Annotated in this window: 53 protein-coding genes, 4 pseudogenes and 1 riboswitch (1 of these 58 only partly in view); of the genes and pseudogenes, 22 read left to right on the top strand and 35 right to left on the bottom strand. The window is 40.2% G+C overall.

The annotated features are described in order from the left end of the window. Positions 1-15: 15 nt before the first annotated feature. Entirely contained in the window at positions 16-2,472 is a 2,457-nt protein-coding gene (locus tag JK635_RS16100; protein ID WP_202654977.1) for a CoA-disulfide reductase, read from the bottom strand. A 230-nt stretch (positions 2,473-2,702) separates the two neighbouring features. On the opposite strand from JK635_RS16100, the pseudogene JK635_RS16095 reads away from it, so the two are divergent. After that, positions 2,703-2,864, top strand: a pseudogene (locus JK635_RS16095) (SDR family oxidoreductase); the annotation flags it as partial. 221 nt (positions 2,865-3,085) lie between these two features. On the opposite strand, the gene JK635_RS16090 reads toward JK635_RS16095, so the two are convergent. Next, a complete protein-coding gene (locus tag JK635_RS16090; protein WP_202654975.1) occupies positions 3,086-3,256 on the bottom strand; it encodes a hypothetical protein in 171 nt (56 codons plus the stop codon). Between the two features lie 275 nt (positions 3,257-3,531). Next, entirely contained in the window at positions 3,532-3,981 is a 450-nt protein-coding gene (locus JK635_RS16085; protein ID WP_202654974.1) for a GNAT family N-acetyltransferase, read from the bottom strand. A gap of 498 nt (positions 3,982-4,479) precedes the next feature. On the opposite strand from JK635_RS16085, the gene JK635_RS16080 reads away from it, so the two are divergent. Together JK635_RS16080 and JK635_RS16075 are read left to right on the top strand one after the other, a co-directional pair. Further along, complete coding sequence (locus JK635_RS16080; protein ID WP_202654973.1) at positions 4,480-5,241, top strand: GNAT family N-acetyltransferase; 762 nt, start codon at positions 4,480-4,482, stop codon at positions 5,239-5,241. A gap of 481 nt (positions 5,242-5,722) precedes the next feature. Further along, on the top strand, positions 5,723-6,694 hold the full coding sequence (locus tag JK635_RS16075) for an NAD(P)/FAD-dependent oxidoreductase (RefSeq protein ID WP_235888150.1): 972 nt from the start codon (positions 5,723-5,725) through the stop codon (positions 6,692-6,694). Between the two features lie 67 nt (positions 6,695-6,761). Here the strand turns inward: JK635_RS16075 and JK635_RS16070 are convergent, their stop codons facing one another. Continuing rightward, positions 6,762-7,163: an MATE family efflux transporter gene (locus JK635_RS16070; RefSeq protein ID WP_306792956.1), complete on the bottom strand. Its 402-nt coding sequence runs from the start codon at positions 7,161-7,163 to the stop codon at positions 6,762-6,764. 412 nt (positions 7,164-7,575) lie between these two features. Next, positions 7,576-8,196: a LysE/ArgO family amino acid transporter gene (locus JK635_RS16065; protein ID WP_202654971.1), complete on the bottom strand. Its 621-nt coding sequence runs from the start codon at positions 8,194-8,196 to the stop codon at positions 7,576-7,578. A 121-nt stretch (positions 8,197-8,317) separates the two neighbouring features. On the opposite strand from JK635_RS16065, the gene pdxR reads away from it, so the two are divergent. From pdxR to JK635_RS16050, 3 genes and pseudogenes are all read left to right on the top strand, one after another. Further along, the gene (pdxR, locus tag JK635_RS16060; RefSeq protein WP_202654970.1) at positions 8,318-9,769 is read left to right on the top strand and encodes a MocR-like pyridoxine biosynthesis transcription factor PdxR; all 1,452 of its coding nucleotides are present in this window, start codon (positions 8,318-8,320) and stop codon (positions 9,767-9,769) included. Between the two features lie 98 nt (positions 9,770-9,867). Further along, positions 9,868-10,143 (top strand): annotated as a pseudogene (locus JK635_RS16055) (2-thiouracil desulfurase family protein); the annotation flags it as partial. Positions 10,144-10,206: 63 nt separating this feature from the next. Further along, positions 10,207-10,452, top strand: coding sequence for a hypothetical protein (locus JK635_RS16050; protein WP_202654968.1), 246 nt, complete (start codon positions 10,207-10,209; stop codon positions 10,450-10,452). Between the two features lie 690 nt (positions 10,453-11,142). On the opposite strand, the gene JK635_RS16045 is transcribed toward JK635_RS16050, so the two are convergent. The 5 genes and pseudogenes from JK635_RS16045 to mef(A) form a co-directional block, all read right to left on the bottom strand. Further along, positions 11,143-12,210 carry a hypothetical protein gene (locus JK635_RS16045; protein WP_202654967.1) on the bottom strand — a complete coding sequence of 356 codons (1,068 nt, stop codon included), beginning with the start codon at positions 12,208-12,210 and terminating at the stop codon, positions 11,143-11,145. A gap of 123 nt (positions 12,211-12,333) precedes the next feature. Continuing rightward, entirely contained in the window at positions 12,334-12,810 is a 477-nt protein-coding gene (locus tag JK635_RS16040) for an MGMT family protein (protein ID WP_202654966.1), read from the bottom strand. 86 nt (positions 12,811-12,896) lie between these two features. Then, positions 12,897-13,202 carry a hypothetical protein gene (locus JK635_RS16035; protein ID WP_202654965.1) on the bottom strand — a complete coding sequence of 102 codons (306 nt, stop codon included), beginning with the start codon at positions 13,200-13,202 and terminating at the stop codon, positions 12,897-12,899. A gap of 108 nt (positions 13,203-13,310) precedes the next feature. Continuing rightward, a pseudogene (locus JK635_RS16030) lies at positions 13,311-13,579 on the bottom strand (ATP-binding cassette domain-containing protein); the annotation flags it as partial. 125 nt (positions 13,580-13,704) lie between these two features. Then, positions 13,705-14,928, bottom strand: a complete 1,224-nt coding sequence (gene mef(A) / locus JK635_RS16025; protein WP_202654964.1) for a macrolide efflux MFS transporter Mef(A) — start codon at positions 14,926-14,928, stop codon at positions 13,705-13,707. Between the two features lie 1,053 nt (positions 14,929-15,981). Here mef(A) and JK635_RS16020 point away from each other — a divergent pair. Continuing rightward, a pseudogene (locus JK635_RS16020) lies at positions 15,982-16,374 on the top strand (transposase family protein); the annotation flags it as partial. A gap of 329 nt (positions 16,375-16,703) precedes the next feature. Here the strand turns inward: JK635_RS16020 and JK635_RS16015 are convergent. Continuing rightward, the gene (locus tag JK635_RS16015; protein WP_202654962.1) at positions 16,704-17,351 is read right to left on the bottom strand and encodes a TetR/AcrR family transcriptional regulator; all 648 of its coding nucleotides are present in this window, start codon (positions 17,349-17,351) and stop codon (positions 16,704-16,706) included. Positions 17,352-17,659: 308 nt separating this feature from the next. Here JK635_RS16015 and JK635_RS16010 point away from each other — a divergent pair, with 308 nt between their 5' ends. The 5 genes from JK635_RS16010 (at position 17,660) to JK635_RS15990 (ending at position 22,109) form a co-directional block, all read left to right on the top strand. Next, positions 17,660-18,319 (top strand): HXXEE domain-containing protein, encoded by a 660-nt coding sequence (locus tag JK635_RS16010; RefSeq protein WP_202654961.1) that lies wholly within the window; start codon positions 17,660-17,662, stop codon positions 18,317-18,319. Positions 18,320-18,417: 98 nt separating this feature from the next. Continuing rightward, entirely contained in the window at positions 18,418-19,062 is a 645-nt protein-coding gene (locus JK635_RS16005) for an HXXEE domain-containing protein (RefSeq protein ID WP_202654960.1), read from the top strand. A gap of 619 nt (positions 19,063-19,681) precedes the next feature. After that, complete coding sequence (locus JK635_RS16000; RefSeq protein WP_202654959.1) at positions 19,682-19,882, top strand: hypothetical protein; 201 nt, start codon at positions 19,682-19,684, stop codon at positions 19,880-19,882. A gap of 584 nt (positions 19,883-20,466) precedes the next feature. Then, on the top strand, positions 20,467-20,628 hold the full coding sequence (locus tag JK635_RS15995; RefSeq protein WP_202654958.1) for a hypothetical protein: 162 nt from the start codon (positions 20,467-20,469) through the stop codon (positions 20,626-20,628). After that, positions 20,625-22,109, top strand: coding sequence for a recombinase family protein (locus JK635_RS15990; protein WP_202654957.1), 1,485 nt, complete (start codon positions 20,625-20,627; stop codon positions 22,107-22,109). The genes JK635_RS15995 and JK635_RS15990 overlap by 4 nt, the downstream gene beginning before the upstream one ends. A gap of 19 nt (positions 22,110-22,128) precedes the next feature. Here the strand turns inward: JK635_RS15990 and rlmD are convergent, their stop codons facing one another. The 8 genes from rlmD to cax form a co-directional block, all read right to left on the bottom strand. After that, a complete protein-coding gene (gene rlmD, locus JK635_RS15985; RefSeq protein ID WP_202655034.1) occupies positions 22,129-23,517 on the bottom strand; it encodes a 23S rRNA (uracil(1939)-C(5))-methyltransferase RlmD in 1,389 nt (462 codons plus the stop codon). Between the two features lie 15 nt (positions 23,518-23,532). Beyond that, complete coding sequence (locus tag JK635_RS15980) at positions 23,533-24,399, bottom strand: DNA-3-methyladenine glycosylase family protein (protein ID WP_202654956.1); 867 nt, start codon at positions 24,397-24,399, stop codon at positions 23,533-23,535. 248 nt (positions 24,400-24,647) lie between these two features. Beyond that, a complete protein-coding gene (locus tag JK635_RS15975) occupies positions 24,648-25,889 on the bottom strand; it encodes an ATP-binding protein (RefSeq protein WP_202654955.1) in 1,242 nt (413 codons plus the stop codon). A gap of 165 nt (positions 25,890-26,054) precedes the next feature. Next, complete coding sequence (gene pdaA / locus JK635_RS15970; RefSeq protein ID WP_202655033.1) at positions 26,055-26,792, bottom strand: delta-lactam-biosynthetic de-N-acetylase; 738 nt, start codon at positions 26,790-26,792, stop codon at positions 26,055-26,057. 277 nt (positions 26,793-27,069) lie between these two features. Continuing rightward, on the bottom strand, positions 27,070-28,587 hold the full coding sequence (locus JK635_RS15965) for a fumarate hydratase (RefSeq protein ID WP_235888167.1): 1,518 nt from the start codon (positions 28,585-28,587) through the stop codon (positions 27,070-27,072). A gap of 410 nt (positions 28,588-28,997) precedes the next feature. Continuing rightward, complete coding sequence (locus JK635_RS15960; RefSeq protein ID WP_202654954.1) at positions 28,998-29,195, bottom strand: SE1561 family protein; 198 nt, start codon at positions 29,193-29,195, stop codon at positions 28,998-29,000. Between the two features lie 133 nt (positions 29,196-29,328). After that, the gene (locus JK635_RS15955; RefSeq protein WP_235888166.1) at positions 29,329-30,096 is read right to left on the bottom strand and encodes a YfkD famly protein; all 768 of its coding nucleotides are present in this window, start codon (positions 30,094-30,096) and stop codon (positions 29,329-29,331) included. A 509-nt stretch (positions 30,097-30,605) separates the two neighbouring features. After that, positions 30,606-31,676 carry a calcium/proton exchanger gene (gene cax, locus JK635_RS15950; protein WP_306792955.1) on the bottom strand — a complete coding sequence of 357 codons (1,071 nt, stop codon included), beginning with the start codon at positions 31,674-31,676 and terminating at the stop codon, positions 30,606-30,608. Positions 31,677-32,365: 689 nt separating this feature from the next. On the opposite strand from cax, the gene JK635_RS15945 reads away from it, so the two are divergent. After that, positions 32,366-34,291, top strand: coding sequence for a heavy metal translocating P-type ATPase (locus JK635_RS15945; RefSeq protein WP_202654952.1), 1,926 nt, complete (start codon positions 32,366-32,368; stop codon positions 34,289-34,291). Positions 34,292-34,739: 448 nt separating this feature from the next. Here JK635_RS15945 and JK635_RS15940 read toward each other — a convergent pair whose 3' ends face one another. Both JK635_RS15940 and JK635_RS15935 read right to left on the bottom strand, forming a co-directional pair. Continuing rightward, positions 34,740-35,576 (bottom strand): YihY/virulence factor BrkB family protein, encoded by an 837-nt coding sequence (locus tag JK635_RS15940; RefSeq protein ID WP_202654951.1) that lies wholly within the window; start codon positions 35,574-35,576, stop codon positions 34,740-34,742. A gap of 23 nt (positions 35,577-35,599) precedes the next feature. Then, complete coding sequence (locus JK635_RS15935) at positions 35,600-35,947, bottom strand: YtxH domain-containing protein (RefSeq protein WP_202654950.1); 348 nt, start codon at positions 35,945-35,947, stop codon at positions 35,600-35,602. Positions 35,948-36,125: 178 nt separating this feature from the next. Between JK635_RS15935 and JK635_RS15930 the strand changes: the two genes are divergently transcribed. Then, positions 36,126-36,350, top strand: coding sequence for a DUF1128 domain-containing protein (locus JK635_RS15930; RefSeq protein ID WP_202654949.1), 225 nt, complete (start codon positions 36,126-36,128; stop codon positions 36,348-36,350). A 31-nt stretch (positions 36,351-36,381) separates the two neighbouring features. On the opposite strand, the gene map is transcribed toward JK635_RS15930, so the two are convergent. Further along, positions 36,382-37,131, bottom strand: a complete 750-nt coding sequence (gene map, locus JK635_RS15925; RefSeq protein ID WP_202654948.1) for a type I methionyl aminopeptidase — start codon at positions 37,129-37,131, stop codon at positions 36,382-36,384. A gap of 268 nt (positions 37,132-37,399) precedes the next feature. Here map and JK635_RS15920 point away from each other — a divergent pair, with 268 nt between their 5' ends. Further along, positions 37,400-37,723 (top strand): helix-turn-helix domain-containing protein, encoded by a 324-nt coding sequence (locus tag JK635_RS15920; RefSeq protein ID WP_202654947.1) that lies wholly within the window; start codon positions 37,400-37,402, stop codon positions 37,721-37,723. 77 nt (positions 37,724-37,800) lie between these two features. Here the strand turns inward: JK635_RS15920 and JK635_RS15915 are convergent, their stop codons facing one another. Beyond that, positions 37,801-37,926, bottom strand: coding sequence for an anti-repressor SinI family protein (locus tag JK635_RS15915; RefSeq protein ID WP_202654946.1), 126 nt, complete (start codon positions 37,924-37,926; stop codon positions 37,801-37,803). A 34-nt stretch (positions 37,927-37,960) separates the two neighbouring features. Then, positions 37,961-38,052: riboswitch (cyclic di-GMP riboswitch) on the bottom strand. 557 nt (positions 38,053-38,609) lie between these two features. Beyond that, positions 38,610-38,981, bottom strand: a complete 372-nt coding sequence (locus JK635_RS15910; protein WP_202654945.1) for a DnaJ family domain-containing protein — start codon at positions 38,979-38,981, stop codon at positions 38,610-38,612. Between the two features lie 80 nt (positions 38,982-39,061). On the opposite strand from JK635_RS15910, the gene JK635_RS15905 reads away from it, so the two are divergent. Next, positions 39,062-39,304: a hypothetical protein gene (locus JK635_RS15905; protein ID WP_235888148.1), complete on the top strand. Its 243-nt coding sequence runs from the start codon at positions 39,062-39,064 to the stop codon at positions 39,302-39,304. Positions 39,305-39,471: 167 nt separating this feature from the next. Here JK635_RS15905 and hutH read toward each other — a convergent pair whose 3' ends face one another. Continuing rightward, the gene (gene hutH, locus JK635_RS15900; protein WP_202654944.1) at positions 39,472-40,989 is read right to left on the bottom strand and encodes a histidine ammonia-lyase; all 1,518 of its coding nucleotides are present in this window, start codon (positions 40,987-40,989) and stop codon (positions 39,472-39,474) included. 674 nt (positions 40,990-41,663) lie between these two features. Between hutH and JK635_RS15895 the strand changes: the two genes are divergently transcribed. From JK635_RS15895 to JK635_RS15880, 4 genes are all read left to right on the top strand, one after another. Next, positions 41,664-43,754, top strand: coding sequence for a DNA topoisomerase III (locus JK635_RS15895; RefSeq protein WP_202654943.1), 2,091 nt, complete (start codon positions 41,664-41,666; stop codon positions 43,752-43,754). Positions 43,755-44,307: 553 nt separating this feature from the next. Next, positions 44,308-45,540 carry an aminopeptidase gene (locus JK635_RS15890; RefSeq protein WP_202654942.1) on the top strand — a complete coding sequence of 411 codons (1,233 nt, stop codon included), beginning with the start codon at positions 44,308-44,310 and terminating at the stop codon, positions 45,538-45,540. Between the two features lie 124 nt (positions 45,541-45,664). Further along, entirely contained in the window at positions 45,665-46,054 is a 390-nt protein-coding gene (mscL, locus tag JK635_RS15885) for a large-conductance mechanosensitive channel protein MscL (RefSeq protein WP_202654941.1), read from the top strand. A gap of 82 nt (positions 46,055-46,136) precedes the next feature. After that, complete coding sequence (locus tag JK635_RS15880) at positions 46,137-46,745, top strand: Bax inhibitor-1/YccA family protein (protein ID WP_202655029.1); 609 nt, start codon at positions 46,137-46,139, stop codon at positions 46,743-46,745. 86 nt (positions 46,746-46,831) lie between these two features. Here the strand turns inward: JK635_RS15880 and JK635_RS15875 are convergent, their stop codons facing one another. The 7 genes from JK635_RS15875 to safA form a co-directional block, all read right to left on the bottom strand. After that, a complete protein-coding gene (locus JK635_RS15875) occupies positions 46,832-48,154 on the bottom strand; it encodes an oligosaccharide flippase family protein (protein ID WP_202654940.1) in 1,323 nt (440 codons plus the stop codon). A 142-nt stretch (positions 48,155-48,296) separates the two neighbouring features. Further along, entirely contained in the window at positions 48,297-48,929 is a 633-nt protein-coding gene (locus JK635_RS15870; protein WP_202654939.1) for a response regulator transcription factor, read from the bottom strand. Further along, positions 48,922-49,977, bottom strand: coding sequence for a sensor histidine kinase (locus JK635_RS15865; protein WP_202654938.1), 1,056 nt, complete (start codon positions 49,975-49,977; stop codon positions 48,922-48,924). Before JK635_RS15865 ends, JK635_RS15870 begins: the two co-directional genes overlap by 8 nt. Continuing rightward, positions 49,974-50,708 (bottom strand): cell wall-active antibiotics response protein LiaF, encoded by a 735-nt coding sequence (liaF, locus tag JK635_RS15860; protein WP_202654937.1) that lies wholly within the window; start codon positions 50,706-50,708, stop codon positions 49,974-49,976. Before liaF ends, JK635_RS15865 begins: the two co-directional genes overlap by 4 nt. A 198-nt stretch (positions 50,709-50,906) precedes the next feature. Beyond that, a complete protein-coding gene (locus tag JK635_RS15855) occupies positions 50,907-51,551 on the bottom strand; it encodes a PspA/IM30 family protein (RefSeq protein ID WP_202654936.1) in 645 nt (214 codons plus the stop codon). Positions 51,552-51,678: 127 nt separating this feature from the next. Next, positions 51,679-52,026, bottom strand: coding sequence for a lmo0954 family membrane protein (locus tag JK635_RS15850; RefSeq protein WP_202654935.1), 348 nt, complete (start codon positions 52,024-52,026; stop codon positions 51,679-51,681). A 350-nt stretch (positions 52,027-52,376) separates the two neighbouring features. Further along, on the bottom strand, positions 52,377-52,991 hold the full coding sequence (gene safA, locus JK635_RS15845) for a SafA/ExsA family spore coat assembly protein (protein WP_202654934.1): 615 nt from the start codon (positions 52,989-52,991) through the stop codon (positions 52,377-52,379). A 193-nt stretch (positions 52,992-53,184) separates the two neighbouring features. On the opposite strand from safA, the gene JK635_RS15840 reads away from it, so the two are divergent. Beyond that, complete coding sequence (locus JK635_RS15840) at positions 53,185-53,334, top strand: hypothetical protein (protein WP_202654933.1); 150 nt, start codon at positions 53,185-53,187, stop codon at positions 53,332-53,334. Positions 53,335-53,460: 126 nt separating this feature from the next. After that, complete coding sequence (locus JK635_RS15835) at positions 53,461-54,990, top strand: FAD-dependent oxidoreductase (protein ID WP_202654932.1); 1,530 nt, start codon at positions 53,461-53,463, stop codon at positions 54,988-54,990. A gap of 330 nt (positions 54,991-55,320) precedes the next feature. On the opposite strand, the gene ypzF is transcribed toward JK635_RS15835, so the two are convergent. From ypzF to JK635_RS15825, 3 genes are all read right to left on the bottom strand, one after another. Further along, on the bottom strand, positions 55,321-55,455 hold the full coding sequence (ypzF, locus tag JK635_RS24770) for a protein YpzF (RefSeq protein WP_306792954.1): 135 nt from the start codon (positions 55,453-55,455) through the stop codon (positions 55,321-55,323). A 55-nt stretch (positions 55,456-55,510) separates the two neighbouring features. Then, complete coding sequence (locus JK635_RS15830; RefSeq protein ID WP_202654931.1) at positions 55,511-56,959, bottom strand: amidase family protein; 1,449 nt, start codon at positions 56,957-56,959, stop codon at positions 55,511-55,513. A gap of 223 nt (positions 56,960-57,182) precedes the next feature. Further along, positions 57,183-57,671: the 3' end of a DEAD/DEAH box helicase gene (locus tag JK635_RS15825; RefSeq protein WP_202654930.1), read on the bottom strand. The gene runs 645 nt beyond the window's last position; 489 of the gene's 1,134 nt are visible here — the last part of the coding sequence; the start codon falls outside the window, past its right edge — the gene reads right to left on this strand; its stop codon occupies positions 57,183-57,185.

Genomic DNA, 57,671 nt, shown 5'->3' with positions numbered 1-57,671 from the left:
GTTCCAACGCTCAGTCTAGATAAACAGGTTAAGGCCGGATTGTTCAGCGTCACCAAGGAAAGTGGCCACTCCGCCAATCTCGACACCATCAATTAATTCTTCTTTTTTAATTCCCATGATATCCATCGACATGGAGCACGCTACTAGTTTTACTCCAGCATCAAGGGCATTTTTCATTAAAGTTTGTAGATTATCGACATTTTTCTTTTCCATTACATGGTTGATCATTTTTGCCCCCATTCCACCCATATTCATCTTGGACAGCGGCAATTTTTCAACACCTTTAGGCATCATCATGCCAAACATTTTTTCCATAAAATCTTTTTCGACTGGTGGTGCATCTGTTCTCCGCAATACATTGAGCCCCCAGAACGTGAAAAACATCGTTACTTTTTTACCCATCGCCGCAGCACCTGAGGCAATAATAAACGAAGCGATCGTTTTATCCAGGTCCCCGCTAAATACCACAAGCGTAGCTCCGTCTTTCTCCGGTAAGGCAGAAGTTTCTTTTGATGCAGCAGCTTCATTTTGGATTCCTTTTTGAATCAAGGCCTTAAATTTCCTATCTTCAAAACTAGTTTTTATTAAGGTATTTCCCGTTTTATTAGCCCATGCTTTAATATCCTTGGTAAATCCCGGATCAGTTGCATGAACTTCCAAAATGTCGCCTGAATTCATTTTATCCATGGTTTGATAGACTTTCATGATTGGGCCGGGACATTGTAATCCGCAGGCATCAACCAAAATGGTCTGTTTAGGAACGGATTGTTTTGCTTCGATTACCCCTGAATCGCTTATAGAAAACCCAGAGTTGTCATCTGTATTGGATTCGTAAACATAGGAATATGTTTTTATTCCACCATCCAAATTTTTCACCTTAAACCCATGTTGCATTAAAACTCGCGCTCCTAGATAACCTCTCAGACCTACCTGACAGGTTAAGTAAATCGTTTGATCTTTTGGCAATTCAGCCAGATGGTTCCGCAATTGTCCAAGTGGAATATTGACGGACCCTTCAATATAACCCACTTCTCTTTCCATCGGTTCGCGAACATCGATTAATAATCCGCCATTGTTGATAATTTCATTGATCTCGTACCATTGAACCGTTTCGACTAAGCCCGCCGCCACATTCGTTGCCGTGTAGCCAGCCAGATTCACCGGATCTTTAGCCGAAGAATAAGGAGGTGCATAGGCTAATTCCAAGTCCGGCAAGTCAAAGATCGTCAATCCGCCTTTGATGGCTGTCGCAATCACGTCAATGCGTTTATCAGCACCATCATAGGAAACAGCCTGAGCCCCATAAATTTTCCCGGTTTCCTTTTCGAAAATTAATTTCAGGGAAAGCGGAAAAGAGCCTGGGTAATAACCCGCATGTGAGCCAGGATGGACGTGAATGACCTCATATGGCATTCCAAGCCGTTTTAATGTTTTTTCATTATTACCGGTTGCTGCTACAGTCATATCAAAAACTTTTGCAATCGACGTTCCTAATGTTCCGTTATATTTAGCCTGGATTCCATTTATATGGTCGGCAACGATTCTCCCCTGACGATTAGCTGGCCAGGCAAGCGGGATTTGCGTTGGCTGGCCGTTGATATAATCTTTTACCTCAATCGCATCGCCAATCGCATAAATATCGGGATCTTCCGTTTGCAAATATTCGTTTACTTGTATGCCTCCCCATGCCCCAACCTTAAGACCGGCACTAAGAGCTAATTGATTTTCTGGTTTGACCCCGATGGCTAAAATAATCATATCGGTTTCAATTTGCTTGCCGCTCTTTAATCTTACAATCTTTCCGTTTTCTTTAAACGCTGCTACCCCGTCCTCCAGGATTAGCTTTACTCCTTTTTCACGAAGATGTGAGTGTAAAATCGCAGCCATTTCATAGTCAATCGGTGCCATGATCTGGTTGGACATTTCAACAATGGTTACCTGAATTCCTAAATCGCAAAGATTTTCGGCCATTTCAATGCCAATAAAGCCCCCGCCGATGACTGTTGCTTTCTTTGGTTTCTTGGAATCAACGAATGATTTAATTTTATCGGTATCAGGAATATTTCTTAATGTAAATAGGGATTCTGCCGCTTCAATCCCCGGGATGGGCGGTTTAATAGGACTAGCTCCAGGCGATAACACCAGTTTATCGTATGCTTCCTCATAAATCTGACCCGTCCTTAAATTTTTTGCTTCAATCGTCTTTTTCTCGCGATTAATTTTTGTCACTTCAGTTAGATTTCGGATATCTAAATGAAACTTTTCAGACATTTCTTCCACCGTTTGAACCAAAAGCTGATCACGTTCAGATATAGTCCCACCGATATAATAAGGCAAACCGCAGTTTGCAAATGAAATATATTCGCCTCTTTCAAAGAGGATAATTTCAGCATGTTCATCCAATCTTCTCAGTCGGGCCGCAGTAGTAGCTCCTCCTGCAACTCCGCCAACAATGATGATCTTTTTTCCCATATGTTTTCCCTCCTAGTTGCTTATATGCGCATTATATCACAAAATACAATTACGGGTATAGGTATATTGTAACAACAAAAAAAACAGCAACAAAAGAATAATTGAAGTTGAAGGATGATGAATTGGTTTATCCTACCCTTCACGAAAGTATTGTTCTTGAAATCCGTCAAGATATTGGGCTAAGGAGATTTCACTATTATGGAAATCAATACGGATTACTTCATCGATAAAAATTCGGCGCGAGCCGTCTACAGGCTGTGCAATCTGTTATGCCAAGAGTAGGAGAATCGGAAGAAATTGCCCAAGTGGCCCTCTTTTTAGCTTCCGATGAATCCAGCTTTGTCAATGGTACAGTATTAGTAGCAGACGCTGGCTGGACTTCTGCATTTTAGAGGTCAGATATCGGCAGTCTTTCAATTATATCTGCAATTTTTCTATTATTCTGCAATTTCAGGCCGGATATCTGTAATTTTTCTATCTGAAAAGAGGTGCCTGGCCCCCAGTGCATTAAAGTTTTCCCACATCGGAGGTTAAGGCACCTATACATTTCATCTCAAATATGTTTTTTTAAATTAAGCCTCCATATGAAACGGCTGCACCCACTGTCCGTGAACTACCCGGCGCTGCCTTTGTTATTTTTCAGTTCCTCCAATAAGGATATAATCTTTTTATTTTGATCAACTTGAATTTCGCTGTTTATTTTGATTAGGCGAATCCATCTTAAGACAAATGCAAATAGAATTAACGGTAAAAGAGCGATTAATCCAGGAATAAAATTATTCATTACTATTTCCCCCAACTTTTTGGTATATTTACCTGTTGTATTACTCTTACCATAGTTTCGGCATTAGGGAATGGAACATAACATATTCGTTTTCCAAATGTTCGGTATTTTCCCCTAACACCTCTAGGTTATCAGAAGCTGTTCCCACTGTATGACATGTACCATTTCATCGGGGGTCAGGTACCATATAAGTAGAATATCTCATAGAAATAAGCCTTTAAATAGATGATAACAGTTTGACGCATAGATGCTTGTTAAAATGACCACAGATCACCTTAAACATCTAACTCTAGCCATTCATCCGTTTCTTTAAAGCCAAACTTCTTATAAACAGGTCTGCCCATTTTTGAAGCACCAAGCCATATTTTTGTAATCCCGGCATTTTTTGCTTCTTCTACTAATTTAGATAACAAACTGGTTGCAATACCTTGACCCCGGTAGCTTTTTTTCGTATACATATTCGTTATATAAGCCTTTTTCCCGCTTTTATTCGAATAGGAAGGTGGAAATTGATAAAAAATAACCGCCCCGCAAGCAATAACCTCTTCCTGATCTTCCACAAGCCATTGATGCAAAGACTGATCATTTAATTTATTTATAAAGAAACTATGTAGATCCGTATCAATATCGATATTGGGTTCGATCCCTTCATCAATCAGCTGCTTTTTTCTTAAATCAACCATTACATCAATATCATTAATAGTAGCTTTACGATAGTTAAGCATTTTACCACTCCTGCTTTTAGTCTCTCACTGAAATAATATCTTTAATCTTTTAGCATGAAATTCAAGGTCAAATATCTCATATTGAATAGAACTCCCTTGATCACTAAAGCTCCCATGTTTTATTAAAGATATTCAATTTCATTAAAATCAACGCTGTATAACATACATTTTGCTGAATGTAATCCGGTGGGTAGTTCACAAGATTTGATTTATATTATTCTATCATTCTCCCCATCATATATTAACATAAAAGCCGACAGAAAATTCTTAAGACATTCTCTTTTAAATTACAAAAATTAAATTAGCAATACAAATAAGGTACGAAATCGTAACGTTTTCGCACCTTATTTTTATTGATTTATCAATGTTTTTAGCAATTTAGCACCTAAAATAACCACTTAAATAGCAACCTAATTTTTAAATGAGGAATAAGCTTCCCTTTTTGGTAAAATAGGTGTGAATTGGGATGCTAAAATATCAAATATGGAGGTGGAAGAAATGGGATTTGTTCAAATTACAAAAAGTAATATAGAAACCGAACACATATGCTGTGCATTGGGGGCAAAACAATATGAAAATGCAGTAAGCGAGAAGAAGCAATGGCTTTCAGAACGAATGGATGAAGGATTAGTTTTTTATCGCTTGGATGAACGTGCAAAAGTATTTGTTGAATACTTACCTGCCGAAATGGCATGGATTCCTATTCAAGCATCGAATTATATGTATATTAACTGTTTGTGGGTTTCAGGAAGATACAAAAATAATGGGTATGCCAAGCAATTGTTAAATTATTGTAAAGAGGATGCAATCAATCGTGGTATGGATGGGATTGTACATATTGTAGGCAAGAAAAATTATCCATATTTAAGTGATAAACGTTTCTTTGAACATATGGGGTTTGAGTTAGTAGACCAAGCAGAACCGTATTTTGAATTAGTGGCATTGTCATGGAATAAACAAGCAATTGCACCATCTTTTAAAAAACAGGTAAAAACTTTTTCTTATGATGAAGGCATAACTATTTATTACACTGTTCAGTGTCCATTTGCTGTTGGTATATTGGAAGAACTAAGAAAAATAGCAGAAAACAAGGGTGTCCCTTTTAAATCTTTTAGAATAACTACTAAAGAAGAAGCACAAAATTCACCAACAATTTGGACAACTTTTGGTTTGTTTTATAACGGAGAATTCATTACACACGAAATAATCAGTCCAAACAAATTTGATAAACTACTAGCAAAACTATTAGCATCTGAATAATGCTCTTAATTTGTTTCTGTTTTTAATGCTTAACTGAAAAAAGCATGAGCCATTCTATAGGTGAAATGACCCTGTTTTCTTATTTGCTAATGACAATGTTTTTTTTAAGTTTCGTAATTCAAAAGGGAACATCTTACAAAAACCACCCGGCCTTTTTTGATTAGAGGATTTCCGATATTTGTACTCTATGCCATGTACACCTTTATAATATTCCGGGTATATTTCTCCTCTACACTGTTCGCATGAAAATAGATAAAGAAACCAATTATTTTGAAAAACATGGATACATTTATTATTTCTCGCAAGGGAATCCTTCTACTATAAGAAGTATTTCGGAGATGATTTGATATGGAAATTGCGATTATGGGGGCTGGACTCTCCGGTTTAGCGTGTGCAATAACCCTTAAAAAAAAACGGAATTACCCCAACAATATTTGAGAAAAGAAGCAAAGTAGGGGACAGATTTGTCAACGGCGAGGTCTTGCTGGATATCTTTTCCCGGCCCGTTCATGATTGCATTGCCTCCTTGTCAGATGAGTATGGAATATATCTCCAACCGACATCAAACATTCAAAGAATGGAACTTTTCTCTAAAAATGAACAGGCGATAATCGAGGGACATCTTGGGTTCACAAATGTCCGCGGCAGAGAACGGGATTCTTTTGAATCACAGTTAGAACGGCAAACGAAATCAACAATTCATTTCAACTCCCAGAAAACATATGAGCAATTACTTAGTGAATATACTCATGTGGTCATAGCAACTGGAGATGGAGCCTATGCAAAGGAGACCAGAAACTTTAGAGAAGATTTTTCCGTATCTATACAAGGTGCCACCGTTGAAGGCTCGTTTGACCGATATACAGTTATGGCCTGGGTCGATTACGACCTGTCTCCATACGGGTATTGCTTCCTAATTCCCTATTCAGAAAAAGAAGCATGCATTTCCCTTGCCATTCCAGACTTACCGAAAAACGCAGATCTCAATATCAGGGATCTCTGGAAGCTATTTTACCAAAAGGTTCGCTCTCAGCTAAAGCAGGAACTGCCCATCACTGATCAGTTTCAAATTACTCATTATCCTATTGAAATCTGTTTGAAACCACGAATAGGAAATACCTTTTACATAGGCAATTGCTTCGGAACGATGATGCCGTTTATGGGCTTTGGCCAGTATACTTCGATATTAAGCGGTGTTTATGCAGCCTATGATTTGTGTGGGATGGGAAATTACGAGGAATTAATGGCACCGCTTCGCCAGAGCTATGAAGATTCTCTCGTACTAAGAAGAGCTATGGAGCAAATATCCAATGAAGGATTAGATCGCATAATACGATCACTTCATGGATACTGGGGTGAAAAATTGTTTCAGACAAAAACCATTAATCCATTAAAAGTAGCAAGTTATTTAATGCGCCCCTTTCTAAAAATGAAAAAAGGTGTGACTTCTTGATGGGTAACCCTGAGTCGGTTCCTCTCACAGCATTGGGCACTTGGCTATCTTTGGACTGGTTATTCCATTAATAAAATGTCAAGGTGACTAACAACTGGCCGGTAACTAAAAACGGATAGCCACAAATAAATATTTTAATGAATGTAACGACACTAGCCGTAATATCCGGAGTCGCACCTAAAAGGTAAGCAACTCTTTCGGCGTTGAAAAACACTAAGGCGGCCAGTATTGTTACAGAAATGACGCAGAACCAGAAACACTGGGCAAAGACTGCCTTTGCGCCCTCCGTATCGTTTTTCCCAAGCTTCATGGCGGCAACACTAGCAACCCCAATTCCGAAAAATCCTCCTAATGCCAGGTTTAGCATTTCCAAAGGCATGATAACGCTGATCGTCGCAAGTCCAAGAGTTCCCAACCCATTTCCGATAATTACCCCTTCAAAAATAACCATTACGGCTTGTGCCAACATCCCTATTAAAGTTGCAATACTATACTTTGCAGTGAACCAGTCTGGCGGAGAGGTTAGGCACTTTGTTATTTTATTTCCCTCAATTCATCCATAAAGGCAGGCCTTTTTCCGTATAAAGCCATCAGTTCATTTATCACTTCAACTTGTTTTGGCTTTCCTGCAATTTTTTTAAATTTCATTAATATATGACATACTCCCTGATACTCTCTTCGATTGGATGAAACTCCTACGGTTGAATAAATATGTTTTTTATAAACTTACTGTCAATTCTATAAAATTTACATTATATCACAGCTGAACACAACTATTTAGCCCTGTACTAATCTTGAGGGGATGAAATCCAATTTGCTGGCATTGCCTGTAAGGAATTCTTTTCCTCAATAAGAATTTTCATTTTTACTTGAATGTTATTCTAATCACCTATAACCTTAATTCCGATATAAACTGCTATTCCCCATATAATAAACGCTGATACTTGATTAAATCGTTTGATCAATTTACCAGTTGTATCAACTTTTCCAAGAATTCTTCCCGCAATCGCCAAACCAAAAAACCATATCCATGAAACACTAATACAGGATAATGCAAAGATAACTAACTCATTTCCTTTGTAGCTCAATGAATTAAAGCCAATCACTCCAATAGTATCAATGATTGCATGGGGATTAAGAAAGGAAGCTGATGTCGCAAATATAATCTGTCGTTTTGCAGTTAATTGCACATTCTTTTGCTGTTTCCCTTCATTTTCAGCATCACTTCTAAAAATAGACCAGCCCATATAGATTAGAAAGCAAAATCCAATAATAAATATTAAATTGGTCAGCCATTCAAAACGGAAAATAATGATTGAAACACCTGTGACCGCTAAAAGGATTAAAATTGTATCACAAATAGACGCTGTAATAATAGCAGGTGCTGCGCGTAAGAATCTTTTTTGTGTAGCTCCTTGATTAAAAATAAAAACATTTTGAACCCCAAGTGGCAGAATTAAGCCGAAAGCTAATGCTGTTCCATGAATAAATGCCTCAATCATTATGTTTCCTCCTTTTTTGAAAATATTTTATCGGAAGAATACGGTGAAGTCTCCAACCAATTGGGTGGGCTTTAAACCAACCAATTGTTATAATAAAAGAAAAACAGGAGTGCATTAAGATATGTCTAACCTTGAATGGGTGCCAAACCGTTCTTCTCAGCTCCCCTTACATCAACAAATTTACGCATATATGAAACGGAAAATCATGAATGGGGAATGGACAATAGGCACAAAAATACCTCCACAAAGAACATTAGCTCTGCAGTTTAATGTAAATCGAAGTACAATTGTTACAGCTCTTGATGAATTAGTGGCAGATGGGTTAATTCAAGCAAAAGTTGGCAGAGGTACAGTTGTCATGAATAATACCTGGAGCATCATTTCCTCTACCCCACCACCCGATTGGAGAAATTATGTAAAATCAGGTACATATCAACCCAACCAATCTATCATACAAGATATTAATAATGCCGAATCTAGACCGGATATTATTCGTCTTGGAACAGGCGAACTCGCACCCGAACTTTTACCGTCTGAAAAGATGAAAAAAGTCTTTCTTCAAAACAAAAAACAACCACTTTCTCTTAGCTATACGGAACCAAAAGGAGATCTTTATTTAAGAGAAAAGATTTGTAACTTTTTAAAAACAAAAGGAATTGCGGTTACACCTGCATCCGTATTAATTGTTTCTGGCGGACTTCAGGCATTACAGTTAATTTCTCTGGGGCTATTACATAAAGGTTCCACTATTTTTCATGAAACACCATCTTATCTAACATCTGTTAATCTATTTCAGTCCGCTGGGATGAATTTATTTGGTATTCCGATGGAAAGTGAAGGAATAAAAATAGATTTATTAGGGCGATTAAAACGACAACATAATGGGGCATTGCTCTATACCATTCCTTCTTTTCACAACCCAACAGGCGTTTCAATATCGAAGACTAGAAGAAAACAACTTTTAGATGTTTGCAGTAAGGAAAGACTTCCAATTATTGAAGATGATGTTTATGGAGATTTATGGTTTGAGCAGCCTGAACCAAAACCGCTAAAAGCCACAGACCAGCAAGGACTTGTTTTATATATGGGGAGCATGTCCAAAACTTTGGGGCCTGGTTTACGAATTGGCTGGCTTGTCGGCCCAGAACCAGTAATAGATCGTTTATCTGATATTAAGATGCAAACTGATTATGGATCAAGCATATTATCACAATATGCTGTCGCAGAATGGCTTGCAAGCGGCTTGTATGAAGAACATCTTCATCATATAAGAAAAGAGTTGAAAATCCGTAGGGATTTAACTCTTCAAATTCTTGAAAAATATTTCTCAGAGATTGCAACATGGAATATTCCAAAAGGTGGTTTTTATATTTGGCTCAAATTAGACATGGATGTATCTATGAATAAATTGTTTAAGAAGGGTTTGAAAGAAGGGATTTTGATTAATCCGGGAAATATCTATGATCAAAATGATTCTACTCACCTTCGCCTCTCCTTTTCATATGCGACAGCAGAACAGCTTGAACAAGGTTTAATAAAACTTGCTGATTTAATCGAAAAAAGGAATGATTAGACAGATAGTTTACGATTATCTAAATTCAAGGTATAATGCTTTTCAACTACGGTTTAGTACAGTCAGATTTAACATTTGATCTATTTTCGGAGGGAGTTATGATTTTACTCAGTTCTTGTTTGGCGGGATTAAAGGTAAGATACAACGGTACGCATAGTTTAGATAATAGGTTAGCGAAATTAATCGGGGAAAATAAAGCAGTTACTGTCTGCCCTGAATTGCTCGGAGGATTTTCAACCCCAAGGGAACCTGCTGAAATAATCGGAGGAGACGGAGAAGATGTACTGGATGGAAAGGCTAAGGTTGTAGAGAAATTGGGAAAAGATGTGACCGAACTTTATATAAAAGGAGCTTATGCTACTTTAGAAATGGCTACAAAAAAAAAGTGATATGAAATTAGCAATAGCTTATAATAAGGGAAAAAGAAGAGATGATATATGAAGTGGCAGGAAGTTAGAGAATTATTCCCAAATCAGTTTGTATTAGTGTCGATTCTTAATTATCATGAGGATGAGGATAAAAAAATTATTGATGAAGTCGCACCCATTAGATCCATTCCAGAAGAAAATGTAAATAAAGAGTTTTTTAAAGTAGAACCTGGAAATATTGTTTACCATACATCGAACGAGGAATGTATCGTTCATATTCGTAAAGACCCGTTGGTGAGGGTGAGACGAATATAATGAAAATATCATTTGACGGACAACTTATTACAACATCACTTATAGTTACTTTTAGAGGAAGAGCGTTACAAATCGATGATATGATTATTGATACAGGTTTCTCACCCGCACTCTTTTTCCGCTAGTTTTTTTTCACAAAAATTATTTCTCAAATTAAAAGATTTTTTAGTACGTGAATCAATTTCATAAATTCCTATTTTAAAGAAACACAGACCTACAGAATATTGGTTGTTAAAAGTTTTTTAAGTTTTTACTTCATAAACATTGTGTTGATTTCCGTTCCAGGCGGACGCTTTCCGCTGGCGGTCCGTGAGCCTCCTCGTCGCTTCGCTCCTGCGGGATCCCACCTGGCCACGCTTTTCCCGCAGAACACTGAAAGAGCTTCCGTGAATTTATCCACGCACGAAGGAAATGCCTTAGCATTTTCGAGGAGTCGCCGCCTTCCACTCCAATCAACCAGTTTGGAAATTAAGAACGACTATTCTATACGGTCTGTATTTTAAGCAACTTGTTGTTGATTTAACGATGCATTGATACGATCCACAGCTAATTTTGAAGTATTATAAACTAAGGTTACGAGGTCAAAATGAACCTTGGCACGTTTTCTGGACATTCAAATTGCCAGAAGAAAAGAGAGATTGAAAAATGTACTGACTTTTGGTTCCAACACCATCTTACCGGTAACTACTGCTAGGCACCCGTTTTATTATTTCCATTGATCCATTTTGCACGTACATTCATCTTTTTCAAATCAACCACCGATGAATATTGATATTCCTTACTCCAATTACAAAATACCGATTTGGGTGATAAAATGATTTTGGTAAGTCTCGTATTTGGATTACTTGTCCACCCTTTATTTGGTATTAAGGAAACATTTGCAAGATCACCATTCTTTTCCACTTGATAAATCCCGTCAACATGGCCCATTTCTTCAGGCGGGCAAATGGAAAACTCACCGGTCTGATTTTCCAAAACAAATGCCGGAGAAAAGTGAATAACGACTTTTTTCTCTTGTATTAATTCTATTTGCGACAACCCTACTCCATTTGCTGTTTTAACAAACTTGTAATTTATTCCTTGATCAGTATATCGCATGCGCTCATCTAATTCTATTTCTTTTACTTGCCTATCAATGGGAAAAAATTCAAGAATCTGACTTTCCATCGTATATCTTGTATAGTATCGCATTTGTCCATACATTGGAAACGGGAATGGAAACGGATCTAATTTCAAGGCTTTGTTATCTATACGGATATCAACAATCGTACTTTTTCTTCTAATAAAATCAAAATTATATAAGAAAAACAGCGGAAGTGAAGATGGTTTTTCGCTTCCAAAACCAATGGGTGCCAATAAATTCATGGGGATACTTTTCTTTTTCGTCTGTTCTTTGATAAATACATGGATCTTTCGGCTTTCCAAATCTTTAAAATCGAACGAAATTTGTACACAGCCATCCAATTTTTCAAATACCGTATTTGCGATGTTCGTTTGGATATGTTTATTTAATCCCTTTTCCGCAACATCACATTCCTCATTTGGATTAAATAGTAGTGACAGGTCATCATACATATCTACATATCCATCATTTCGATAGGCCAATATCCGATATCCTTGCCCAATTTCAGCGCCATTTAAATACTGTAACTCAAACCCTTTATATATTGAATCCGGCTCCTTCTCAAAATTAATTAAAGCTAACTTTTCCATCGGTGTGTACTTCACTCCAAAGGGCAATACTGTTATCGCCTTCATTCCAAGCACCCCAATCCATTTATTTTGGTGGGACTAAGGGACAGGTTCCTTGACTCCATTTTCTTACAAGAGAGAACCTAATCAAAAATGATGTTATTTAACTCTACAAATAGGAATTTGTCACTATAATTCAAAGAGCACATATTCATAGTTTTGAACGTAATATTTAATATTCTTCCTGCCCTTTTGAATAACTGTATGTCCCTCTTGTTCCAGTTTTTTTCTCTGTTCTTCCACACCACCAGGATACTTTGGATTCAATTCACCATTTGCTTTTAATGTTCTCCAATATGGTGTTTCATTCTCACTTCTTTGGTAACTTGCCCATGCTACGATAGAAATAAATATTCCTGCTGTTATAGGATCAGTAAAATCAGCACCACTTAATTTTGCAAAATATTCTCTGATTTTCCCCACTGTTGTCACTTTGCCATATGGTACTAATTTCATTACCTTATCATACTCAATAGGTGGAGCAAAATACATTTTGTCACCACCATATTTTTCAATGCTTTTAGGATCTGTAATAGTATGAAATTTAGGCATATCCTTACTATCATTCAACATTGCATTAAAATCTTTTTTATCTTCATTTGCCATATTCAGCACCTCCTAACCAAAGCATAATATACATCATCAATCCATACAATGAGACAGTTTCAAAAATTCTAGCAAATTAGAATTTGTCATTTAATTTTCTTTAAAACAGACATAAAATCTTTATATACTAACGGCTGCATACTTTCCTTGTATATCTCTGTATCTGCTTTCTTCAACGCTTCTATAATACAATCCTCTAACTCTGGTTTATATTTTGCAATATTAGGTAATACCTTAATATATCGCCTTGTCGTAATAGGCTTCTCATCCAAGAAATGTTTTAAATATTCATCAATAATTTCATCAATCTTGTATTCTATATCCCATTTTGCATTAGCAGCTATTAATCTAAGTCCTCTGGTTCTTCTATACGAATTGCTATCTTCAATCAATTCAGCAAACCTATTTTATGATTAATTAAACTAAATGCAGTTTTATATAGTTCATGTTTATTCATTTTCTTCCTCCTAATCATTATGTCTCAGTAGCAATTTGCTTTACTTCAATATAAGCGCAAAATCTTTTTCCTCCTGCAAAGTTACTTCATCCAACTGAGGGATATAGGTAAATCCTCCAAGACGATTGATTTTACATCCTGGCGAAGTTAATTCCCCTAAAATCACCTTGAGTAAAGTACTTTTTCCTGCACCATTTGCTCCTACTAAACCAATACGGTCATAATCATATATTTCTAGTTCATCTATATCTAAAACATCTCGCCCTGTAAATTTTTCACACGAATGTCTTGTGCTTTTAATATCAATTCCATAATTATTTCCTCCTGTCTATAATCGCATGTTTTCATTTGCCTGTACGCAGGGAAAACCCTGCGATTTAAGCAGGAAGAATTACATGAAAATATAATACATAAATATCCCTCCAATAATGTATATTTTATTTTGAATCTAATTTTCTAATCTCAGTCATTAACGGACAAACTATAGCAATGCCGATGATTGAAATACCTGATATTAAAAACCAATGGTTTACACCAATTCTATCAGCAAAGAACCCGGAAAGGATTAACCCAAGTGGCATAGCAAGTGACATGATACTCCCGGTCAAGGAAAATACACGCCCTAAATATTCAGGCTTAATTTTCTCCTGAAAAAGAGCTGTTTGCACACCGCTGTAAAATGGCACCGAAAGCCCCATTATTGCACAGCAAACTACAAACATCACAAATCCATTTTGAGGAAGTAACCCCGAGACGGCTAGACTAGCTCCCATCATAAAAAATGAACCCGTTATTAATAGTACACGCTTTTCGTAACTTCCCATTCTTCCTAATATCAAGCCTCCTGCCAGCATACTAGAGGCAAAAGCAATTTCGGTAATAGAAATATGCATCGGTGTCCCATTAAAATATTCCATGCTGATTAAAGGATATAGTGCATTAATTGGCATATAAACAAATGTATATAGTGTTCCTAAAAGTAATAAGGCAAATAACCCTTTGTTTTGTCTCAGTACGACAATTCCTTCTTTCATTTCTTTTATGAAATTTGAATGTAAACTTTGCTTTTGCTGGTCTACTTTAAGCTTTGGAATATCCACAAATGCTACTGTGAGACTAGCAACTACAGCACCAAGTACATCGATGGCTATAATTGCATTCAATTCCCAAACAGAGTATAACAATGCCGCAACTGCTGGGCTTAGAATATAACTTATAGACTGCATGGACTGGCTATAACCCGCACATTTAGTCAACTGATCTTCTGGTACTAAAAGAGGCGTGACCGCATTCAGAGCGGGGGAATGAAAAGCTGTTCCAATGCTACGGATAAACAATACGACCATAACCATCCAAACAGGTAACTCCATGTACAATGCAATAATAGCCAGCATTGCACCAGCTGCTGCGATAATTAAATCAGCACTAATCATTATCTTTTTCCTATCATACCGATCCACTAGCACACCAATAGCTGGCCCAAAGAGCGCATAGGGTAAAAAACCAACTAGTGATGCCATCGACAAGGCCATCGCAGATCCTGTTTTTTCTGTAAGATAAAAAATAATCGCCATTTGCAGGATGGCACTTGTAATCAATGATACTGCCTGCCCTGCCCATATTGTAAAAAACTTTAGTTTCCAATTGTTGTATCTTTCCATTTTTATTATCTCCTGCATATTATTTTGCTTGAATTTCTATTTTGAATAGTATTCTAGGCAATAAAAAATGCAGGCCAAAATCCACAATGTGGCTCTGATCTGCATACATACAATATGGAAACATTCTTTTATAAAGGCATAGTTAAATAAAGCTATAATTAAATAGTCTATATCTCACCTTAACTAATGAATGCTCAATATCGTATAAATAAGCACAACAAAAAAAGCCTATCATCGGGGATAGATTCTGCCTTTTTTATTGCCAGCTTATCTTAAACGCATTGAGGCTGTCATAGTTTCGGTTCCTCCTAAATTCTTATTTGTACCAACGTACATTTTAACACAATAACTTGATATCTTCAATATTTAAAAATTGAAAAGGTCACGGAAAAACCCGGAAAAACCGCCAAATGGTGATAGTTCACTTAATTGGCGGTTGGCTCAATATTCTATATCTCTTCGTCAAGCTCAACACCAGACTTGAATTCAACAGTGAGTTTTTTATCAAGCACCGTAACTTTTTCAATAAGCCGCCTTACTAACTGCTCATCATACTCCTCCATCTCGTAGTAGTAATAGTGCCTGTCATTCTCCGAATAATCTTGTTTCACAGGGATGTTTCACGAGGGGGGGTATAGCAACCATAGACTTCAAAAAAATATACCTTATTAGATGCACTCCATCGAAGGGATAACCCCCCCCCCCGAACCATTCGTATTGTCAAAACTTTAATATTAGAAAGGTTAATAATCCTTGATTTAAAGGGCTTTAAATGCAAAAAACTTGCCACCCCCTAAAATCTAAGGATAATTGAGGTTACCACACACACAACATCCTAGATTGGAAGTGACAAGTTTGTACCCTCAATTATTAACCTATTTAATGGAATTTATCAAGCATCAAGATCAGGTAATTCGAACATTGCTTACCCTTCTTATTGGAAAAGGCATGTTTGACAAACCTGAAAAGACTCCTGTAAATAAACCTTATCGTAAGCTACAGGTTGATGATCTTCCGATCATCGAAACCCTACAGAAACTTGATTACCGGGTTCTAACATTTGTCGTGGACGGTAATCCAATTTACCTTTTAGCTCAGCACTTTTTTGCCCAACACGACATTCATTTCGACATTAAGCAAGTTATTGGGCTTACAAACGAAGATCCAGTGTCAACAGAGTATAGACCACTAAAACAAGTGATAGAACGGTTAAATCGCACGTTTAAGGGCAATTATCGCTCCACACACGGTTTTGGTTCTGAACATGGGTCTGTTTCTTTTGTGACCTTGTTTGTAGCTTACTTTAACTTTTTACGGCCTCACGCCGCACTAGAAGGTAAGGTGCCAGTGGTCAATCCGGAGTTACTACAGCTGCCGAACATGCCTGCACGATGGTCTAAACTCATTGGTTTGGCACAAGACTGGATTATTGAACAATTAGCCTAACTTTTTGTTTAGCAGAGCCCTTGAAGGTTCGAACACCCAAACAGCAATCGGCGAAGCGAACTCTTGACAAACCGAACTAGCCAATGGTTTAAAATGGAAAAAACCAAGGGCTATTTAGCATGCCTTCTTTTTGTCCCCGTCGCCCTTGTTAAACTTACCTAAAACCATTGGCGTGTTTGTCAAGAGCGATTGCGTGGCCTTTCCACCAAATATTTGGCAGAAAAAGCTGAACACCTAATGAGTTTTCATAGAACTTTTGACACTACCCATTATGTCTCAGTAGCAATTTGCTTTACTTCAATACAATCAATAATAATTAATGATACTTTTCACACACCATCTACTTTACCTTCAAAAGATTCATTTTTAAAACCAGCTGCATAGAACGGTCCACAAACGGTAATCACGGAAAGAATATGAGCCATTTCTTCAGGGGATTCCTTCCTTCCATTCCCTAGCCATTGTTGAATGATTCCTAAATGAGCAGACGCAACATATGATGTTAAATAATCTGCTGGAACAAGTAGATTGTCCTCATCTATAAGTGCTTCTGGACCATTTTCAATTAACATCCTCCATATAATTTTCTGTAATTCTTTTTGAAAAGCCATATTCCCACTTGAGTTTAGTATTACATTAAATAATTTATAGTTTTTATTTAAATACTCAAATATAGTGACAGCTGTTACATATGGAGTTTTCAAGGATGAGTTTCCTTTATATTCCGCAATAGAATTAGGGAGATTCACTTTAACCATTGTGAGTAAATCGCTTAAGATTTTTTCTTTAAAAGTCTCCATTAATTCGAATTTATCCTGATAATGGGCATAAAAAGTACCACGATTGATTTTTGCCCGTTTTGTAATATCTTTAATGGTAATCGCCTCATACCCATTTTCTTCAATTAATTCTACAAATGCATTTCGGATCGCTTCTTTTGTACGTTGTACTCTTAAATCTTCATTTTTGTGATACAAGAATGATTCCTCCTACATTTTATCCAACACACGCTACCCTGGTGTCCCTTAACCAACATAAGGACATTTTTTGATTATTGTATTCAGCTAAACCAAAGCATATAATTTAACCACGAATAGAACAACACGGTGTTCATTATTATATTTTATTTAAAGGAGGAATACAACGATATTTTTATTTGAATACTAATAGAATTTATTTCTCCAATGCTTTTTTATCAATTCATTTCTATCGTAAATAAAAGAAATCAGGAATTACACAATTTAAAATCCAAGCTTTTGGAAAGTCGATTATCAGGAGGTTTAACATGAATTTCTATCGTTATAACTGGTACAAATTTACGATTGTCGTTTTTATTTTTCTGGCTTTTTATATGGGGTTCTGGGGTATCGATACATTAAGTACCCTGCAAAACATTCTTATGTTTAGTTTTATGGCACTACTCGTTCATCAATATGAGGAATATGTATTTCCAGGTGGTGGTCCTGTAGTCATAAATAAAGCGAATTTCGGTGAAAAAGTGAATTATAGAACTTTCCCCGGAAACATGCATTCATCCATGATTGTTAATCATTTAGCTTATGTTGTTTATATTGCTGCAATTATCTGGTCGGAGTTCATTTGGCTTGGTCTTGCAACAATGTTCTTCAATTTATTCCAATTCATTGGTCATGGAATTCAAATGAACAGTAGATTGAAGACTTGGTACAATCCAGGATTAGCGAGCGTTATTTTTTTCTTAATTCCAATCAGTATCTATTACATGGTATTTATCGTTTCAAATGACTTAGTGACTGGATGGGATTGGTTTTGGGGAGCCGCCTCATTCTTCATTGTATTGATCCTAACGACGATTTTACCTGTTCAAGCCCTTAAGAATGTGAATTCCCCTTATGCTGTACCAGAATGGCAGGTTAATCGTTGCAATGAGGTACAAGCATTCGCCTCTCTTGAAAAGAAAAAATGAACAATCTATAGGTTAACCTTTTATGTTTCTAGCTAAACAAAGCTACTAAAAACTAATTCTACACAGTTATAAAATTTACTAAAGGAGATTGAGATAAAATGAAGTTTTTATTGAGACATTTCTATAACATTAGTGTCTTCATCGGCATAGCAATTATCATTTGCACGGCTATTTTTTGGTCCGATTTAAATGTTCTACAAAGACTAGCTCTGCTAAATCTAGCCGTATTGAATTTTCACTTTTTTGAGGAGTTTGGTTTCCCGGGTGGATTCCCAATGTTTGCAAACACCATGTTTGCTTACAAAGATAGTCCAAGACCAGATCGTTTTCCACTAAATCAAATGTCTGCTTTTTTAACGAACTGGGGAACTGCAATCGTGCTCTATGTCCCACCAATTATATGGCCAGATGCCATTTGGTTTGGATTAGCTCCTATTTTGTTTGGCGGCTTTGCCCAGCTTCTTATGCATGGAATTGTAAATAATAGAATGCTAAAAAGTGTTTATAATGCTGGATTAGCAAGTACTGTTTTAGGGCATTTACCAATCGCAATCGTATACATTTATTATATTCAAACTCATAATTTGGCTTCAGTTTGGGACTATATTATCGGGACTATCATTTTTGTCGTTTGGTATGTTGTAGGCATTCGTTTAATTATTAATAAATCTTTTGAAAGTATGGATTCACCTTACCCATTTGCACCAGAAGAAATGGCAAGGTTTAAAAAACCTACAAAATAATTAATGTTAAACATCAGACTACAGATGAAATTAAATAAAACGAACAGATTTAAATTACAGACCACCTTTTTAAAGTTGGTTTTTTCTTTATAAACTTCTTTAACTAACCCAGTTACTTGAATAAGTGCCCCACAATAACAGCTAATATTTATGCATATATGAATAATATGAGTTATATTTTTACTATTGCTGCCGAATCGGATTTATCCTCAACCTAAAAGCAATCATAGCTAATTATCTCAAACAAAAAAGAAGCCCTTCACACCAACCAGTTTGAAGGGTTTCTTACTTGGTAGCTTATATAAGCCACTGCAATTTATGTTATTTCATTATAGCCATTTTGTGGATATATTTGCAAATTCCTCATTTAAACCATTAACCATTCTAGGTTAAAACTTCCTCTAAAGTAAATTCATAATAATAAAATGTTGCATACTTTTTCTGAAAAGGTTTTATTAAAGTCACAATATTTGAGATAAATCCCCAAAAGGGCTAGAGATGCCACCCTCTGTCAAAAAGCTGTCGTTTGGTAGTGTTCGACATGAAAGAACTACGAACAGGATAACCGTGGGAAATGCCCTTAAGTCACGCTAAATAAGAGGTCAGGTGAGCTGAGCCGATGCGACAAAGAAAATCAGCACTAGCAATCATTAATCAAGGTCTTTCTGCTGTTTGGGCTGGATTGCTGGAGAAGGAGCGGGAACGGCTCCTTGTAAGTAACGGTTCGGTGGAGTTTCGATTGGTTACGGCCAATGGTGCTTGTCACAATATATGCGGGCGAAACTGCATATGCTTTAACTTAAAGCAAATGACAAGATGAAGAAATTCAGGTATTAAACAGCAGCAGCATCCGGGTTCCCAGCTTCGCACTAAAGTATATACCCTTTGATAAATACCACTGCCTCTGTCCCTTGAATCAAGAATCTCTTGTTTTCTGGGGATAGGGGTGGAGTATTTTCATAGTCAGTAACCCGCATAACCTAAAAGTATATATCCCCTCCAATCTGTTTTGGAAGGATAATTACAACCAACAAATAAACACGCCTACAATGAAAAGTGCCTTAAATAAATCATCTTTCCTTACATATTTGCAACTCGCACTTAGCTTGATATACACATCCTTTGGTTCCTTGTTCGGTTGATAGCCAGCTTTATGACCACATATAAATATTAAATTTTATATCTAGGACACTGTCCACCTTTTCCATTTATTCTACATATTACCTATTGAATTTATTTCTGTAATGGTTATGTTTCTTCCTGTCGGTGGATGAACTGCCGAAATCAAATTAAACTTCAGGAGGAATTATACCAATATGGATAAATAACAGAAAAACATTCTTAGTATGGTCACAATACCGAAATTTATACATCATAGACAAACATCAAGGGAGAGGAAATTAAATGAAAGTTATTCGATCATATGCTTCACCAAATAAAGGTGTGAATCTGCAGCGGATTCTACAACAACTCGTTGAATTAGAACTGGAAAGATTCGTCAATAATAAGACAGTAAACTCACCAGCATCTCATGAAAAAATTGCTCTAGGTGGTGATTGTGCATGAGATGTGCAGTATATGCTCGTGTTTCAACGGAAATGGATTCACAAAGGACATCGATTGACAACCAAATTGACATTTATACTAATTACGCAGCCCAACAAAATTGGGAAATCGTTAAGGTATTCACAGACAAAAAGTCTGGTACCAAAAGAAACCGGCCCGGGCTAAGGGTTCTAATTGAAGCCGGAAAAGCTGGAATGTTTGACGTCATTGTAACAAAAGAGTTATCACGGATAGCTCGGAACGGACAACTTTCCTATGAACTTTGGAACTTATGGCAGGAAAATGGCATTCATTTAGTTTGTCTGGACGGCTCTATTAACAGTGTGGAAGGAAATGTTCAGAACTTCGGATTATTTGCCTGGCTTTATGAAAATGAATCAGCTAACAGCAGCCGCCGTAACAAACAAGCTAAAAAGGTAAAAGCACAACGGGGACTGTTTGTCGGCTCAAATCCTCCATACGGATACAATTGTGAAAATGGAATTCTTAAAATAAGAAATGATAACTCACCGGACATTGTCAGACGGATTTTCCAAGAGTATTTAGACGGTACTGGAATGGATACAATCGCGAAAACATTAACAACGGAGGGTGTTCTTACTCCTTCACAAGCGGCTAATAAGACGAACGCTTCGAACTTATGGCATGCTTCCGGTGTCAAGAATATCTTGAATAACCCTCATTACTGCGGTGATCTTGTCCAGAACCGGACAGAAACGATTTCCGTGACCTCTTCTAAACGGAGAGAGTTAAGCGATGACGGTGTCGTGATTATCGAAAATACCCACGAAGCGATCATTCCAAATGAAACCTTTAATGCCGTACAGGTGATGATAGAAAACCGTACAAGAACAGCTACCACTCCGAAGAAACACCTTTTTACCAACATTCTTTATTGCGAAGAATGTCAAAAAGGCATGTGGTTAAAAGCCAATCAAAAGGGATACCGCTGCGGCGGAAACATTAGACATGGTGATACCTTTTGTCTTAACAAGGTGGCCGTTCGGGAAAAAGAGCTTATGCATGTGATTATGGAGGACTTAAAAGCACTGTTTAACTCTCTAAAGGGAGAGACCTTCTTAAACTCTCTATTAAATAAGCTTAATGTAAAAAAGCGGAACGTTTTAAAAGAGCTAGAAAAGGCCCAATCCGAAATAGATAAATTAAGAAACAAAAAGCTCGAATATGTAGACCTCTATACTGAATATGTCATTTCAAAAGAAGATTTGGTTGAATATCGAGAATTAACGGACAGCAAGATTAAGGACCTTCAAACCAAAAAAACCGAACTTAATGAGAAACTACAGGAATACGACAATGAGGATTACGCCATTAATATCGGCAAAAAATTAAAAGACGTCCTCAACTTAACGGAATTGACGCCGCAGGTCCTTCATTCCCTGGTAGAGAAGATCACATGTAAGAATGATGGCACCGTCCACATTCAATACAACTTTGTTAATCCGCTGCAAGAAACGTAAGAAGGCAACGCCCAATGGGTTAGTTGCCTTTCTTTAAAATGAGTTGCGAGATACATTCCACATGGCTCGTATGTGGAAACATATCCACCGGCTGGATGTATTTCACATCATAATTCTTACTTAGCACTTGTATATCCTTCGCCAACGTAGATGGGTTGCAAGAAACATAGATTAACTTTTTTGGTTCAACCTGCAATATCGTTTGCAGCAGCTGACTGTCGAGGCCTGTTCGCGGCGGGTCCACCACCACTACATCGGGCTTCCAGCCTTTTTTTACCCATTTTGGCAAGACTTCTTCTGCTTTTCCCGGGACATATTTCGTATTGGTGAATCCATGGCGTTTTGCATTTTTCTTGGCGTCTTCAATCGATTCCGAGATCACGTCCATGCCGCGGACTTCTGCAGCCTGATCGGCGAGCCATAACCCGATCGTCCCGACGCCACAATAAGCATCAAGCACTTTTTCTGTTCCTGTAAGATCTGCTGCTTTTTTTACTTCATTATAAAGTTTTAGGGTTTGCGCCGGATTTAACTGGAAGAACGTTCTTGCGGATAACTCAAATTGCAAATCGCCTAATGTTTCCTGGATAAAATCTTCACCCGCAAGCTTCACCGTTTCTTCGCCAAAAATTAGTGATGTTTTTTCACCATTGATGTTTTGCACAATCGATTTTACCCGAGGAAGTCGCTTTTGAATTTCCGCAATAATAAGAGCCTTTTTCGGCAGTTCTTTTTGGGAAGTAATTAAGACCACCTGCAGTTCGCCTGTTTGCACTCCTACACGGGTAACAATCGTGCGGACAATCCCTTTCCACGTTTTTTCATTATAGATGGGGATGTGCAGGTCTTGTAAAATTCGCTTTACCACAGCTGTTGCTTCAGTTGTTTGTGGATGTTGCACCGCGCATTGGTCGATATCGATTAACTGATGCGAATTGAGACCATATAGACCGGCGAGCAGTTTACCATCTTTTTCACCAACTTGAAAGCTGCTTTTATTCCGGTAACCCCAAGGATTTTCCATCCCTATTGTTTCGCGGATATCAAGTTTTTCCAGTGTGAGCTTTGTATGGCGTTCAAGTGCTTGGATCACAATATCCCGTTTTTCCTTGAGCTGCTGGCTATAAGCAAGATGCTGCAGTTGACAGCCGCCGCATTGCTCATAAATCGGACAAAGCGGCCTTACCCGATGAGGTGACTTGATACGGATTTTTTTGATCCTGGCTTCGGCATATTTCGAATGAATTTTCGTAGCCTCAACCACTACTTCTTCACCTGGAAGGGCCCCAGGCACAAAGACAACTTGTTTTTTAAAATAACCGACGCCTTCGCCATTAATCCCAAGCCGTTTAATCGTCAACGGGAATGTCTGCTTTGGTTCGATTTTGATTGCTGCTTCTGTTTTCATCATGTTCACTCCAAATTATTCAATGCTGCGCCATAAATATAACGAAGCATAGCTTAAGTATGGCTCCCATCCTTTTATATAGTGTGCCATTTCTTCATTAGTCGGTTTTCGTTCAAGCTGGTACAGTTTTTTAAGCGCATTTTGAATTCCGATGTCTGCCATTGGAAAAAGATTGGGGCGGCCCAGTCCAAAGAGAAGAAAATTTTCTACCGTCCACTTGCCGATTCCGCGCACTTTAGTCAACCGATGAAAAATTTCCTCATCCGATTCCCTTTTTAAAGCTTCCAGATCTAATCCATGATCGACAATTTCCCTGGCAAAGCCAATGATGTATTCTGCCTTCCTGCCGCTCATTTTTATTTCGCGCAGTTGTTCCACTGTTAAAGTAGCAACTGTCTCCGGCTGTGGATTAAACCATAGACCATCTATTTCAAAGCCAAATGTTTTAACAAATCCCTCCGTTAACGTATAGGCAAATTTCATATTAATTTGCTGATGAATAATACATTTGGTTATACTTCCAAATAGATCGAAATCCAGTATAAGCGGTGTCCCGATAAAGGTCTGGAAAATTTCTTTTAAGTCGGTCTGTTGAAAATACTGGTGGATCCGCTTTAATGGAACATTCCATTGAAAAATCTCGGCGATGCGCTGAATTAGCGCTGCTTTATCGGCTTCACTTTTTCCGGAAAGATGGAATGCCGGCTGGTCAATTGTGCCAATAGCCTTTACATCGACCACATGTGGCCGGTCATCAATAAATATCGGCACCCGAATCGACCTTTGCTCCAGGTTTACCTGCTTCAGTGGATCAGGCTGATGCCTATCCAATACACTATCAAAATTATAAGGACCATCTATCTTTATTGTTTCTTCCCACACAGAATCATTCCATCCTTTTTCCCCGATTATAACACGAAACAATCAAAAATCGATAATTGGTAGAAAATGTGTCCACTACAGGAAGACAAATGTCCACGAATGGTGTCAGGCACCAAAATGGAGAGGCGCCAAAATGGAGAAGCACTAAAATGGCGAGGCATCAAAATGGCGGGGCATCAAAATGGTACGGGAGGGTGAAGGCAATAAAAGGAACCAAAAAATGGCATCAAAAACAAAAAAGCGCCTTGTTATGCGCTTGGAAATTGGATGGTGAAGGTTGTGCCGATTCCGGGTTCGCTTTCGACGTTGACCCTGCCTTTCATTGCTTGGATAAGTTGGTACGAAATGGTGAGTCCGACACCGGTGCCTTTTTCTTTTGTCGTGTAGAAAGGAGTACCAAGTTTTTCTATTTGATTCGCTGTCATTCCTTTGCCAGTATCACTAATGTCAATCGATATCAGGCCGTCCTTTTCGAAGGCGCGGACGGTCAAAACTCCCTCGGTAGTCATCGCTTCAATGCCGTTTTTGATGATATTGACTAAAAGCTGCTTCATTTCCCCTCTGTTTCCCTTCACATAAAGAGAATCTTGAATATCGGTTTCAATCGTAATATTTTGGATATTCGAGTAAGACTTCATAAGTGCCAATGTTTTCTTAACTTCATCCGAAATATTGATCGAAGTTAGCTCTTCCGTATTTGGCTTCGCTAATGATAGGTAATCATTGATGATGGATTGGGCATGTTCCAGTTCATTCAAGGCAATCCGAATATACGATTTTTGCGATTCCTGTAAATTGTTATCATCGGACATCAACTGCAGAAAGCCGCGTACTGAAGTCAATGGATTCCTCACTTCATGAGCCACGGAAGCTGCCAGTTGACTGACTACATTTAACTTTTCATCTCTTTGTAGTTTTTCACGGATCATCATTTGCTGATTGACATTTTCAATCACAAAGACAACCAGCATTAAGCACACCCAGGTGATAGTGTAGAAAATTAACATAAAGCTGATTTGTGAACTTTGATTTTTGGTGAATAATGTTAGCATCACAATAAAAGTATTCGTCCAAAACACTAAACTAATAAACACCAGTTTGTGCTTCTTATGAAACGAGGCAATTTTCTTCCCTGTAAGAATTAATAAAACGCAGGTGAGCGAATAATTGATGAGGACGACGGTAAATCCATCACCCCCAATGATAAATCGATAAATCATCAACACGACCCAAGTTATTAATCCTGGTATAGTTCCCCCATAGATAAATGAAATCATAAAGGGAATAATTCTAAAGTCATAAACATACCCTTCAGCAAATTTAATAGGAAAGGACATCGCTAGAATTAGTATGATGAGCTGAATGATGGTCAGTTTTGAATGAGGCTTTCTCCGGTCACGTTCATTTTCATTAAAAAATAAATGATAAACGAGCATAGGAAAGAGGATAATTAATACTTGAAATAATACAACCTTGTAATAAATAGACATAAAAAACTCCTCAAACCTTTATTTTGAAATAATGGAAGGTTGCAACTAACTAAGGGTATCCTTAGGATAATATGATTTTTGAATTGTGTAAATAATAAACTGATTATGGATAATAATTTTTGTATAATTGGCCATAAAAAGACCGGACTTCGCTGAAATCCGGTGTTACTTTTTCTTCGTAATATGGTCAAGGCTTTTGAATTCATAGCCCTTCTTTTTCAAATCTTGGATGGCTTTTTCCAAGGCATCGGCATTATCTTTGGAGACGGAATGCAATAGCAGCACGCAGCCTGGATGAATTTGTCTCATGATATTGTCATAAGCGTATTGCCAGCCTCTTTGTTGGTTAATGTTCCAATCGACAAATGCCAGTGACCAGAATACATGTGTGTACCCCGCATCTTTTGCAACCTGTAATGTCTTTTCGCTAAAAATTCCGCGCGGTGGGCGCAAATACTTCATTTCCTTCTGCCCGGTTAATTCGCTCGTTTTCGCCTTCACTTTTTCTAGCTCATCGCGAATTTTCGCATCACTCATTGTCGTGAAATCCGGATGACTCCAGGAATGATTGCCGATGATATGCCCTTCTTTCACAATCTGTTTCGACAGTTCAGGCTGCGATTCTAAGAAATGACCTGTGACAAAAAAGGTCGCCGGTACCTTTTCCTTTTTTAATACCTCAAGAATTTTTGGCATAAAGCCATTTTCATAACCAGCATCAAAAGTTAAGTATAAGGTCTTTGTGCCTGGGTCGCCTTTGTAAAAAGCACCGTATTTGGCAAGAATCTCATTGTACTGTGCACCAGCATCCGGCGGCTGCTCGTTTACGGCTTTTTTAAATCCCCAATGAATCGGCTGATTGGATATTGCGTATGTAATATTTGGAAGCAACAGGACGATCATACTAATGATCGTCACGATTATTTTTTTCAACTGTTTTCCCCCTCGATAAATTGTTTTTTATAGTGTTAGTTTTATCAGGGAAAACATAATTGGTAGATTGTGGCGATGGTTGAAGATAAATGCGGCCTTTCGTTACACCTTCGTGTGATAAGTCATGGGGAGGCTTACAATTTCCCCTATTCCCGTCCCTTTTTTACAAAGTTTGGGACAAATTGGATCCTAGCAACTAAAATAAAAATAGACCCGCCCGAAGGCAAGTCTATCCGACCTTGTTGATTTAAAATACCCGTTCTTTAAATTGGGCTAGTTTTTCCAGAGAGGATTTGTCAACATCAGCATGGAGGCTGTTTCCATGAGAGTCCATGGTGACAACGGCGCGGAAACCTTTGACGCGGAGATGCCACATGGCTTCAGGGATACCGAATTCCATCAGATCCACACCTTCAACTGCTTTGATACAGTCAGCATAGTATTGAGCAGCGCCGCCGATCGCATTCAAGTACACACCACCGTGCTCTTGCAAGGCAGCTAATGTCTTCGGACCCATGCCGCCTTTACCGATTACAGCGCGGATGCCGAATTTCTTCATGATGTCACCCTGATAAGGCTCCTCGCGAATACTTGTTGTTGGGCCGGCAGCCTTCACATGCCAAACGCCGTCTTTATCCTTCAGCATAACCGGGCCACAGTGGTAAATCACTTGCCCGTTCAAATCAACCGGTGCGTCATGATCATTTAAATATTTATGAATCGCGTCACGGCCGGTGTACATTAAACCGTTAATCTCGACCACATCGCCGACTTTCAACGAACGAATTTGTTCCTCTGTAATCGGGGCTTGCAAAGTAATCACGTCTTCTGAGCCAGACGCAGCCGTTTCTTTCTCTGCCTCGTTAGCAGCTGCAAAGTCGATAAATTCACCATCTTGATAGGCCCATTCGATAATTTCACCGGTTTCAGGGTCAACGCTTACGCCCATGCGGCGGAATGCCCAGCAGTTGTAGGCGACGGAAACAAAGAAGCTCGCCGGGATACGGTGCATGGCGCCAATTTTACAACCCAGTAAAGTGGCTTCGCCGCCGAAGCCCATTGTGCCGATACCCAGTTTGTTGGCATTTTCCATTACATATTCTTCAAGCTTGCGCAGATCTTCATTAGGGTTCACATCTTCAACGGGACGGAATAATTGTTCCTTCGCTAAGTCATAGCCTGAGGAACGGTCACCGCCAATACCGACGCCGATGAAGCCGGCGGAACAGCCTTGACCTTGTGCCTGATAAACGGAGTGCATGATACATTTGCGAATTCCGTCAAGGTCGCGTCCGGCACGTCCTAGGCCTTCCAATTCACACGGCAGGCTGTATTGAATATTCTTGTTTTCGCAGCCGCCGCCTTTTAAAATGAGCCGGACATCGATATAATCTTTTTCCCACTGATCGAATTTGATAACTGGCACCCCTTCGCCTAGATTATCACCGCTGTTTTTGCCTGTTAAGGAATCAACCGCGTTTGGACGTAACTTTCCATCTTTGGTTGCTTGGACGATCGCGTTTTTGATCGCCGCTTTCAGTTCCAATTGGTTTACGCCAACAGGAGTTTTAATTTTAAAAGTTGGCAGACCAGTATCCTGGCAGATTGGCGACACTTGCTCATCGGCCATGGCAATATTATTGGTGATCGTGGCCAGGCTCATTGCGGCTCTGGTGCCAGCATTTTCTTTTTCCTTTGCCGCCTTCACTGCCCGGCGAACATCCTTCGGAAGCTTTGTCGACGTTTCTACGACCAGTTTATACATGCTTTCTTCAAACTTTGCAATATTCACGAATCTGTTCCCCTTCCCTTTGTTCTTACAATCTTTATTAAAAATATTGCAATTATTTAACCGCTTTAATTATACTCCTATAAGCAGTTTATTTAAAGGATTTGGCTGCAATCGATTACAAGGGACAGTTAGAAAAGGGGCGATGTTTTCGTGACAAGCAAAGCAGAAGCTCATTCTTTTGGCAGCGTTCCTAAGAGGGTAGCACCTTACAAGGCCAGCACCCGGTCTTTGTGTGACACTTGTTCTAGTGATGCGTTCAATGTGGAGCGGGACAATTCCCTTCTTTTTCAATAGATGACAACTCGCCAATTGGCGAGTCCGTTAAGGCGGTTCATGAGGCGTAACTGAATTTATGCTTTCCTAGTCAAAAAAAGCCTGCTCTATTAAACAGGCTCCTTGACGTCACGATTTTTAAACTCACGGCATTTTGATTCCATTTCGTCAACGATGGCAATTAAACGATCAATATCATTAAGATCCGTTTCTTCCGGATCAATTGCATCCAATACTTCGATAAACATATTTAATCGCTGCTTTAAAAAGTTTAGTTGAGAATTCTTATCAAAGGTCGGACTGCCCATCTCTCCACTCTCCTTTCTAACCGTTATCATCCTACCTAATTTTCCGGGCTTTGGCAATGTTATCCCCTGCGAAATTTTGAAAAAATAAAAGACTCCCGCATTCCTACATGGGAGTCCCCGGCTGCGCGCCCTTTTATCTCGGTCGCTCAGATGCAACAAAACCAAAGGAAACGTAATCCTGTACAGGAATCCAAGCGCCGATTCCTTGCGAGGTAACATTTTTAATGACGATGAATTTGCGATTGCCTTTCAGCATTAAATAGACCTCGCCGTATGTTACTTTCCCTTTTTCACTGATGGCCGGGGCATAAGCGTAAAGATAGCCCAAGCGCTTCGCTGGAATGTTGTAATAATGGTCATTTTTCGTGCCGGCGCCAATGACCGCATCAAAGGATAAGGGAAGATTGGTCTTTTTCATTGCTTTTAGCAGCATCATTTTTTTCACTTCTTCGGCATTTGGAATTTTTGCTGTCAAACCGCCGCGAACAATTTTCTGTGATTCCTGGACATACTTGATTCGATATGGCGAATTGCCGCCACGGTTGTCATAGTAATTGGTATTTATTTTTTGATACTCCCAATTTGGTGAGGTTTCAGCTGATTCGTAGTTTAAGGCCCACTGCCCCAGAAAGATGATCGCCCGGTAACCGATGGCAAATGGAGTCCCGTTTATGGTTGACTCATTCAGCATCCGGATTAAATCAGGATTTTCAATTTTTACATTCGATGAGTTGATTAATTTTTTTGTTAAATCACTTGGCTGCAAATAGGGCAGGTCCTGAGTGGAATTCGGGTAGGTATTTTCCTTTGTAATACTGCGAACGGACGCAGGAATTTGATATTTTCCTGGTTCCTTCTTTATAGGGGCTTTTTCTGCCTGAGCAGCAGGTGTTATTAGCATAAAAAGCAATGTCATCAGGACAGCAAACGATTTTCTCACTGGGTGAAACTCCTTTCATTAATAGCGTAAACACGTTTGCTAGTAGTTTTTTCGAAGAAGATAAATATTATCCATTTCCCAGGGCAAGTTTGGAAAAGAATTTTTCAAATAAACATCCAGGTATCCATTTGTCAAAGTGTTTAAAGTAACAAAAATATAATAATCAGAATGTTTACAAAACTACAATTAAGATTTATAATGTAGTTAACCTTTCAAAAAAGGAGGGCTGCAATCAATCGACTAACCAGATGATCGATAATTCATAAGGAGGTAGGAATACTTTTCTTTATGCTGTCAACTCTCGTGTTTGGCTTGTGTATAACATAACATGAAGGTTGGTGATTGATGGTCCCATATAAAAGCGATTGATTTAATCCCGGAAAAAAGTAAACGTACATGGTAAAATGAAAGTAAAAAGACTCTTAAATCGCCTTACGACGATATAGAGTCTTTTTTGTTTGCCCACATCATCATAGGAGATAGAATCCAATCCCCATAATGATGTACGCAGCTATTAGGGTCAAGCCCTCAAACCAGTTGGTTTCGCCATCGTTGGAGATGACAACCATTAGAAGCACGGATGATGCCATCGCGATCAGTTCCTGCCAGGTAAATAACAGCGGCATCGATTTCTCAAACAACAAGGAAACTAGAACAAGTACAGGGGCGACAAACATCGCTATCTGAAGTGTCGAGCCGATGGCAATTTCAACGGCGACATCCATTTTGTTTTTCACGGCCATCATAACGGCAGAAGCATGTTCTGCTGCATTACCGACAATCGCTACAATGATAATCCCGATAAACAGCTCGGACCAGCCGAACGATTCGGCGACATATTCAAATGTATGGACAAGATGTTCCGAAATATAAGCAACTGCCAAGGTCGCAATTAATAAAACGAAAACAGCTCTGCCAATCCCCCATTCCGGCTCCTCATCATGGTGCTCACTTAATGCATCACTCTGATATACTCCACGGTGGGTGACTAGTTTGAAAAGCAAGGCCGCTAAATATAACACAATTAACGTAACGGAAATACCAATGCTCAATGTTAATTTCTTTGGATCGTTCATATGCATGGAAAACACTTCTGGAATGACAAAGGCAACAATAATCGCAAACATTAACAGCCCGGAATTATGACGGGCATCAAACACATTGAATTTCTGCCGTTTAAATTTCAACCCGCCGACAAAGAATGATAGCCCGGCCACGAGCAGCAGGTTTCCTAACACAGAACCTGTTAAAGAGGCCAAGACAACCCCTACAAGTCCGGCTTTTAAGGAAAAAAGGGAAATAATTAATTCAACGGCATTTCCAAACGTCGCATTTAACAGCCCGCCAATCCGCGGCCCGGCGACAATTGCCAGACTTTCCGTGGCCCTCCCCATATAGCTTGACAGGGCAATAATCGTTAAACAATAAAGAATAAATAAAAGAATACTTGGCCAGTTCATGAATGTGCCGATAACAGAAACCGGAACCCCGATAAATGTCATCAGCATAAAAATCTTATTTGTCACTAAAGTAACCTCCAAATTGATTTCTATCTATAAATCATATTTACCAGTCAGAAAACTCGTACAGCCCCAACTTCATTTCCCCATTCATGAGTTGTGCTCTCTGCACTTTTTTATCCAAAAAAAGATTATCATTAAAATAATTGCCAAGACAACATTTTTCTTGCAAATCTGGGTTATTCCCGTTACCACCATGGAAGAATTATTTTGCAGCATTTTTTTCAGCTTTGGCAGCTTATGCGGACCAATAATCAGCAGTTTATTCATTAAAGATCTTCAGCATGTGAGCTTCTATTATAGTATTAGCACGATTCTTTTATCTATATCCTTTCTTATTTTTATCTTTAGAAAAAAACCACATCTGTTAGCCAAACAAAACCACTCAATATAAGCAGCAAATTCACAGCTTATGCATACAATGAATAGCAGGAAAAGAAAACCGAATAAATTATTTTTGAAAAAACGCTGTCATCTTTGGATGACAGCTTTCATGTTTTTTAGGAAGTAGTGAGGTTGATTATTCTTATCAATCCCTTCGTCAAAATATAAATTTTTAGTTAATAATTATTATCAATCTAGGACAACAAACTTATTGAAGTAATGGGAATGTACTTGAATATCATTCTCAATTATAAATAAATTTTATCAATTAAAATTGACTGAATTTTTTTCTTACGCTATAATTGGGTTCAAGGAGGGAGAAACAAATGGGGTCTGAAGCGAAGACTATAGCTAAGGGGATTCAAAAGATTAGCTTTATTGATAAAGTAAAACCGCATGTCGAACTGATTGCAGCAGGATTAAGCGGAGTATTGATTGCCGTGGGGTGGCTTTTTGATCAATATAACCAGGAAGCAGATTCCATTATTGCTTATTTACTGGCCTTTGTCATTGGTGGATTTTTCAAAGCCAAGGAAGGTATTGAGGCCACCTATGAAAACAAAGATTTAAATGTAGAAATGTTGATGATATTTGCAGCAGTTGGATCAGCCATTATCGGGTACTGGACAGAAGGAGCGATATTAATTTTTATTTTTGCCGTCAGCGGTGCCCTTGAAACCTATACGATGAACAAAAGCCATAAGGAGATCTCTTCACTTATGGAGCTTCAGCCCGAAGAAGCCCTGCTCTTGATAAATGGTATTGAAAAAAAGGTAGCCGTTTCCGAATTGCGGGTTGGTGACCATATTTTAATTAAACCAGGCGAACGCGTTCCGGCTGACGGAGTCATTATAAAGGGGCGCACCAATATTGATGAGGCGGCAATTACCGGGGAATCAATGCCGGTCTCTAAAGGAAACGAAGATGAAGTATTTGCGGGAACGGTCAATTTGTCCGGTTCCATCACCGTTCAAGTAACAAAAGCCAGCAATGATACATTGTTTCAAAAAATCATTCAGCTTGTGCAGTCTGCACAAAGTGAAAAATCACCATCACAGCAGTTTATTGAACGCTTTGAAGGAACTTACGTAAAGATTGTTCTTCTTGTAGTCATCGCGATGTTTTTCCTGCCGCACTTTCTCTTAGGCTGGAGCTGGCATGAATCATTTTATCGCGCGATGATTCTGTTGGTCGTTGCATCGCCTTGTGCTCTTGTTGCCTCGATTATGCCAGCAACTCTTTCTGCTATTTCCAACGGGGCACGCCACGGCATTTTATTTAAGGGCGGCGTTCACTTGGAAAATTTAAGCCATTTAGGAGCGATTGCCTTTGATAAGACAGGCACGCTAACAAAAGGAAAACCGGAAGTAACAGAAGTCATTGTCAAAAACGGGCTTGATCAGGATACGCTCATATGGAAAGCAGCTTCGATTGAAAATCATTCTAATCACCCGCTGGCACAGGCCATTGTGAAATATGCCAAACAAACGACTGGAAAGGACCTTTTACATCCCGATAGTTTGGAAGATGTACCAGGCTGGGGAATCAAAGCAGAAATCGCTGGAGAGCAATGGAAAATTGGTAAAGCTGCCTTTGTTGGCCGGGAAACTGCCGAAAATGCCGCTGATCCTGGAGATGTGAGAGCAAAAGAACTGGCCAGCCAAGGGAATACACTCGTTTATATCGAAATCAACGGCGAGACGAGTGCGATAATCGCCCTAAAGGATGTTGTTCGAGAAGAAACAAAGGTCGCCATTGACCAGTTGAAAAAGCACGGTATTCAAACGGTTATGTTAACAGGCGACAGCGAAAAAACAGCCCGGGCGATTGCGTCCGAAAGTCATGTCGACGAATTTTTTGCAGAATGTCTGCCGGAAACAAAAGTAGACCATCTAAGGCAACTCAAAACAAAATATCAAACTGTCGGGATGGTCGGCGATGGCATAAATGATGCCCCGGCGCTGGCGATTGCCAATGTCGGAATTGCGATGGGAGAAGGAACAGATGTCGCGCTTGAGACAGCAGATGTCGTATTGATGAAAAACGATCTGCCGCGGATTGCCGAAGCGGTCAGCCTGTCGCAACGGATGAACCGAATCATTAAACAAAATGTGATTTTCTCGATTTCCGTCATCGTTTTATTAATTTCGTCTAATTTCTTTCAGTTCATTGACCTGCCGTTTGGAGTCATCGGACATGAAGGCAGTACGATATTGGTTATCCTTAACAGTTTGCGGTTATTGAGGAATTAGGCTCTTTTTGGGTACCATCGCTATTTATCGGTTAGGATTTCGGTATTTGGGGGTTGCTTAGGTATTTGGTGGTTGTTTAACCAATTATCGAATAGGGCTTGATCTTTAGCGGTGGAATTAGGACCTCGGTATTTGCCGATGACTTCTCCTCACTGCCGGATCGGCCCAGGTTGCTTAATAAACGTTTATCTAATTGAAGACCGGGTGGAATAATAATTCCCCCGGTCTTATTGCCATTCATATTCCTTAGTGATAACCGTTAGAGCCGTTGGCGGAGCCGGAAGTCTTGTTCCCTTTACTGCCTTTTCCTTTTTGTTTCGTCCCGCCATCTTTTTTTGTATGCTTGGTCAACGTCCAAACCTCCCTGTATATGCATAGGGACTTCGGCAAAAGCACCGCGTCCACAATCATAGTTTGAACAGATAACCCTTTTTCATAAAGGTAACTATTAGCAGTTGGAACGGTTTTTTTTAGTGAAATAGGCGTTAATTTCCCCACCTAAAATAATGATAAAGGCGGAGATGTACAGCCAAATCATCAACACAATGACAGCCCCAATACTGCCGTAAGTAATCGTATAATTACTAAAGTTGCCTACATAAAAGGAAAGGCCAAAGGAGGAAACAATCCAGCCGACCGTCGCAAAAGCAGCCCCAGGAAAAGCACTGCGGCAGCGAAGCCTCACATTCGGTGCAATCCAATACAAGCCGGTAAAAATGACAAACAAAATAATGGCACTGCCAACGATGCTAAAGGTATTCCACAGCTTAATAAACAAGTCAACATAGCCAAATTGTGTAAAGACAAATATGCCAATTTCTTTCCCGAAAATCGGCAAAATTAAAGCGAATATGAACACGAAAATCATCCCAACCGTCAGGAGAATTGCCATTCCCCGGGCCACAATGAATGACCTGCTCTCCTTCACATCATAGGCTTTATTAAAAGCTCTCACAATCGCATTAATCCCATTAGAAGCCGACCAAATGGTCCCGATAATCCCGAAGGAAAGCAAGCCTCCGCTGCGATGACTCATGATTTCCCCAGTCGTTTTTTCAATAAACTTCATCGTGTCGACCGGGGCAAATTCGCGAATAACAGCAAGGATATCCTGATGGGGAATCGGAATGTAAGGGATCAATGTAAACAAAACAATTAGAAGCGGGAAAAGAGAAAGAAGAAAATAATAGGCCAATTGAGCGCTTAATCCCGGGATATCATCTTCACCAATTCGATGCCACATTAATCGAATGAAAGAGGAGCGAACATTCCTATTATTCCCCATCTTGACCTCTCCTTCTTCATCATTTAATCATTCGGTACTTTATCCTCGAGGAGGTCTTCCAAGCCTTCAGAATCATCACTCTTGGTGAAAGTATCCTTTGTTTCCTTTATGATTTCAGTAACTTGCGGTGTTAATTCACGAAATTCGTCCACCTTTTCGGCAATATATGAAAAGTCTTCACTCACCTGTTCGATCGTTGATTTAATTTTCGCTGCCGTCTCTCCTGGATGTCTGACAATCTTGTAGACATTCTTTGCTGATTTTTGGACATTGTCCTTCATGATTTCTCGAGTATCTTTGTCGAACAAACTAATCGCACCACCGGCAATTGCCCCAAGTAACATTCCTTTCCAAAACTGATTTTTCTTCATATGTACTCTTTCCTTTCTTGTTCAAACATCTTCCTACTTTTCATTTTGCTTCATACCAGCTTTTGATGCAAGTCTTGGCTGGCTATTTTTACTACATGAAATGGGAAATAGGTTTTTGATTGACAGGATACCATGAACATGAAAAGATAAAAGCAAATAGCTTGAAGGAGTGTCGGACGTGGATTTATCGCAGAAAACAACGGAAAATGTCGAATACATGATTGAAAAAATAAAAGAAAAATTAAAGGTATTAAACCTGGGAGCCATCAAGCCATCCCACTTTAATGAAGAAATGTATGAAGAACTTAAAGAAATTTATGAAATGGTTCTAAGAAAAAACTCCTTCAGCCCCAATGAAATGCAGGCTCTTGTGGAAGAATTGGGAAGCTTAAGAAGAAAATAAGGGGCTGCCCCAAAAAGGCAGCCTCCTGCTATTATTCCTGATCGGTGATAATTAGCGGGCCGTCCTTGGTGATGGCAATTGTGTGCTCGTATTGAGCAGAATAAGTTCCATCAACCGTGCGGGCGGTCCAGCCGTTATTGTCCATCTTTGTATAATGCATCCCGATATTGACCATTGGCTCGATGGTAAACACCATGCCTTCTTTAATCCGCGGGCCTTTGCCAGGTAGCCCATAATGAGGAACATCCGGTTTTTCGTGAATCACAGCACCAATTCCATGGCCGATAAAGTCGCGCACCACGGATAATCCCTCGCTTTCAACATAGGTTTGGATGGCGTGACCAATATCGCCAATTCGATTACCAATAACCGCTTGTTCAATTCCCTTATAGAGGGCTTCTTTAGTAACCTTTAATAAATGCCCCGTTTCTTCTGAAACCTTGCCAACCGCGTAAGACCATGCTGAATCCGCCAATGCCCCGTTAAAATTAACAACCATGTCGATCGTTACGATATCTCCTTCATTAAGCGGCGTTTTACGTGGAAAACCATGGCAAATTTCATCGTTAATACTCGCACAAGTGGCATACTCATAACCTTTGTAGCCCTTTTGCTCGGGGGTTGCATGATGCTCACTTAAAAATTTTTCAACAAACTGATCAATCTCCCATGTGGTGATTCCGGGCTGAATCAGTTTCGCTATTTCTTTATGACAGGCTGCCAGAATTTCACCTGCTTTTTTCATCGCATCGATTTCGCGTTGTGATTTTAAAACAATCATTTGAAAGGGTCCCCTTCCTTTTTCATATATTTTATGTAAAATGGCCTGGAATTTTCTGCTTCTAGGGAAAGATGTAGCGTATACTGATTCGCTGACAAGAAACTATGAGTTTCTCCTCATTCAAAGGAACACTATTTATATTAACCCTATCCCAAAGATTTTTCAAAAAAACTTTATTTTATCAGAATCCTTTGTTCTTAATATGGTACTTTCTCATTCTTTTTGATAAAATATAATTAATATTATATAAATTAGGTGTGTGAGAAATATGATAGGTGACCGCGTTAAACGATTCCGCTCAGAAAAGAAAATGTCACTATCCGAACTTGCTGAACAAGCCGGTGTTGCAAAATCCTATTTAAGTTCATTGGAAAGAAATTTGCAAAAAAACCCTTCGATTCAATTCCTCGAAAAAATTGCCCATGTCTTAAATATTCCGGTTGAATATTTAATTCATGAACAAATTGACAAAACTGAGCTCGATAGTGATTGGATGAATTTGGTTAAGGAAGCAATGAATTCAGGTGTTTCAAAGGATCAGTTTCGTGAATTTCTTGAATTCAATAAATGGCGCAATAATCAAGATAAATAAGGAACAGGTTTTGATTGACGTAAAAAAGCATTCTGCATGTTTGATTGCAGAATGCTTTTATTTTTGTATGTACCCGACTAAGTATTCTTTTGGTTAAGGAAACTTTGCACTTCCGCTATGGTTAACCCCAGTTTCTTGGCTTCCAATATCAGATATACCCATTCTTCATCAATCTTTTCAACTACGCTCTCAGATAAAACCACTAATTAACACACCCCTAAAATACTTTGTCGTATTCCAGGTAACCCGGCCATCGTAGCAAGTAGGGTACTTGCCTTAGATCCTCGGCTTTGCGTCCCTATTTTTCAATAGGTTTGCCTTTTTCTGCAAAATCACTCTAGTAACCCAACGATATGACTACTAAAGTTAGGACTAATTTACTCACTTATATTAAGTAAGATCATTATATCTAGTTCTTTTTTAACGGGGTGTTAGAATTTGTCATCCTATTTTAATTTTTTTACTTCTTTTTTACACATATTTTTTCAAAATTCTACAAAGTAAATTGATCATTTTACCAAGGAGAAAATTTTAAGTCAAGTATCTAAAGATATTTTTTAAAAAATCCCAAAAAATATTTGTCTAAATTGTGACAAATAGCATATAATATAAATAGAACAAAATTTATTAAAAATTATTAATATTCTAAATATTGGAGGGATTCAACTATATGACACTTGTTCATGTTTTAAATTTCTCGATTCCCATTGCCTTTATGGTCTTTGCCGGTTACATGCTGGACAGATTGTGCAAACCATCCCCGCAAGAAGAAAAAGCTGGCGAAAAGTAATTCGGTAATAAAACGATTCATGCGCACAGCCTTTTTTGATTCGGTAAGTGTTAGACAGATGAAGCCCGATAACCAACCATAAATATATCTACTAAATTACTTCAACCTGGATTGAATCTTAACCTCATAGTTTTTAAAAATCGATGAATTCGTTTTTTTCCCTCGCTTAGACATCAATTGATTAAATCGCAGCAGTTTTTCGTTTAACTTTTTTTGAAGGAGTTCCCTGTCGTCGTCTTGGCATTTTTTTAACAGGTCTTCAATTGACATCATTTCCTGACGTAAAGTGTTTTCTTCCTCGGTATATCCAGCATTTTTTAACAATTTATAAGCCATGCGCAATTCCTCTGGGATGGCCGACAAATCTTCTAATTTCAGCGGCTTTCCCATACCTGGAAGATTGTCAAACTCGCCATCCTTGTACGCTTTTTTAATCCGTTCCTCGGAAATCTTCTGAAACATATCCATCGCCTTCTCCTCCTTTACGCCATTTAATTTATTATAGCAAAAATCCTGGATTAAATTGACGATACCAAAAGTTCCCGGTCATGATTTTTGCCGGTGAGCAAATAATAATTGCGAAAGGAGTGTTGAAGATGGGTCGCGGTGAACATTTTAACCACACAAACAAAAATCATCCAGGAAATTTTCCCAAGAACACTGTTCGTAAAAAAATCGCATTAGAGGAACTGGGTGACGAGGAATTTCTTGTCACCCAAGAAGCTTTTAAAAATAGATTGGCGGAAGACGAAACGAACGACACCGCTCGGCTTCTTCCGAAAAAAAGATAAAGAAAACTTGCTAACTGGCGAACCCCAAAGGGGAAAAAGGTATAAAGAAATTTTTATTTTCTTATTAACCAGGGTAGGCGTGAGTTGTCACGCCTTTTCTATGTCCTATAAATTCAACTACGCCTCATGAACCGTCCTTAAGGACTCGCCAATTGGCGAGTTTTCATTTATTTTTCAAAGCTAAAATTATGGCTAAACTGAGTGAACTCCAAAGTCTTCAGCCATTCGGCCAATTTTTCAATGTCATTTGAAAAAATTCGGTCTTTATTAATAGGGGCTACCTGTTCGCGGCCTTTTTTAAAGAATTTTTTCGTCTGGACAGCCATTTTTTCAATCCCACGATATTCGACCGCCTGCATCGCACATATCATCTCAATTGCCAGCACTCTTCGGGCATTTTGGATGATCTGATAGGCATGTCTTGCAGCTATTGTCCCCATGCTGACATGATCTTCCTGATTGGCCGAGGACGGAATGGAATCGACACTAGCCGGATGGGCTAATGTTTTATTTTCCGAAACTAAGGAGGCAGCAGCATATTGCATAATCATTGCGCCCGATTGCAGTCCAGGCTGGGGGCTTAAAAATGGCGGCAAATCGTTTAATTGTGGATTGACTAACCGTTCAATCCGCCGCTCAGAAATATTGGCCAGCTCGGCAACAGCAATTTTCATAAAATCCATCGCCAGCGCAATCGGCTGCCCGTGAAAGTTTCCACCGGAAATCACCATCTGGCCATCGTCAAAAATCAGCGGATTATCGGTAGCGGCGTTGATTTCAATTTCCAGCTTTTCTTTGACATAATCAAGTGCCTGCCATGAAGCTCCATGAACCTGGGGAATACAGCGTAACGAATAGGCGTCCTGCACGCGTAGTTCCCCCTGCTGTGTCGTTAATAAACTATCGCTTAAGTAGCTGCGGATTCTAGCAGCGGTATCAATCTGTTGTTTATAACCTCTGGCCACCTGGATTTCCTCGGCAAAGGCATCAATAATGCCATTTAAACCTTCTATGGTCATCGAAGCAATAAGCTCACTTTCATATGCCAGCTGCTCCGCCTCCAAATAGCCGACTACGCCCATGGCAGTCATTGCCTGAGTACCGTTGATTAAAGCAAGGCCTTCTTTGGCTTCCAACGTGATGGGCGGTAACCCTTCTTGTCTCAAGGCTTCGCCCGCTTCCATCCGCTCCCCTTTATAATAAACTTCACCCTCACCGATTAACACTAAGGCAAGATGTGAAAGTGGCGCCAAATCCCCGCTTGCGCCAAGTGATCCTTGCTGCGGAATGACCGGAATAATATCTTTATTGACCAGCTCCAGCAGCATTTCAATAACGCGCGGACGAATCCCGGAATACCCCTTTAATAAGGCATTGGCACGAAGCAGCACCATCGCTTTGGAAACAACCTCCGGGAACGGCTCGCCAACGCCGCAGGCATGCGACCGGATTAAGTTTAGCTGTAAGTCCTCGACGTTTCCTTTATCAATCAACACGTCACTAAATTTGCCGAATCCGGTGGTAATCCCATAAATCACCCTTTCTTCTGAAACAATTCTTTCTATGGCTTCACGGCTCTTGGCAGCCGCTTTGATGCTTTCCTCCGAAGCTTGCACCTTTTGCCCGTGAAATAAGACTTCCTTCATTTCTGCCAATGTTAGACTGTTCCCTGTTAACGTAATCAATTCATCCCACTCCTCTACCACTTTAGTAAAATAAAGAAAGAGGCTGGATTCCATATCTGATTAGATTTGGAATCCAGCCTCTTTATGACCCTTTACGATAAACAAATTTTCTTTTCGGAGATGCAACATGTCCGATCACCTATCCTAAAAAATTATTGGTTTGATCATTATTGTATGTGAGGAAAACCTGTATTGTCAACAAAATTTTCTGAATTTTATCACAATAATACTTTAGCAAGATAACAAATGAAAGTAGTTTTCGTCAAATTACAAAAATGATTATTTTTCCGTTATACTTAGAAAAGCGGAAGCGCCTTGGTCAGCGGCGTATGGCCTCCTCGAAAAAGCTATCGTTTTTCCTTCGTGCGATGCAAATGCAGTCGAAGCCTTCCTTGTGGAGCGCTCCAACTAAGATAAAGGAAACACGAAGAGCCAAGTAACTACCTGAATATGCTTCCTAGGCTTTGCGACGAGCTGAACATCAGCTTCGTTGAATAAGCTTTGGCACAGAAGCAGGAGGCGATTCGATGTTGACTTATCGTAGGGCGGAGAGCGAAGGACACTAGCCGCTAGGCGCTGGAGCTGGACAATTCTCAAAGTCGAAAATTTCTTATCTTTTTAGAAAAGCGGAAGCGCCTTGGAATTGAAAAGGACTTTACTTGAAAGGAGTTATTATGAAATCTCTTGTACTCGCTGAAAAGCCAAGCGTGGCACGTGAACTTGCCCGCGTTCTTGGCTGCAAACAAATAAATAAAAGCTATATCGAAGGTAATCACTATATCGTCACATGGGCGCTCGGCCACTTAATTGAACTGAAAATGCCAGAGCACTACGACAGCAAATATAAAACCTGGAATTTGGAAGACTTACCGATCATCCCACAGAAAATGGGCTTGAAGGTCATTAAGCAAACCACTCACCAGTTTCGGGCGATTGAGGGTCTTGCCAAGCGCAAAGATATCAACGAATGTATTATTGCCACAGATGCCGGCCGTGAAGGCGAATTAGTTGCCCGCTGGATTTTGGAAAAACTGCATTGGAACAAGCCGATTAAACGGCTGTGGATTTCCTCGCAAACGGACAAAGCGATTAAAGAGGGCTTCAAACAACTGAAATCGGGCAAACAATTTGAAAATCTTTACCATTCTGCCGTTTGCCGCGCTGAAGCTGATTGGTTGATTGGACTAAATGTAACACGGGCGCTTACGACAAAGTATAAGGATCCGTTATCAGCCGGCCGCGTGCAGACCCCTACCCTTGCGATGATTTTAGAGCGCGAACAGCAGATTCAAAAATTTGTTCCGAAAGAATATTGGACAATTCGCGCGGAAATCGGCCCATTAACGGCGGACTGGGAGCATGGTGGCGAAAAGAGGCTGTTTGATAAGGCTACTGCTGAGCGTATTTTGGCGAAAGTCCATGGCCAAAAAGCAGTACTCGAAAAGATCGAGCGCAAGAAAAAATCAGAATCGCAGCCACTCCCCTACGATTTAACAGAATTGCAGCGGGATGCCAATAAGCGCTTTGGCTTCTCGGCGAAAAAAACATTAAATATATTGCAACGGCTCTATGAACAATATAAACTAGTCACCTACCCCAGGACTGATTCTCGTTACTTAACAACCGACATGATCGGGACCATGATGGACCGGCTGCAGGGAATGGACTCAGGATATAAAGAGGAAGTCCGCCCGCTGCTTGCGGGGAACGGAAAGGTTTTGGCCCGGCGGGTTTTTAATAATGAAAAGGTCACTGACCACCATGCAATAATTCCGACTGAGCAGCGCTTGAATCTCGGCGAACTCGATTCGGATGAACGAAAAATCTATGACTTGATCGCCAGACAGTTTCTGGCACTGTTTTTACCGGCGTATGAATATGAAACCATCCATACCTCTTTCAAGGTTGAAGGCGAAACCTTTACAGCCAAAGAAACCAATGTGATGGAAGCAGGGTTTAGAAAAGTGCTGGGCAAAGTGGATTCAGAGGAACCCGTTTCCGGACTGCAAAAGTTAAAACAAGGTCAAAATTACACTGTGAAAGAGGTCGTGCTAAATCAAAAATGGACCGAGCCGCCACTGCGTTTTTCTGAAGCTGATGTACTTTCGCATATGGAAAAATACGGACTCGGCACACCGGCGACGAGAGCGGAAATTATCGAGCGCCTCGTGGAATCTGAAGTTGTCGAACGGGTTAATGGGCGCTTTCATTCGACCAAAAAAGGCCAGCAGTTAATTGAGTTGGTCAATAATGAGTTAAAATCACCGGAGCTGACCGCAAAGTGGGAACAGGAACTGGAGCAGATTGCAAAAGGAAAAGCGGACCCTAAACAATTTTTGCGCAAAATTCGTCGCCAGACCGAGCAGCTCGTTTCTGAAATTAAGACAAGTGATAAATCGTACCGAGCACATAATTTAACCGGCTCCAAATGTCCGGAATGCGGCTCGTTTTTGAAAGAGCGCAATACCAAGGATGGCAAAATTCTAGTGTGTTCCAACTTGGAATGTTCTTACCGGCGCCGCAAGGATCCGAAGCTGTCGAACCGCCGCTGTCCGCAATGTCATAAGAAAATGGAAATTCATGAGGGGAAAGCAGGCGTTTATTTCCAATGCCGCCGCTGCAACGTCGTGGAAAAGGCTGAGGAAACGAAAAAGGTCATTAAAAAACACGAGGAGCGCCGCCTCGTTCAAAAATATACGAAAAAAGAAGACTTCGGCACCAGTCTTGGTGATCTGCTAAAACAGGCGCTGAAGGATCAAGATTAAGTTAGATAGGCACCCCGCGTGTGCCTATCTTTTTTAGTTGGGCATATCTTTTTCTGCTAGATTTGAGTGCACCAATATAAGGAAAAGTCTGATCTTTCTTTACTGGAAGGATGCTTAAACGGCCGGGGACGTATTAGGCAAGGAGGACTATTTGACCAAAATCGGCAGCTTCCCTTGCATTCGGGCCGTTAGACAGGTTCTATTTGACCGAAACCAGCAAACCTCCGTGCTTTCGGGCAATGAGATGCGTTCTATTTGACCGAAATCGGCAAACCTCCGTGCTTTCGGGCAATGAGACAGGTTCTATTTGACTGAAATCGGCAATCTCCCATGCTTTCGGGCAATGAGACAGGTTCTATTTGACTGAAATCGGCAATCTCCCATGCTTTCGGGCCATTAAAACTCATTTTTCTCGCTGACTCAAATTCCCCTCACTGGTTTGAATGAATCCCAACTTTTTTCTATCATTAGCCAGCAATACTAGCGGTTTCTTTTTCCCGCAAAAACCGCTACAATATTAAATAGGAAGATTCTGAAAAAGGAGAAAATACATATGAGTGATTTTCAAAAAAATTTGGATAAATACGCGGAGCTTGCCATCAAGATTGGTGTGAACCTCCAAAAAGGCCAAACACTGGTCATTAATGCTGCAATAGACGCCGCGGAATTTGTCCGCCTGGCGGTCAAAAAAGCATATGAGGCCGGTGCCTTAAATGTCATTGTCAACTGGAGCGATGACATCGTTTCAAAAACGAAATATGATTTAGCCCCAGATGAGGCGTTCAAAGAATATCCGGAATGGCGGGCAAAAGAACAAGAGGATCTTGTTAAAAAAGGCGCAGCGTTCATGTCTGTTGTTTCCTCCAGTCCGGATTTATTAAAGGGTGTGAATCCTGAGCGAATTGCTAATTTTAATAAAGTGGCCGGTAAAGCTCTTTCAAAATTTCGTCAGGCAATCCAATCAGACAAAATCAGCTGGACCGTTGTCGCTGCAGCTTCGCCAGCTTGGGCGGCCAAAGTTTTTCCGAATGCTTCAAGCGACCAGCAGGTTTCCTTGCTCTGGGATGCCATCTTTAAAGCCGTTCGTATCGATTCTGAAGACCCGGTAGCGGCCTGGAAAAAGCATGATGAAAACCTCCACAAGAAGGTGCGTTATTTAAATGAAAAGCGATATGCCAAGCTGCATTATCAGGCACCCGGTACTGATTTAACAATTGAGCTACCGAAAAACCATCTCTGGTGTGGTGCCGGCAGTATCAATGAAGAGGGTGTCGAATTCATGGCCAATATGCCGACTGAAGAGGTTTTCACCGTGCCGCTTAAAACAGGTGTCAACGGAACGGTCGCCAGCACGAAGCCGCTCAGCTATGGCGGCAATATCATCGATCGTTTTTCGATCACATTTGAAAACGGAAAAATCGTCGATGTTAAAGCCGAGGAAGGCGAGGAAATCCTCAAATCTTTAGTGGAAACGGACGAAGGCTCCCATTATCTAGGTGAAGTCGCTCTTGTCCCATATAATTCGCCCATTTCCCAATCAAACATCCTTTTCTTTAACACATTGTTTGATGAAAATGCCTCGAACCATTTGGCGATTGGCAGTGCCTATGCTTTCTGTATTGAGGGCGGCAAATCAATGACCTCCGAAGAATTGAAGGCGCATGGCTTAAACGAAAGTATCACACATGTCGACTTCATGATTGGTTCTGCAGAAATGGATATTGACGGCATTACCGAGAATGGAAAAAGGGAACCGATTTTCCGAAACGGAAACTGGGCATTTTAAAATAACCGCACTGTAAAAAGTGTGAAAAAGATCAAGAAAAATTGTTAGACTCAGCCGCATTTGCCAAAAGCTAAAAGTTATGGTTACAATTTTATTCAATACCTTTAGCTGGAGGAATTATTACATGTGGAATGAGTTTAAGCAATTTGCGATGAAAGGAAATGTCATCGATCTTGCCGTCGGGGTGGTCATTGGCGGTGCCTTTGGAAAGATTGTGTCCTCACTTGTTGGCGATATTATTATGCCAGTTATTGCCTTATTTACCGGGGTTATCGACTTCAAGGACCTTGCCTATGGTTCATTAAAATACGGTCAATTTATTCAAAATGTAGTGGATTTCTTTATTATTGCCTTTTCGGTGTTTCTCTTGGTAAAATTACTTAACCGTTTTAAAAGAAAAGAAGAAGTGCCAAAAGTAGAGGTGCAAATCAACCGCACGGAAGAACTGCTTTCGGAAATTCGCGATTTGTTAAAAGAAGAAAAAAATTTTTTGCGAAAAGATGAAACATCTTGACCACTTCTTCGTATAACTTATATGTAACCATTATAAATGAGGTGAATTAAAATTGTATAATACACAAACATCATCCGAATTTATGCCATCAGTAATACGAACATTTGCCTTCTCGCTTGCCATCGCCTTCCTTGGCACCATGGCTGGAGTGTATGTTCCGCCTAGTTTATTTTTACCATTATCGATTTTAGAATTAGTGATGATTATTGCAGCCGTCATTTTCAGACGAAAAAAGGCGATTTCCTATTCGTTCCTATATATCTTTACCTTTATCTCAGGGGTAACCTTGTATCCAATTGTCGCTTATTACGCATCGACTGCCGGTGCTAATGTTGTCGTAAACGCATTTGCCACAACCACCGTTGTGTTCGCGGGGATAGCCATTTATGCAGCGAAGTCAAAGCGGAACTTTTCCTTCTTAGGCGGATTCCTGTTTGCGGCCCTCTTGGCGTTAGTGGCGATTTCAATTTTTAACATTTTCTTCCCGCTCAGCTCAACGGGAATGCTCGCTTTCTCCTTTATCGGAGTGCTGGTATTTAGCGGATATGTTCTCTTTGATATCAGCCGGATGAAGCATTACGGGGTTAGGGCAGAAGACGTGCCATTACTGGCGTTAAGCCTATACTTGGATTTCATTAACCTGTTTATTAGCATTCTGCGCATCTTTGGCATTCTCTCAAGCAATGATTAAAGATTCTTTCACAGTGGGTTTTCTTATTGAAAACCCACTTTTTTTGTTTTGACACCTGCCCTTCGAAGACCTTTACTAAAGGCGTTTTATTGATGAACGACTCTACCTGTAAAAACAGATACCCCGATTTTTTTGCAGACCGTAAAATAATGCATCAAGGCCAGTAAAACTGAGCCTGTGTTCATCCCAATAATTACTCCATCCATCCGCCATTCCGACATCGAACCAAGAACTAGAATCAGGGAAAAGGAAATCACCGTTGACCAGATGATATGAATGAACGCTTCCTTTATCAAATCCAGACCGATCATAAATGCCTGCAGCGGTATCACAAAGTAGTGAAATAGGAAAAACGGCCAGAGTAATTGCAAGTAAGTTGCCGAGGTCCCCGATTTGAAGAATAACGACGCCAACTCAGGGGCGAAAAAGAAAAAAATCGTCACCGCCACAATTCCATATCCAAGCGTAAGGATGATGACCTGCTGGAGCATTCTTTGCAGGCTGGAAAAATCGCGTTCTGAATGTGTCTTGGAAACGGCAGGGATCAGGACAATCATCAATGAATGGGCAATAAATCCCGGGAAAAAGCCGATCGAAATCGCCACCCCCATCAGCATTCCGAACTGCTCCGTTGCCTGAACAGCAGTGATTCCTGAGTGAACCAAGGCTGCCTTTATGATGAAAGGCTGAACGGCATTAGTGAAAGCCGTAAATAAGCGCATCCCCGTGGTAGGTATCGATACTGCCATTAAATTTTTGCGGACGATTTTCCGGTTTAGATTGGAAAACGGCTGCCTTCTTAACTCCTTGAACTGAATGATAAACATAAACACTAAATAAAGAAAAACGACAATTTCGCTACCGATGAGGGTTGCGATGGCAATTAATAACGAGGATTCCGGATTAAATTCAAAGAAACGGAACAGTACGAATAAGCCAGCAAGCTGGAAAATTTTTCGTAAGAAATTAGAGATTGCAATTTTCCCCATCTGCTGCCGGCCCATAAAATAACCTCTGGCAACCGAAGTGAATGAGATAACCGGAATCAAGATAATGACAAGCCAGCGGACATAGGGATGATACGAGTTAAAGATGGGGATAAATGGCAGCAGCACCGTCCCAACCACAAACAATAGACTGGTAAAAATAATCGTAATGGTGATCGCATGATACATAATATTGCGGTGATAGCGCTCCTCACGTTCAGCGATAAACTTGGAAATCGATACTGGCAGCTCAAAACTAGAAATGAGGATAATCAAAAGTATGGTCGGGAGGATTGACATATATAAACCTAACCCATGGGATCCCAGCTGCCGCGCCAAAATCATATTGACCAAGATTTCGATTCCCTCACCTAAAAACGCAGTTACCACTAAAAATAAAATACCTCGATAATAAATGGACAATTTCGGACTCTCCCTTTGCTGTAGTCTCACTCTATAAAATATGAGACAAGTTGGGGGAATAGTAGGGGAATTTTTGAGTAGAAAAAAAGGTGTCAGGCACCTTGTGAATTTTACACATGGTGCCTGACACCTTTAAAAGAAATCATTTTGTTAGCGAATGTTTAAAAGCGTAGATGACCGCTTGGGTACGATCCTGGACGTTTAGTTTGCTTAGGATGTTGCTTACATGGGTTTTGACGGTTTTGAGTGCAATGAATAGTTCGTCGGCAATTTCCTGATTGGTTTTTCCTTCAGCCATCAGCAGTAAAATTTCCATCTCACGGCTGGTAAGGTCTTCATGCGGCAAATGCTCTGTTTTTTTGCGCATTTTCATCATCATTTTGCCGGTAACTTCAGGTTCCAAGACAGAATGCCCTTGATAGGTTTCACGGACCGCTTTGGCGATTTCACTTGCTTTGGAGGTTTTCAGCATATAGCTCGTTGCTCCTGCTTCAAGTGCCGGGTATACTTTTTCGTCATCCAAAAAGCTGGTTACAATGATGATTTTCGCTTCCGGCCACTGTTCAATGATTTGCCGCGTCGCTTCAATCCCATCCATTTCCTTCATCACCAAATCCATTAAAATGATATCGGGTCGAAGCTTTAACGCCAGTTCCACACCTTTTTTCCCGTCCTCCGCCTCGCCGACCACTTCAATATCTGGCTGTGCCGACAGATAGGACGAAACCCCGATCCTTACCATTTCATGATCATCGACAAATACAACTCTAATCATTGGCACCCTCTCCATTAACAATTACCGGGACCTTTACTTCCAGCCGCGTCCCTTTATTTTTCATACTAATCACTTTTAACGTCCCGCCAATTTCCAAGGCCCGCTCATTCATATTTTGCATTCCATAGGAGCCTGCTTTGCCTTCTTCCATTTCAAAACCAATCCCATCATCAGCAACCCGCAAAATCACCAAATCATCTCTTTTTATTAACAGGACGTCGAGTTTTGATGCTCTTGCATGCCGTAAAGTATTGGAGACAGATTCCTGAAGAATCCGGAATAGGTGATCTTCCACACCTTTATCAAGTGGAAAATTCTCCACTTTCCATTTTATCTCCATTTCCACCTTTTGTGATAGTTCAACTAACAGCTCCTCAATTCCTTCTTGGAGCGATTTATTTTTCAAAGCGACAGGCCGCAAGTGCAGCAGCAGCGCCCGCATTTCCAGCTGTGATTGATGGATCATCGCTTCGACCATCCTCAATTGCTTTATTTCATAGGTTTCTTCAGCTTCCTGCTTTGTTTCATTAATCGCTGACATCATCATCGAAGCCGCAAATAATTGCTGGCTGACGGAATCATGCAATTCCCGGGCAAGACGATTGCGCTCCTGTTCAATGATTTCCTGAATTCTAGCTTCCTGATCTTCCACTTTTTCCGTTGCCAGCCGCTGCGCGTGCCTCGCTTGCTCGGTAATTTGCTTGCCGATTTTCTCGATCCGCTCCGCGATGATTTGCATTTCTGTAACGGATCTGAAGCTTTCCCGTTCTATATCATGATGCCTTCCCTCCTCCAATTGATGAAGAGAATGCTCAATCACGCTAAACTGTTTTTTCCAATAAAGGCCAGTGGCGGTTCCAAGAAGTATTCCCATGGCGATGCTGAAAGCAGGAATAAAGATGACGATGGGAATATCCATGAAATGTCTTGTCCACAATTCCGACCAGCTGTTTAATGGAAAAATAAATAGGAAGACCGTACTGATAATCACCGCCATTAAAATCGCAAAAACGACGCCCCAGACCATTTGCCGCCCTGTTGTACTCATATTCGACTCACCTCAATATTCCCAACGATGAGTGAGGTGAAGATTTTTACCTTTTGCTCGGCTGCATCATAGCCCGGCGTTTTTACTTGAAAAACGCTATTGAACAGCTTACTGTTTTGATTTTCAAATACTTTTGTTCTCCCGATTACTGCTGAATGATTGACCGTCACCTCAAGATCATACGGGACAAGAATTTGAATATTGCCAATCAGGTTGCGGATAAAAATAATGGTTTCCCCTTTTGGGAGCATCGTGTAACTAAGGTCGATGACTGTATCACCAATCCCGGCTTGAATGTTGACGTCATTCCATTCATAGATACCCAGCGGCGTTTTCTGCTGCCCAAGAAAAATATTTTCAAATAAGGGCTTTATTTGAATCAGCGTTTCCGCATGCACCGTTTGCTCAGGCTTGCTGAGTTCCACGGTTATTTTATTTGGCCTCTTTTTTGCATTTAAAAATTGAATGAAAAAGTGCAGTAAGATAGCTAATAACAAAAACTTAAACGTCATCATATTAAACACGCTGATCGCTAAAAACACAAGCCCGCCATAAAACAGCCATTTTCTGCGCGGTCTTCCCTGCTTTTTGCGGCCTAAATAAATCATTCCACCAGCGACAAAAAGAGAGAAAATAAGCCCTTTGTTGAAAAATAATATTTCCAAAAGGAGTAGAACCACACCGAATATAATCAGCCACTCAATATAGTCATTTTTGTAGTTTTTAAACACGGCTCACCCTCCCTTTTTATCGAATCTGAATGATATTTTTTCTATGGGCAAAAGGCGCAGAAACTCTACGCCTTCCTTTGTCCAGCCTGCACCTCGCCCTTAAAGTCACAAGCCCACTCTCTTTACCAGATTGGCTTGTTCTTGTCGGAATAACCTCAGGATGCTGCTGCTTTTCTATTAGAATATCATGATTTGCCTTTAAATGGACTTGCTTTCATCTAATTTTAGATTTTTTTCTAATTCGGCAACTTTGGCATCGATCGTGCTGCGATAGTAGGAGCTGTTTACTTGATGTTCTAGGCGCTCCAAATAGTTTTCAATCTCTTTAAAGCGGGAGTAGGATGTATTGGAATACGTATCCGATTCTAATACTTGATTGATCCGCTGGTTCGCGCGTGTGACGTTTTCACGGCCCATAAGTTCCATCCGGCGCAGCTGCATATCCTTTAATTTGTGCTTCATTTCTTCGTATCTATTTTCCAAATTGACAAGCTGTTCATTAATCTGTGCCAGTGAAGCTTGAAGGTGCTCGACGCGTTCTGCATATTGCTGATGCTCTTTTAAAGCAAATTGCGATAATTCGCTTTCGCCCGCCTTTGCAGCAATTTCCGCCTGTTGCTGTCTTTTTTCGGCGAGCTTCACGGCCTCGTGGTATTCCTTCGTAAACTCCGCTTTTAAGCGGTACTGGCGCTCCACTAATTTTCTTACCTTTTCAGTTTCCTGCTCGGATTGGCGCAGATACTGGTTCAGCAGGGCAATGGGATTTTTATTTTCCTTTTGCTCCAAAGCCTCATTTAAATCCGCCATCACAACGTTTTTAATTCTTGTAAATAAGTTTGCCATGTTTATTCTCTCCTTTTGAAAAATGATTTTGATTGAATGGATAAGGGCTTTAAATTTTTCGTAATTTGGAAGCGAAGCCCTTTAATAAATTGGTTTTTCCCTTAAACATCATGTGTCCAGCGAGATCTTAGTAATGCTTCAATTCATCCCATTGCTTTTCAAAATTGGTGAATGGGTCGGAATCTTCTTTGAACTTGGTATGCTTTTGTTCGTTCCACTTTTTATAGACGAGGAACAGTACATATGCTGCTGCTAAACCAATTACGGCAGGTATATTGTGAAGTGAAGCTGCCAAGACAATCACGCCAACGATGGCAAGCCCGATTTTAGCACCGGTTGATTCCGCTTTAATAAATTGTTTAACAATGAAGTAGAGGAGCACCAAGCTGACCGCTAACCCGACCATCGGACCGATTGTTGAAAGTAAAATGATTGCGGCGATTCCACCCGCTACCAGTAATCCAAATTTTTTCATTTTAATTTCCACTTCCTTTCTTGTTCTTGATACCATCTTACCTCGATTGTTCATTTTTCATAATTGCGCCAGAGCTTGATTTTGTTCTCGGTCCTAAGACGTAGAAAGGGTCAGTCTCTGTTAGAAACTGACCCTTAACATGTATTTTTTAAAAGAAACTAATTCCCAAGCATATCAAATTTGCATCATTTATTTTACAAATTCGGGGCACTTTTTTACATGAGCCCTGCACAATTTTACCTCATTACGTTCCTTTTTTACAAACACTGGAATAAATTAGTACACGCCTTAGTATGAAGTATTCATTTACTAAATTTGGGTATTTTTCACGCTTCAAATCTACGGGCGATCTATTTGGCGATAAACATTTGCACCCAGTAATATCCATATGAACCGCCTTTGGCATAGCCGACACCGATTTGATTGGTAGAGGTGCTTAACATATTCGCGCGGTGCCCAGGACTGTTCATCCACGCTTTCACAACTGCCGCCGGAGTCGTTTGACCTGCTGCAATATTCTCCGCAGCTGAACGGTAAGCGATACCGAAATTCTTAATCATGTCAAATGGGCTGCCGTATGTCGGGCTTGTATGACTGAAGTAGTTTTTATCGCGCATATCCATCGCCTTATAGCGAGCTACCCGTGATAGTTCCCAATTCGCTGTAAAAGGTTTCAATCCATTCTTGGCCCGTTCCTGATTAGTTAGCTGAATCACCTGAGATTCAATCGATTTTACACCGTTTAAATCAGGAATGGTCACTTTTTGTCCGGGATAAATCAAGCTTGGATTTTTAAATTGCGGGTTGGCACTGATTAACTCAGAAAGTCCCACCTGATACCTGACCGCAATTTTCCAAAGCGAGTCCCCCGGCTGCACAGTATAAATTTGCTGAGCCATTGAAACACTGGGAATACAGAGAAATGAGAGGATAAACAATAAGCTGAACCAAAAAGATTTTTTCATTTAATTCCCTCCTCCGAATAATATTTGTAATTTCTGGTTCAAAATATTCAGAGAGCTACAGCTAATTTTTGCCACGGCGACTACTGAGAAAGCGGCTTTCAAAACATTTTTTTCAACCAGCAAAATGGTCTCGCAAAAGCATATATCTTTAGATAAGTACTATTTCATCATTTTTCAAAAGGAGGAATCAAATATGGCTCTATTGTGGGTTACCTTACTAGGTTTAGTGATCATTCTCTTGATTTCTGGAGGAACGATCGTTTATTTCCTGCGTCAGGCGCTAGATTCAGAGGATGCCACCCGGATTGATAAAATTACCCCCAATGACTCCAACCAATCTTGAACTGAGGAAGAACCTTGTTGAACTTTGTTCGATCAAGGTTCTTTTTTAATCCACCCTCTCCATTACATGTTTTTTTCACTTTCGGAAAAATTAAGCATGAGTTAACAATGAAACTGGAGGGTCAATATGAGTTCATCTGAAAAACTTCCCCAATTCCCTAAACCGTACTGGCGTGATTTAGAGTTCCCTGTTTTCGAACCACTTAATGCAGATTTATCTGTAGATGTAACCGTCGTCGGTGCTGGAATTACCGGAATCACCACAGCGTATTTATTGTCAAAAGCGGGAGTAAAGGTTGCCTTATTGGAGGCGGACCGGGTATTAGCCGGTACCACTGGTCACACAACCGCTAAATTAACGGCGCAGCACAACCTTATATATGATGAGATCATCAATCATTTCGGCAAGGATCAAGCTAAGCTTTACTATGATTCCCATATGAGTGCCATTCAATTTGTCGAAAATGAGGTAGACGAAAAAGGAATCGATTGTGATTTCAGCAAACAGGACGCCTGCGTGTACGCCACCACAGAGGAATATGTCGAAAAAATAAAAACGGAGTGGGAAGCATACAAAAAACTCGGAATTGATGGAGCGCTAAAGGATACCATTCCATTCAACATCCCGGTAAAAGCAGCCTTATATATGAAAAATCAAGCGCAATATCATCCACTGAAATTTTTAAAAAGTTTATTAACTGAAGCCGTTCATGCAGGCTGCGCAGTGTATGAACAAACACCCGCGACAGATATCGAGGATGACAAATCTGAGCCTAAAGTTTATGTCAAAGGCGGGTATAAAGTAACTGGCAAGCATGTGATTATGGCCTCTCATTTCCCGTTTTATGATAAAATTGGGGTATTTTTCGCCCGCATGTACGCAGACAGATCTTACGCCCTTGCGATAAAAACCGATCAGGAATACCCGGGAGGCATGTATGTCAGTGCAGATTATCCAGCGCGCTCCATCCGCTCAACTCCGTTGAATCGGGAGACACTCTGGATCATTGGCGGTGAAAGCCACAAAACCGGCCAGGGGATCAATACAATGAAGCATTACGAGGCAGTTGCGGAGTTTGCTGAGGAAACATTCGGGGCTAAAGAAATCGTCTACCGCTGGTCTGCCCAGGACTTAACCACCCTTGATAAACTCCCCTATATTGGTCCGATTACTGAGGATCGGGAGAGGGTGTTGGTCGCTACCGGTTATAAAAAATGGGGTATGACAACTGGCATCTTGGCGGGACATATTTTAAGTGATTATGTCTTGAACCGAGAAAATCCGTATAAAGAGCTTTATTCCCCATCAAGATTCCAGGCGGATCCTGATTTAAAAAAGGCTGTGACCACTAACGCGGATGTCGCTAAGCATCTAATTAAAGGAAAATTGGAATATACGGATAAAGACGCCGCTGACTTGCAGCCAAGGGAAGGCTCTGTGGTCATGTTCAACGGCAGACGGGCCGGTGCCTACAAGGACGAGAACGGGAAACTGTATGTGGTGGACACAACCTGTCAGCATATGGGCTGTGAATGTGAATGGAATGACGGCGAAAAGACATGGGACTGCCCTTGCCATGGATCACGATATAGTTTTAATGGTGAGGTCATCGAAGGCCCAGCGCTGAATCCCCTTGATTTGCTGGTAGAGGATTAAATTGATGATGAACGCAAAATTGTGGACAAGCTGCAGCGAAGGGCTCATGGGAGGGTGCAATGTACACTTTTTTGTGGAAAAAACGCAGAAAAGTGTTCATGAGAGTGGCCAATGTACACTTTTTGGGGGAAAACCGGCAGGAAAGTGCCCATGGCGCCGTTCAATGAACACAAAGTTGTGGAATAGCTACTGTAAAGTGTTCATAAGATATTCTAATATACACTTTTTTGGGGAAAACCCTGCAAGAAGTGTTCATGGAAAGGGCCAATGTACATAGTTTCTAAACAAAAATTACGCCTCCAGCCTTAAGTGGTGGGAGGCGTGTCACCTTTATTTATCCCGTGGACGATTTCGTTTCAACTCTTCACCTGTTTCAAATTCAACGAGTTCGGAGCTTGATTTCATCGCTTTTTTACGATTATTATTACGCTGGGCATTGGCATTGCCCAGTTTTGTTTTACCCATCCTGTCATCTCCTTTTCAAGAAAGTCATTGATAGTATGAGTGAAAACAACTGGAGTTATTCTTGTTCCAAAATCGGCGGCTTGCGGAATCCCGCTGCCTGTTCAAAAGCATAGGCCGCCTCAATTAATTGCGGCTCACTGTAAGCCGGTCCCGCAAAGGTAATTCCAACCGGCTCCCCTTCCATTGTATAACCGGCAGGGACTGCAATGGACGGATAGCCCGCCTTGGCACTTATATGTGAACCTTCATCGCCAGGAAAGACAATGATTTCTAAGTTGTATTTTTCTAGCGCATAATCAATTCCCTGTTGCTTAGCGTAGTACTGATCATCGACCAATGCTTCCATATAGGCCACCTCCGTTAATGACCCGCTTGTCTCTTCGGCTTCCAGCAACACGGCCTGCCCATATTTCAGCATTTTCGCTTCATGTTGTTTATTAAATTCAATCAGATCGGCCAAGGTTCTTACCTTTACAGAAGGATGGAGCCGGCTTAAATAGGCATTGAGATCAGGTTTAAATTCATAGGTGAGTACATCGTAAGACCATTGCTTTTTAGCACTGGGGATCTCAATGTTGTCGATGACTTCCGCACCGGTTGTTTTTAACACTTCGATTGCATCCCTAACGACTGCTTGTTTTTCTTTCGGTAAAAATTCGATAAAACCAGCAAAAGCAATTCCAATTCTTTTCCCATTTAAACCGTCTTTTTGTAAATGTTTCGTAAAATCGAGACTAGTTAAGGGATTTGTTTTTGTAATCGGATCCTGCTCGTCTATTCCGTTTAAAGCGGTTAACAATGTCGCCGCATCGGCAACGGTGCGTGCCATTGGACCAGCCGTATCCTGAGAATGGGCGATCGGAATAATTCCTCTCCGGCTAATCAGACCAACTGTCGGCTTGATGCCAACAAGTGAATTATTACATGCAGGATTTAGAATCGACCCCGAGGTTTCGGTTCCAACCGCTGCCGCAGCAAAATTGGCCGCAATTGCTGCTCCGGACCCTGAACTGGAGCCGCCAACATCAAATCTCCCGGGACCATAAGGATTTAATACCTGTCCCCCGCGGGAACTATAACCATTCTTCATCCCAATTGTCATAAAATTAGCCCATTCGGTCATATTTGTTTTTCCAAGGATCACCGCTCCCGCTTTACGCAATTGCGCAGCAACATACGAATCACTTGGCGCATATGAATCTTTTAAGGCAAGCGACCCGGCACTTGTATGCATTTTATCATGGGTATCAATATTGTCTTTTATTAAAATCGGGATTCCATGGAGCAGGCTGCGCGATCCTTTTTCCTGTCGTTCGGCATCGAGCGCTTCGGCAATCTGTAAAGCGTCTGGATTTACCTCGAGAATGGAATTGATTTTTTTATCGTAAACGGCAATTCTTCTTAAATACATGAAAGTCAATTCTTTAGATGTTAGCTCGCCGTTCTGTAATTTTTCTTGAAGCTGAGCAATAGTTACTTCTTCCAGCCATTCAACATCCTGCATTCTCTCATCCCTCTATTTCTCTTTTGTGTTAAAGAAAAGCGTAGAAACATCCTTTCCTGTTAGGTAATTTGAGTATATCATATCAGAAAACTAATATTTCCTAAAAGTTTTACATTTCACAAAATATTAAGCTGATATGGGAAATAGCATGGACCTGTAACAAAAAGGACATGACCTCTTTTTCATTACAAAGTGTCATGTCCTTTTATTTTGGCAAGGGCTGCTAGCGCCGAACAGTCTCCGGAGCAAGTTCCCCTTTATAAATAATTCGTTTATGAAGCGGGATGTTTAATTCGCGGCAGTAGCGTTTTAATTCACGCTCTTCTCGCACCGTTACTAGGGAAATGACTGTTCCATTGGCCCCCATTCTTCCCGTTCTTCCGGCCCGGTGAATATATTGGGTGATGTCCCGCGGTAGATCGATTTGCACCACATGAGTAATTCCTTGAATATCAAGGCCCCTTGCTGCCACATCTGTCGCCACCAGCATTTTCAAATCCCCAGCTCGAAAAGCTTTCAATACAGCCTGCCGCTCCAGTTTTTTCATTTCACTATGTAGAATCCCGACGGAAAGCTCCTTAAAATGTAGTTTCTGCTTGAATACTTCAAGTTCGCCAATATCATTAATAAACGCCAGCGATTTGGCATTTTCGAAGCGGGCCATTTTTTCAAGGAGTTTAATTTTATCCCTGCGCTCACTAACCAAATAAAG

Source organism: Neobacillus paridis (assembly GCF_016765675.1).
GTDB classification, from domain to species: domain Bacteria; phylum Bacillota; class Bacilli; order Bacillales; family Cytobacillaceae; genus Neobacillus; species Neobacillus paridis.
Note: the sequence above shows the minus strand (reverse complement) of the source record. Positions and strands in the feature narration are given on the sequence as shown.

Excerpts from the sequence above, each read along its gene's own strand:
- JK635_RS15835 (WP_202654932.1), top strand. The coding sequence starts at position 53,461 with ATGAGTTCATCTGAAAAACTTCCCCAATTCCCTAAACCGTACTGGCGT.
- JK635_RS15870 (WP_202654939.1), bottom strand. The coding sequence starts at position 48,929 with ATGATTAGAGTTGTATTTGTCGATGATCATGAAATGGTAAGGATCGGG.
- JK635_RS16090 (WP_202654975.1), bottom strand. The coding sequence starts at position 3,256 with ATGAATAATTTTATTCCTGGATTAATCGCTCTTTTACCGTTAATTCTA.
- JK635_RS15940 (WP_202654951.1), bottom strand. The coding sequence starts at position 35,576 with ATGGGGAATAATAGGAATGTTCGCTCCTCTTTCATTCGATTAATGTGG.
- JK635_RS16085 (WP_202654974.1), bottom strand. The coding sequence starts at position 3,981 with ATGCTTAACTATCGTAAAGCTACTATTAATGATATTGATGTAATGGTT.
- JK635_RS16080 (WP_202654973.1), top strand. The coding sequence starts at position 4,480 with ATGGGATTTGTTCAAATTACAAAAAGTAATATAGAAACCGAACACATA.
- JK635_RS15960 (WP_202654954.1), bottom strand. The coding sequence starts at position 29,195 with ATGGGCAGTCCGACCTTTGATAAGAATTCTCAACTAAACTTTTTAAAG.
- JK635_RS15895 (WP_202654943.1), top strand. The coding sequence starts at position 41,664 with ATGAAATCTCTTGTACTCGCTGAAAAGCCAAGCGTGGCACGTGAACTT.
- JK635_RS15850 (WP_202654935.1), bottom strand. The coding sequence starts at position 52,026 with ATGAAAAAATTTGGATTACTGGTAGCGGGTGGAATCGCCGCAATCATT.
- JK635_RS15935 (WP_202654950.1), bottom strand. The coding sequence starts at position 35,947 with ATGAAGAAAAATCAGTTTTGGAAAGGAATGTTACTTGGGGCAATTGCC.
- JK635_RS15910 (WP_202654945.1), bottom strand. The coding sequence starts at position 38,981 with ATGGATATGTTTCAGAAGATTTCCGAGGAACGGATTAAAAAAGCGTAC.
- JK635_RS15965 (WP_235888167.1), bottom strand. The coding sequence starts at position 28,587 with ATGTATAAACTGGTCGTAGAAACGTCGACAAAGCTTCCGAAGGATGTT.
- JK635_RS15865 (WP_202654938.1), bottom strand. The coding sequence starts at position 49,977 with ATGAGTACAACAGGGCGGCAAATGGTCTGGGGCGTCGTTTTTGCGATT.
- JK635_RS15955 (WP_235888166.1), bottom strand. The coding sequence starts at position 30,096 with ATGCTAATAACACCTGCTGCTCAGGCAGAAAAAGCCCCTATAAAGAAG.
- pdxR (WP_202654970.1), top strand. The coding sequence starts at position 8,318 with ATGTCTAACCTTGAATGGGTGCCAAACCGTTCTTCTCAGCTCCCCTTA.
- JK635_RS16050 (WP_202654968.1), top strand. The coding sequence starts at position 10,207 with ATGAAGTGGCAGGAAGTTAGAGAATTATTCCCAAATCAGTTTGTATTA.
- JK635_RS15890 (WP_202654942.1), top strand. The coding sequence starts at position 44,308 with ATGAGTGATTTTCAAAAAAATTTGGATAAATACGCGGAGCTTGCCATC.
- pdaA (WP_202655033.1), bottom strand. The coding sequence starts at position 26,792 with ATGATCGTCCTGTTGCTTCCAAATATTACATACGCAATATCCAATCAG.
- JK635_RS16010 (WP_202654961.1), top strand. The coding sequence starts at position 17,660 with ATGAATTTCTATCGTTATAACTGGTACAAATTTACGATTGTCGTTTTT.
- JK635_RS15920 (WP_202654947.1), top strand. The coding sequence starts at position 37,400 with ATGATAGGTGACCGCGTTAAACGATTCCGCTCAGAAAAGAAAATGTCA.
- JK635_RS15830 (WP_202654931.1), bottom strand. The coding sequence starts at position 56,959 with ATGCAGGATGTTGAATGGCTGGAAGAAGTAACTATTGCTCAGCTTCAA.
- JK635_RS16005 (WP_202654960.1), top strand. The coding sequence starts at position 18,418 with ATGAAGTTTTTATTGAGACATTTCTATAACATTAGTGTCTTCATCGGC.
- JK635_RS15990 (WP_202654957.1), top strand. The coding sequence starts at position 20,625 with ATGAGATGTGCAGTATATGCTCGTGTTTCAACGGAAATGGATTCACAA.
- JK635_RS15905 (WP_235888148.1), top strand. The coding sequence starts at position 39,062 with ATGATTTTTGCCGGTGAGCAAATAATAATTGCGAAAGGAGTGTTGAAG.
- JK635_RS16100 (WP_202654977.1), bottom strand. The coding sequence starts at position 2,472 with ATGGGAAAAAAGATCATCATTGTTGGCGGAGTTGCAGGAGGAGCTACT.
- map (WP_202654948.1), bottom strand. The coding sequence starts at position 37,131 with ATGATTGTTTTAAAATCACAACGCGAAATCGATGCGATGAAAAAAGCA.
- JK635_RS16045 (WP_202654967.1), bottom strand. The coding sequence starts at position 12,210 with ATGAAGGCGATAACAGTATTGCCCTTTGGAGTGAAGTACACACCGATG.
- JK635_RS15975 (WP_202654955.1), bottom strand. The coding sequence starts at position 25,889 with ATGTCTATTTATTACAAGGTTGTATTATTTCAAGTATTAATTATCCTC.
- JK635_RS15945 (WP_202654952.1), top strand. The coding sequence starts at position 32,366 with ATGGGGTCTGAAGCGAAGACTATAGCTAAGGGGATTCAAAAGATTAGC.
- JK635_RS16070 (WP_306792956.1), bottom strand. The coding sequence starts at position 7,163 with ATGTTGGCACAAGCCGTAATGGTTATTTTTGAAGGGGTAATTATCGGA.
- JK635_RS16040 (WP_202654966.1), bottom strand. The coding sequence starts at position 12,810 with ATGGCAAATGAAGATAAAAAAGATTTTAATGCAATGTTGAATGATAGT.
- JK635_RS15840 (WP_202654933.1), top strand. The coding sequence starts at position 53,185 with ATGGCTCTATTGTGGGTTACCTTACTAGGTTTAGTGATCATTCTCTTG.
- JK635_RS15995 (WP_202654958.1), top strand. The coding sequence starts at position 20,467 with ATGAAAGTTATTCGATCATATGCTTCACCAAATAAAGGTGTGAATCTG.
- JK635_RS16065 (WP_202654971.1), bottom strand. The coding sequence starts at position 8,196 with ATGATTGAGGCATTTATTCATGGAACAGCATTAGCTTTCGGCTTAATT.
- JK635_RS15855 (WP_202654936.1), bottom strand. The coding sequence starts at position 51,551 with ATGGCAAACTTATTTACAAGAATTAAAAACGTTGTGATGGCGGATTTA.
- JK635_RS15880 (WP_202655029.1), top strand. The coding sequence starts at position 46,137 with ATGCCATCAGTAATACGAACATTTGCCTTCTCGCTTGCCATCGCCTTC.
- ypzF (WP_306792954.1), bottom strand. The coding sequence starts at position 55,455 with ATGGGTAAAACAAAACTGGGCAATGCCAATGCCCAGCGTAATAATAAT.
- safA (WP_202654934.1), bottom strand. The coding sequence starts at position 52,991 with ATGAAAAAATCTTTTTGGTTCAGCTTATTGTTTATCCTCTCATTTCTC.
- mscL (WP_202654941.1), top strand. The coding sequence starts at position 45,665 with ATGTGGAATGAGTTTAAGCAATTTGCGATGAAAGGAAATGTCATCGAT.
- JK635_RS16000 (WP_202654959.1), top strand. The coding sequence starts at position 19,682 with ATGCGACAAAGAAAATCAGCACTAGCAATCATTAATCAAGGTCTTTCT.
- rlmD (WP_202655034.1), bottom strand. The coding sequence starts at position 23,517 with ATGAAAACAGAAGCAGCAATCAAAATCGAACCAAAGCAGACATTCCCG.